The organism is Mucilaginibacter sp. P1_A3, assembly GCF_056406855.1.
In genome coordinates this window covers 461372-507360 of record NZ_JBFTZJ010000005.1, presented here as the reverse complement: position 1 = coordinate 507360, position 45989 = coordinate 461372, and the positions used below count along the sequence as shown (strand labels likewise).

Genomic DNA, 45989 nt, shown 5'->3' with positions numbered 1-45989 from the left:
GATGAGCGCCTGGTATATCTTCAGCACACTGGGCTTTTACCCGGTAGCCCCAGGTTCAGACCAATACTCCACGGGCAGCCCGGCGGTAAACGGCGCAACGATCAACCTGGACAATGGCAAAAAGTTCATTATCAACGTAAAAAACCAAAGTCCGAAGAATGTTTATGTGCAAAAGATGGTATTGAACGGCAAAACGCTGGATAGCCTGTTCATCAGCCATGCCCAGATCATGAACGGTGGCGAGATCACTTTTTACATGGGCGGAAAGCACAAATAGACAGATGTGCAGATTACAGATGTCAGATGTGCAGATGGATGTAATTTGATGATTTGAAAATAGAACCGACGAAATCAACGGTTCAGATTAAAGCCTCTCTTTAAAACGGGAGGCTTTTTTGTTTTGGAGTAAACAAAAGGGGGTAAGACGGAGTGTAAACCTATAGAGCCATATAAGACCGTAAAATTTTACTTCACCAGTAATTTTTCAAACGCAGTACTATCACCTTTAAAAATACTCATATCAACCTTTTGGTTGATGCCATTTATACGGGCTTTATCTGAGTGTTGCCAAAATTGCCAGTTGGTTTTGCTGCTTATCTTTAGTTCGGGTTGATAATAGTGGGCAATCCATAAAGTGTAATCATCAAAATAGCCTTGCAGGTAATCCTGGTAAAAGCTGATGTTGGTGTAGATGATGGGTTTTACACCGGTTTTTGTTTCAACCTGGTTAATAAATAGGGTGAGTTGGGCACGCATTTTTTCGGGCGTGGTACGGTAAAGTCTTTCAACATCAACCACCATTGGCAGGTCGCCTTTTTCAATTTTCACAGTTTGCAAAAAGAATCTTGCCTGCCATAATCCGCTTTTCTGTGGCAGAAAGTAATGATATGCCCCGCAGATGATCCCTGCTTTGGGTGCTTCGCGCCAATTGCGCTGAAAATAGGGATCGGTCATTAAAACGCCTTCTGTTGCTTTTATGAAAGCGAATTTGATATGTACGCCATCCTCTTCCATTGCTTTTACCTTTGCCCAGTTTATTTTACCCTGGTACGATGATACATCAATGCCATGAACAGTATAATTATTGGGGATGCGCACATTGAAACTTTTGTAGGTGCGGTAGTTGGTGTTTTGCCCGGCATCCATGATCCATCGCCAGGTGGCGGTTGCGCTTTTTAAAACATAGCCATAATAAAAAGGCGAAAGCAGGATAAGCAGTAAGCCGGCGAAAGCAACTTTCCATCCGGTTGCTAAACCTGTAGTCGTTTTCTTTTTGGCAACAGGTTTCCTTTTTACCGTTGAGGGGCTTTTAGCAGGAGTTTTTTTAACAGGAGGAGGCACAGGGCGAATTTACGAAAATGACCTGCATATTCCCCGTGCTAATTTGCAGCTACAATATATTCAGCGGGTTATTTTTAAAGTAAGCTATTTTATGCTGAAACATTTCGGCCATTTTGCCTGCCCGCCATTTTGCTTCATCGGCTTTCTCGCCGGTAAAAAGACTATCAACGGTTTCGCTAAATAAGGTAAGCCAATCATTAAAGTGCGTTTCATCAACCGGTAGCCTGGCATGCGGCGGGAATGGTGCGCCGGTATAAGTTAGTTCCTGCAATAATATAGTTTGCCAAAATGTATACATTTTTTCCAGGTGTGGTACCCATTCACTGCCCAGTCGTTCGTTAAAGATGGGGGCCAGCAAGGAGTGTTCGGCAACTTTATGATAAAAGGTATCAACTAATAGTTTAATATCTTTTATTGATGTTATATCGTGTTTTGGGTTCATGCCCGTATATTTAAATTAAAATCAGCTTTTGATTCGCTGTATGGCAAAATTAAAAAATGATTAGAGGTAATAAATGATAAGGATCATTGTTTTGCCTTGTTGCTGTGCCATTTAGGTTCGTCAATGGTGATATGGCGTTCATTATGACATTTAACAGATAAAATGTTTTCCTATATTTGTAAGGTAAACTTATAAGTTTACTTAATAATAAAATGACTGAACAAAAAGATATTCAATTGGCCGCCGATCTGCGCACGGTTGTAACGCGCCTTATAAAGGTGCTGCGAAAGCATTCTGTAACTGCCGATAAATTATCGCTGACAGAACGGTCGACCATTGCATTGATATATCAACATAACGAAGTACTACCGAACGAATTGGCCGCTATGGAGAAAATAACCACGCAAAGCATGTCGCAAATATTGAGTAACCTGCAGCAACGCGGCTTAATCAACAGGCGCATCTCTGATACAGATAAGCGGAAGGCTATAATTAGTCTTTCGGATCTTGGTCTTTCCCTGTTAGAGCAGGTTCGTGCCGAGCGTAATGTATGGCTTTACGATGCCATTGAAGCTACATGCACCGCAGAGGAGCAGGAATTGCTTAAAAAGGCGATAGGACCTTTAACTAAAATTGTTGATTTTGAATAATCCCTAAGGGGCAGTAATAAGTGATTAATGAATATCAATACGTTTAACGCTTTTAAAAGCCGCAACTACCGGCTTTATTTTACCGGGCAATCCATATCATTGGTAGGTACCTGGATGCAGAAAACAGCGGTAAGCTGGGTGGTGTATTCGCAAACGCACTCTAAATTTTTATTGGGCGTTACACTTTTTGCAAATATGTTTCCCTCGTTTTTATTGTCGTTTTTAGGTGGGGTGGTATCTGACAGGTATAATCGCTATAAGTTATTGTTAGCCACGCAGGCGGCATCAATGCTCCAGGCATTATTGCTGGCAGCGTTGGTGTTTTTCGGGCATTATCATGTATGGGAAATTATTGCGTTGAGTGCTTTACTGGGCGTTATTAATGCTTTTGATGTACCTGCACGGCAATCTTTGGTTTACGAAATGGTAAACAGTAAAACCGACCTTCCAAATGCGCTGGCACTTAACTCATCCATGGTGAATTTATCGCGGTTAATTGGGCCGGGCATAGCTGGTTTGGTTTTGGAAAAATTTGGCGAAACCGTATGTTTTGGAGCTAATGCTGTCAGCTTTATGGCTGTAATATGTTCCTTACTACTCATGAAACTACCCAAAACTGAAGCAAAGCCACATAAAAATAATATCCTCTTTGAACTAAAAGAGGGATTTACTTATATCAAAAATACGCCTTCTATTAAGTTTGTGCTGCTGATGCTATCTGTAATCAGTTTAATGGTTTTACCTTTTGGTACGCTCATCCCGGTTTATGCCAAGGATATATTTAAGGGAACTGCATCAACCTTTGGGGTAATAGATAGTGTGATAGGACTGGGTGCCCTCTCAGGGGCCATTTTCCTGGCCTCGTTAAAACCGGGACTGGATCTTAAAAAAATACTGACCCTTAGTACGCTGGTTTTTGGCGTGGGGCTGGTGGCTTTTTCTCACATGCATAATTACCCCGTAGCGTTGCTGTTTGCTGCAATTACCGGGTTCGGGATGATGGCTCAAATTACCATCAGTAACACCATTATTCAAACCACTGTTGATCCTGCTATGCGTGGCCGGGTGATCAGCTTTTACGCGATGGCCTTTTTTGGAATGCAACCACTTGGCGGTTTGTTGGTAGGGGGTATTTCGCAAAAAATAGGTGTACCGGATACGGTTTTAGGCGAAGGTGCTGTAGCGGTGATTTTAGGCTTGTTACAGTTTCGGTATCTCCGGAAAAGGCGGCTCAAAAAGGCCGCTGAGCAAACACTTCAGCAACCGCCGGTAAATACGCTTATATCTAATTAAAACTCCATAATATGATAACTACACTTGATAAAAATATAGCCCTGGTATTGATCGATCTGCAAAAGTCAATAGTGCAGCTGCCGTTAGCACATTCTGTTGATAAGATTTTGGAAAACTCGGCAAGGCTGTTAGCTGCCTTTCGCGAAGCAAAACAACCTGTGGTAATAGTAAACGTTAATCCTGTAGGTTCAGCTGCTTTTAAAGCCCGTAAAGATAGTATCCCAACAGGAGGCTCAATTCCCGGAGCAGATTTTTTGGAAATTGCACCTGAGATAAAAGTTGAAGAAGGCGATATCAGGATCACCAAAAGGCAATGGGGAGCTTTTTATCAAACCGGTTTACATGATGAATTGCAAAAAAGGGGAATTACCCAGATTGTATTAGCTGGCATTGCCACAAGTATCGGAGTTGAAGGTACAGCCCGTTCTGCAAATGAGTTTGGTTACAATATAGCTTTTGCCAGTGATGCCATGACTGATATGTTTCCTGATGCGCACACAAATAGTTTTAAATACATTTTCCCAAGATTGGGAGAGATAGGCACTACTGATGAGATTATTGCCCGGTTGAGCGAATAGAGGCTTATTTAAACTTTCTCCTCAAAGCAAATTAAACGTCAGTCCGTCATCTCCAATATTAACATTACCGCGTTATTACTTAAAGCTTCCAGGTCGGCTTCTGCCAGGTTCCATAAAGCCAGTCCATCACGTTCATGCATTAACCTGCCTTGCAGTTCAAAAGCACCTGTTATATTAAAAACAAAAAACAAGGAGTGGAGGTTTTTTAACTGGTAAAGCGTATCCTTTCGCCCGGCAAATTGGCCAATATGTAAATTAAAGGGCAATTTACACTCTGGCGGAATTATTCCGATCAGTTCATTCGGCCTTTCCGCAAAATCAAAACGGAATGTTTCCCTAAAAGAAGAAAATTCTTCACTATCCGCTATTATTTGCAGGTATAAAAAGTTTACCCAATTTTTATGATAGGGGTTAATCAACTCCAAAATATCACCTTTGGCTGTATAGTGTATATGTGCCTCACCCACGTCAATTAAAGTAGTATTGTCCTGTGTGTCTTTAAAAAGCAATTCGCCCCTTACAGGAATAATTACAAAATAGCAAGCGTGAGCAATCACTATGGTAACTGACTTTTGGGCTGCCAATATCTCATCATTAAGTGCTTTTAAGGGGCCAAAAGGCTTGCGATGTTCATTAAAATAACTTTCATAATTAAAACTGCAGCATCGTCTATAAATATCAGTTTCAATGATGCCCCGCTCATCGGCAAGGTAAATTTGACCGGGCGAACTGTTTTCCATTTATTGTAGCTTTTTAAGTGAATAAATATTTACATAAGGCTGCACCTGGAACAGGTTGGTTAGTACTTCCTCATTTTCTGTTTCGGCTGGATTATAGTCAGAGAGCAGCAGGAAATTCTCTATAGTATGGTGCCAGATAAGCTGCTCTGTATAAAAATTAATGGCTACCTGGTGTTTTGTTTTATCATTGATGTCGGAGTTGATGACCTCCAGTTGAAATTTATTAAACTTTAAAAAGCGTTTGCCCACATTATTCAGCATATCGGGCACAATGCCAGCTAACTGCTGCACATAACCTGTAATAGATGGAGTAATCATCCCGGCAAGCCGATGTGCGTTTGGAACATTTTTTACCAGGTCTGCATAGGTGGTAAAGGATGTGCCCAGGCTATAGTTCTGTGCCTGCATTTTAAACTCCAGGTATGATGACTCAAATACCAGCTTATCCCATTGTTTAGCAGCATTGGCATCAATGATTTTTCGGTAGCAGAGGGTGATAATGCAGGTACTCATAATTTAAAAAAAATGAAGACGCCAAACAAGCTGGCGCCTTTATATAATTGAATGAAAAGAACAATAGTGTTATGCAGGCACGCTCATACTTATTGATAGCACAAAGCCATCGGTGGTATTGCCGGTTACGGTTGCCAGTTCAAGTGTATAACCATCGCTAAATACATTGTCGCTTGCATTATAGGTGTAGCCGGTCATTCCTTTAGTGTAACCTGCTACTGCTGCCAGCGCGGTGCCGCTACCTTCGGGAAAAGCAATCTGGGTTACCTTTAACGATGTACCCGATGAATTATAAACATGTACATGGATATGGGTGGCTCTGCCCGAATACCATCCCGGGAAGATAGAGGTAAATGTTACCAGTCCATTTGAATCGGTTGTTTGCCTGCCGCGTAAAAAGTGAACGGTAGTATAGTTTGTAGCCTGCATTCCGCTGCCGCCGTATTCAGAGTAATTGCCTGCGCTATCGCAGTGCCATATATCAACTAATGCCCCCGATAAGGCATTGCAGCCGTTGTTACTATTGTTGATGGTAATCTTAACAGTTAATTTATACCCGGTACGGTCGCCGGTAATATCGCTGCGCACATATGATGCCGGGGCTTTGGTAGGGAATGGCCCTTCCGTCTCGGTCTCAATAACACTACACGTTCCCGAGCTGGAACTTGAGCCCGAAGTTGTAGTTGATGTACTGCTGGTTGTTGTGGTTGTTGAATCCTTTTTGCAGGCATCAACCAATACAGATGTAGATACCGCGCCTATCATCAGGCTTTTTAAAAAGTTTTTGCGTTCCATAAATCTCTCTCCTTTAGGGGCTATAATTGTTTACTGCTGATTTGTTGATTCAAAAGTAATTAAGGAGGATATGGGAACTGATGAAGTGTCGGTTAGTAGTGGGTTTGTGTCGATGAAATGCTTATCGCCCGGATATTTAAACCAGCCGGGCCGGGCTTGGGGCAGGAAATAGTTATATTAGGACGCTATAGTTAAATGTTGTGGATATGGTGCCCATGAAACAGAGTTTAAAAATGAAGTTTTTAAAAGTTATCATCCCAATCCTGGTGTTTAGTTACCTATATCCTGACAGCGTATACGCCCAATACCGTACGCCATCATCACTGGACGATAGGATATTGATTAATCTGCAAAACAACCGCACACCGGCGCAAACCGGTTTTTTTATGTTCCTGAGTAAAAACTTGCTATATGGCGAGGCGGGTATCCCGGCAGGCTTGATGGTTGGCGGCATTATCAGTAAGGATAAAGCCATGCGGCAAAACGCGGCATACGTGGCTGGTAGTACCCTCATTTCGGCAGGACTTACACAAGTTATCAAAGTATTAGTAAAACGACCGAGGCCTTTTATCGGGAATATAAATATCACACCGGTTTATCGCCCTGGCGATTACTCGTTTCCCTCCGGTCATACTTCATCGTCCTTTGCTACAGCAACTGCACTATCAATGGCTTATCCCAAATGGTATGTTATTGCTCCGGTTTATTTATGGGCAGGGGCTACGGGGTATTCCCGTATGTATTTAGGTGTTCATAATCCGAGTGATGTAGGGGCGGGTGCTGTATTGGGTGCGGGGAGTGCTTTACCTTTGTTGTTTTTGAAGAAGTAGCTTACAAAATTGGTCATAGATTCTACTTTGGGAGAAATTTTTGCCCAATTAATTATTTATTGAATAGGTTTCTTGATATAGGTATTAATATATTACTTTGGCGCCAAAGTCTAACCTTATCATTTAATGAAATATTATACAACCTGTCATATTACTAATCTCTTTATCTTTTTTGCGTTTTGCTTTTTTACTGGTTGCGCAAAAAAAAGCACTAATCCAGCTCCAATAGATGATACTCCGAAAGTAACAATTACATCATTAAGTGTAAGTACCGCAACATACAATACGGTTGTAATAATAAAAGGTACAGGCTTTAGCAACACGGTTGCCAATGATCAGGTCTTTTTTAATGGAAAAGCGGCTTCTGTAACCGCAGCAACCTCAACACAACTTACGGTTACTGTGCCTTTAAGTGCCGGTGCAGGAAATGTTAGTGTAAAAGTTGCCGGTGGTACCTTAGTTACCGGCCCAACCTTTACTTACCAACTATCCTGGGTGGTGAGTACTTTTGCTGGTAGCGGTGCTCAAGGGTATAAAGATGGATCGGGAAAAGATGCAAGTTTTTACTACCCTACAGGGGTAGCGTTTGATAATGGAGGAAACCTGATAGTTTCTGAAGAAGGCAATGATGATATAAGGAAAATTACCCCCGATGGAGTTGTAACTACAATTGCAGGTAATAGAATCCAGGGTATGGATAACGGAAATGGGACCGCGGCAACTTTTTGGAATCCGGCCGGGCTAACCGTTGATAATACCGGTAATATATACGTAGCTGATTATGCAAATAATTCGATTAGGAAAATTGACCCATCAAATAACGTAACTACGTTTGCAGGTCAAAGAAAATCGGGCTTCGACAATGGCAAAGGCGTATTGGCAAGTTTTGCCCTACCTGTAGATATAAAAATCGACGCGACAGGGAATCTATATGTAACCGATTTTGCCAATGAAGTAATAAGAAAGATAACAGCAGACGGCACCGTGAGTACGTTTTCAAAAATAATTTCAGGATCTTCAGGAGGGGCTTTTAACTTTCCTAATGGCTTGGCGTTTGATCAAGGCAATAATCTGTATGTGGCGGATATTGCAGCTTTTAAAATACAGAAAATAACATCTGCTGGTGTAATATCTACTTTAGCAGGCAGCGGCATAAGGGGAACTGATGACGGATTAGGGAATAAGGCAAGTTTTTATCAGTTGTTTAATTTAGTAGTTGATAAGGAGGGCAATATTTATGCCACCGATAGTAACTTAATTAGGAAAATTACAGCTGTTGGCCAGGTAACAACTTTTGCAGGCACAGAAGCTACCACAGGTGCAGCCGATGGACCAATAGCAACTGCAACGTTTAATCATCCTGGTGGAATAGCTATCGATAAAACAGGAAATATTTTTATAGCAGATACACAAAATAACCTTATTCGGAAGATAGTATTTGAGTAGGAGTAGTACAGTTATAACCCTGAAAATCTCATCCAAATGCCCGGTCAATAACCGGGCATTTTTTATTTAAACAGCCCTCTTTGTTCATTAAAACAGCGTAAAATCCTTTGGTAATTTTCTTTTTCAAATTCTCAAATTTTCAAATCAAAACATCATCTGCACATTTGTAATCTGAAATCTGTACATTTTTTTTCCACCCCAGTGTGGTAGGATAAAATCAAAAAAATTGAATTTGTGATCATAATTATACATTAAATGCGCAGTGTTTGTACTTGATATGTTTTCTATTTAGATTAGTGATTGATTGATAGCCAGTCTTTTATCTATTAGCCGACCTAGTCATGAAAAAACTGTTTGTCCAGGTGTTTACTTTCCTCGAAATAATTGGGTTAAAAAAATTAACTGTATTTGTTTTTATAAGTTTGGCCGCTGTAAATACAGCTTATGCGCAATGGACAAAAAAAGCCAACGAACTAACTAAACGAGCCGAAGCCAATAACGTATTATACAATAATAAACTTTATGTGTTTGGAGGATTTGGTGATAACCCAAAGATTGAAAAAACCAATGAAGTATATGATATTTTAGCCAATAAATGGAGTGAAATAGCTCCTATCCTGCCAGGAAAAGAAATAAGTCATCAGGGTACCGTACTTGTTGATGATAATATTTGGCTAATTGGAGGAAGGTCAGTTGATGCTTACGGTCCTGTAAGTAGCCAGGTATTAATATATAATATTCCTGCAAACTCTTGGACCAACGGCCCGGAATTAATAGATCCCTCAACCGGAAAACCGTTTCCAATTGGCGCCGGTGGATATGTTTTGGTTGGCCGAACATTGCATGTATTCGGAGGTTTCGGTCCCACCATTTGTGAAGATCAGGCCAAACTGCATTTAACCATTAATGTAGATAAATATATGGCCGACCCTGCTCATGTTACATGGGAAAACAAACTGGCTCCGTTACCTATTCCAAGAAATCATATAAGCTATGTTACTATTGGCGCTAAGATATATGCTTTTGGGGGCCAGTTTAAGCATGACTGTGTTGCTAATGATCAAGTATATTGCCATGTATATGATATAGCAACCGATACCTGGAGCAGGCTTACAGATTTACCCAAACCACGCTCCCATGCAGAGGGCGCAACCTTTGCTGTGGATGGCAGGATGTTTTTAGTTGGCGGGCAGGGCTACAACAATCTTACCCAAAACACTACATACCAGTTTAATCCCAAAGATAACGGCGGCTTGGGGTCATGGACTGCACTTAATGCATATACATTGCCGGGTAGTTACCTGGGCCTATCAGCTAAATTGGCAGGCAAATCGTTTATAATTACTAATGGGGCATTGAATAGTTATGGTAACGAACGTGTGGAAACTTATACCGCGGTTGTAAACCGGAGTGCTGCCCGTACACTTGGGTTTTCGTTACCCTGTCTTTCTCAGAATGTAACAGCCGGCGAAAATGTAACTATTTCAAACCTGCTTTATTGTATTGAAGATTCTACGGGTTTTACGCTATCTGCCGATGCAGAATGGCTCAGTATTCCTAACAATCATAGTGGCACCGTAGGGCTTAATGGTAAAGATATTGAAGTAAATATAAATACTGCGGGCCTTTCGCCAGGAACCTACATCGGGAAAATTACCGCCACCGGGCCTTTAACAGCTTCAAAAGCATCCTTTTGTGTTAATTTAACTGTTGCGCCATCTGCATCCGGTGGGTATTCCTTAAATGTATCAGAATCAGGTACAGGATCTGTTGTTAAATCTCCCAATCAGCAAACTTATGCGCCAAACACCAGGGTGAATTTGACTGCCGTGCCGCAGCCGGGATGGATATTTGAAGGTTGGACCGGCGACACCGTTGTAACAACAAATCCTTTAATATTAGCGATGGATACAAATAAGTACCTTACCGCAAAATTTATTCAGGATACCGTACAAAAGGCTTTTATAACCAATATAGTTGCCAAAACAGGCAGGCGTTATGAATTAGACACGCTAAGGCAGGGTATTACTTACTATACAGACCGGGAATACACCATAACCACAATCCCTTCCACACTTACAAATGCTGCCATAATCAAAGCACCAAATGACGATAAGGTTAATACTTCAACCGCGGTGCTGTCGTTCAAATTATCGGTCCCGGCCATAATTTATGTGGCTTATGATCCTCGCGGAACTGTTTTACCTGCCTGGTTAGCAAGCTGGAAAAAGCTTACCGATAAGGTGGGAGTTGATGACCCCAAAATATCATCTTTTAACCTGTATAGTAAAAATTACCCCGCCGGTGATGTATCACTCGGCGGCAATTTTGCAAGTCCGGCCAAAGGGGCCCTTTGCCAATATATAGTTTTGGCTAAGCCAGATCTATCCGCAAACGTAACAGCAGCAAAAAATAGCTTCAATAATTTAAATAGCACTGCTATTATAGCAGATACAATTACACTTAATCCGGTTTTAGGTAATGATAAATTTATTTTATACCCTAATCCACTGCGTAATCATTTCAGCGTTATTTTACCGGCTAACTATGAGGGACTTTCGGTCATGCAAATTGTTTCTATGAATGGCAAATCAACTTATATTCCTAAGTCGTTAATCAAATCGTTTAAAGAAAAAGTTGATGTTGATATTGCTTCTTTGGCGTTAGCAAAAGGTTTGTATGCCGTATTGATGGTTTCAACCAATGGGAAAACCAATGTTATACGTATGATGATCAAATAGCGCATTTTTATTGTAAAAACAGTTCGCCTCTTTGCACAAATTTTCCTTTAAGAAAACTATCTGTACGTCCTCAAATTTTCAAATCAAAACATCATCTGCACATTTGTAATCTAAAATCTGCACATTTATTCTCATCTTTACCGCCAATAAAGTTCTTTACTTTTTTTCTGCAGAGTGGTTCCCGGTGTTTAAAGCATCGGGATTAATAAGGAACCGTGTGTAAATCACGGGCTGTCGCGCAACTGTAAGTAACGCAAAAGGTTGTTGCCTTTAACAATGTCCATTGTTCGCCCCCGTGCGGATGAGAAGGACGGCAACAATGTTACAAGCCAGGATACTTGCCTCAATGTATAAAGACAATGCTTTCGCGCAATGAAGCAGTAGTCAAAGAAAAAAGAATGACCTACGTGGTGTTAATATGCCCGTATGTCGCGCTTTTGCCTTTTATTACCATTTACTCCGAAAGCATACCGAAAACCGTAAGGAGCATTAAGTCAAATTAATGTTTAACCAAAAAAGTTTTAGCGTATGCTCAAAAACAATCTCGGGTATCCTCGTGTAGGTGCCCACCGTGAACTCAAAAAGGCCAGTGAACAGTACTGGGCAGGTAAAATCAATCGTGATGATCTGTTTGCCGTTGCCCGTCAGCTCCGTTTGCAAAACTGGCAAACCCAGGTTGATGCCGGTATCGACCTCATCCCTTGTAACGATTTTAGTTTTTATGACCAGGTACTTGATACATCGTTGATGCTGGGCAATATCCCTGAACGTTACACCCAAGTATTAACCCAAAACAAAACCAACACCGAGATCGATCTGTATTTTGCTATGGCCCGTGGCTATCAAAAAGATGGCCTTGACGTTACCGCTATGGAAATGACCAAATGGTTTGATACCAATTATCATTACATTGTACCGGAGTTTGTAAAGGATCAGCAGTTTAAGCTGTTTAGCGAAAAGGTGTTTGATGAATTTATCCTGGCCAAGCAGCATACCCGCAATATACCAAAACCAGTATTGATTGGCCCCGTATCGTACCTGTTGCTGGGTAAAGAAAAACAGCCAGGTTTTGATAGGATAGACCTGATCAAAAAAATTGTGCCTGTTTATATCGAGGTATTAAAAAGACTGAAAAGCTATGGAGCGGTTTGGGTGCAAATTGATGAGCCTTTCCTGGCGCTTGATCTTACTCCAAAAGAAAAGGAAGCTTACGCCTATGCCTACATGGAGATCAGCAGAAATTGCCCCGGTATTAAAGTGCTGCTTACTACTTATTTTGAAAGCCTGCATGAGAATACCGAACTGGCTGTAACCTTGCCGGTAAGCGCGCTTCATGTTGATTTAGTACGTGCCCCTGATCAGTTGTACAAAGTGCTTACGTTACTACCCGATTCACTTAGCCTTTCGTTAGGTGTAGTTGATGGCCGTAACATCTGGAAAAACGATTATGTGCGCTCATTAACGCATATTAAAAAAGCAATTGCTGTATTGGGCAACGATAGGGTGATGATTGCACCAGGCTGCTCTTTACTGCATACACCGTTTGATCTGGACCTGGAGACTGCCATCCTTCCCGAAATAAAAAACTGGATGGCTTTTGCCAAACAAAAGCTGAACGAAGTAAATGAACTCGCGCAGATCATTGACGGCAATAATGAATTGCTGCAAAACAATCTCAGGGCCATTACCAGTCGTAACCTTTCCAAACTCATTCACAAGCAGGAAATAAAGCAACGTGTGGCAGCTATTACCGATGCTGATGCACAGCGTGAAAGCGCATTCATCATCCGCCAAAAAATACAACAGCAACGTTTTAAATTACCACTGTACCCTACAACTACCATAGGATCGTTCCCGCAAACTGATGATATCCGCTCATTAAGGGCGAGGCTAAAAAAAGGTGAATTAACTACCGATCAATATGACGCCGAAATAGAAAAAGCCACCATCGATGCCATCCGCTGGCAGGAAGAGATTGGTCTTGATGTGCTGGTACATGGCGAGTTTGAACGTAACGACATGGTGGAGTACTTTGGCGAGCGTTTAGATGGTTTCCTGTTCACCAAAAATGGCTGGGTGCAAAGCTATGGCAGCCGCTGTGTTAAACCGCCGGTTATTTATGGCGATATAAGCCGCCCGGCGGATATGACCGTGAGGTGGAGCAGCTTTGCGCAGCAAAACACGCAAAAATTAATGAAAGGTATGCTCACAGGCCCTGTAACCATATTGCAATGGTCGTTTGTACGTGATGATCAGCCCCGGTCCGAAACTACTAACCAGATAGCTTTGGCCATTAGGGATGAGGTTGTGGCTTTGGAAGACGCAGGTATTAAAGTGATTCAGATAGATGAACCGGCCATTCGTGAAGGTTTGCCATTACGTAAAAAAGATCGTCAAAATTACCTGAACTGGGCAGTTCGCGCATTTCGCATTTCAGCCAGTGGGGTAAGGGACGAAACACAAATCCATACGCATATGTGCTACAGTGAATTTAATGATATTATTGGCAACATTGCAGATATGGATGCAGATGTGATCACGATAGAAACCTCCCGCTCGCAAATGGAGCTGTTAGCAGCCTTCTCCGATTTTAAATATCCAAACGAAATTGGTCCGGGTGTTTATGATATTCATTCGCCGCGTGTACCCACCGTTGGCGAGATGGTAAGCTTGCTGGAAAAAGCATCAGAATTGCTTCCCGCCGGCAACTTATGGGTTAACCCAGACTGCGGTTTAAAGACCCGAAAATGGCCCGAAACCCAGACCGCGTTGAAAAATATGGTGCAGGCAGCAAAACAACTTCGTCAGTTAGTTGTAGAAACAACAGTATCCTGACCAGTAAAAACAGGCAATTTGTGTATAATTGCCTGTTTTTTCAGATTTTTTGCATTTATGAGATTAAAAAGTAACGCGGTTATAACAGGTGTTGGTGGTTTTGTTCCTGATAATATATTGAATAACAGTGATTTAGAGAAGATGGTTGATACTAACAGTGAATGGATAGTATCAAGAACAGGAATAAAGGAAAGGAGGATTTTAAACGATCCAAGCCTTGCTACCTCAGATATGGCTGCCTATGCCGTAAAAGATTTATTAAAAAATGCAGGTCTTGAGCCAGAAGAAATTGACTGCCTAATAATTGCTACTTCAACCCCTGATCATCTACTATTATCAACTGCCAGCATCGTTTGCGATAAGCTGGGTTTAGTGAATGCCTGGGCTACTGATATCAACGCTGCCTGCAGCGGTTTTTTATATGCCTATACTATGGGCGCCAGTTTGGTAGAAAGCAACCGGTACAAAAAAGTGATTGTGGTGGGTGCTGATCAAAACAGCGCGATCATCAATTACGAGGACAGGAATACCTGTATTTTGTTTGGCGATGGTGCCGGCGCGGTTTTACTTGAACCCACTACCGAAGACGTAGGCTTAATTGACAGCGTTTTTAAAACCGAAGGAAAAGGACGGGAACATTTATTGGTTCCGGGTGGTGGTTCAAAAATTCCGGCTACGCCAGATTCTGTTGCACAAAAGCTGCATTATATAAGGCAGGATGGAAGGGTTGTTTTTAAGGCCGCTATAAAAGGAATGACAGAAACCTGTACCGAAGTATTGAAACGTAACGATTTAGAGATTAACGACATTAACTGGTTAATACCCCACCAAGCTAATTACCGCATTATTCATGCTGTAGGCGAAAACCTTGGCTTGCCCGAAGATCGTGTTAAAGTTAATATTGAAAGATACGGAAATACTACTGCCGCCACTATACCACTTTGTATTTGGGATTTTAAAGATGATTTTAAATACAATGATAACATGATATTTACCGCATTTGGCGCCGGTTTTTCATGGGGCGCTACGCTGTTAAAGTGGGGTAAGCTGCGCACTGTTTAATCGTATTCAAGTATTTTTTCACCAGGTCATTGCGAGGAACGAAGCAATCTCTATGCTTTACAGAGCATACGGAAAAGCTTGAATCTGCGTGACAGATCTGCCTGTGTAGAGATTGCTTCGTTCCTCGCAATGAAGCGTTTTTATGTAGGTTAAAAGATCTATTTCAATAAAATCATCATGACCACAGAAGAAAGAATTAAAGCATCCGAAACACGGATATTTAAAACCGTGTTCCCTAATAATACCAACCATTACGATACCCTTTTTGGAGGCTCGGCTATGGCGATGATGGATGAGGTGGCTTTTATTACCGCTACCCGTTTCACCCGTAAAAGAATGGTCACCGTATCATCCGACAGGATAGACTTTAACAAACCTATACCCGCAGGTACCATTATTGAGCTTGTAGGCACCGTATCGCACATCGGCAATACCAGTATGAAAGTTTTGGTAGAGATATTTATTGAAGAGATGTACTCCTTTGTACGCGAAAAAGCCATTACCGGTACTTTTACCTTTGTGGCTATCGACGAGCATAAGCACCCGGTAGGGGTGTTAGCTTAAAGCAAAAGGCTCAAGGCGGAAAGCCGTTAGAAAAAGCTTTCTGCCTTGAGCCTTCCGCTTTCTGCCCGATATTATACTGCAAACAACTGCCCAAGATCTTTAAAAGCCTTAAATTCAAGCGCATTGCCCGAAGGATCAAAGAGGAACATGGTGGCTTGTTCGCCCGGTAAACCTTTAAAGCGGATGTAAGGTTCAATTACAAATTTAATGTTATGACTTTTTAGCCTGGCTTCCAGAGTGGTCCAGTCATCCCATTCCAGCACAACGCCAAAATGCGGTACGGGTACATCATGCCCGTCTACAGGGTTAAAATGTGGTTTAGCCTCTGTTACGGGTTTAGGTTTCAGGTGTATCACAAATTGGTGGCCATATAAATTAAAATCGGTCCAATGGGTATCGCTTCGGCCTTCGCTGCAGCCTAATACTTCACGATAAAATTTGCGTGCTTCGTCCAGGTCATAAACCGGTACCGCAACATGGAAAGGTGTTAGTTTGCTCATTCAGATCAATATTAATGGAGCCCCTTACGTTTTAATAGCCCACCAGTAGTATCATCAACACTTTGTTGTACAATGAACGCTTTAGGATCAATACTCAGGATGGTGTGTTTTAATGAAGGGATCTCTAAACGGGTGGCAACGGTAAAAACAATATCCCGCGGATCATTCACATGCCCATCCTTACCGTAACCGCTTTTACCCTGGTAAATGGTAACACCACGGCCAAGGTTAATAGTAATAGCCCTGCGGATAGCCTCGCTATGGGTAGATATAACCGTAATGCCCGAGTATTGCTCAATACCATTCAAGATAAAATCAATCATCTTGGCGGCAGCCATATAGGTTAGTATAGAATACATTGCCGGCTCCACACCTAAAAAAAATGCCGCCAGACCAAAAATCAACACATTAAGCAGTAAAATAAAATCGCTCACCTTAAGTAACTGTGTTTTTTTGCTCACCAATACTGCTGCAATTTCGGTACCATCAAGCACTGCACCACCACGAATGGCCAGGCCACTGCCAGTACCAATAAACACCCCTCCAAAAACTGCTGTAAGCAATTTATCATGTGTAACATCAGGGAAATGGATAACTACTAAACTTACTGATAATAAGCCAATGGCTATGGTACTTTTTATGGCAAACCCAAGGCCCAGTTTTTTATAGCCCAACCACAGGAAAGGTACGTTAATAACAAATATGAGCACGGAGATAGGGATAGCCGATAGATCGGCAACGAGCATAGATACGCCTGTTACGCCGCCATCAATAAAATGGCTGGATAGCAAAAAACCCTTGAGGCCAAATCCAGCCGATAAAATTCCTACCCCGATAGTTACGGAGTCCTTGATGATCGTCATTACCTTCATGCTCAAATATAATATAAATAAAAAAGAGACTTAGCTAATGTGAAGCAACATATCCTAATTACCTCACTACCACCTGTGCTGTATTCCTGCTGATCTGTTCTAATAAAATAGTTTTATCGGCGGTTAACTCCTTCAATGAATTTTGGGTGTAGTGCCTTATGGTAATCAGGGTGAGGCCGGTATTATATTTTACTTTAAACTCCTGTTTAAGGTTGGTTAACAAGTTTTCAAAGCGTTCTTCATAAAAATCAAAGCATACCGAAAAACTGAGTGCCGATGTTTGCATTACATTCACCTTAACCTGGCTTTGAGCAAACAGTCCGAAGATGCCGCTCAAATGATCCTCAGTAATAAAGGAATAATCTTTTGTGGAGATAGATAAAAGCACCTGGTTTTGTTTCAGGATGATAACCGGCTTTTCAAATTTATTGACGCCGTCTTCTTTAATCACTGTTCCGGGTGCATCAGGTTGGGTGAAGGGTTTTACCAGCAATGGAATATTGGCGTTTTGCAGTGGCTTTATGGTTTTAGGGTGGATAACGCTTGCGCCATAATAGGTCATCTCGATAGCCTCGGAATAGGATAGTTCATCAAACTTTACGGTATCGGGGAAAAACTTGGGGTCGGCATTGAGTATTCCGGGTACATCTTTCCATGTTGTAACCGATTCGGCACCCAAACATGCGGCAAATATAGATGCCGTATAATCAGAACCTTCTCTGCCCAGGGTGGTAGTGAAATTCTCTGATGTGCCGCCTAAAAAGCCCTGGGTTACTACTGCACCTTTCTGCAGCATGGTCGGGATATCGTTACTGATGCTTGCCTTTGTTTTATCCCACTGCACGATGCCTTCGCGATAAGTATTATCAGTATGGATATAACTGCGTACATCAAGCCACTGGCTTTTTATGCCTTCTTTATTTAAATATGCGGTGACGATGCGGGTGGATACCAGTTCGCCGATGGATACGATCTGGTCGTAAATAAAATCATAGCTGTCGTGCGGTTCATCTTCAATGGCCCAGTCAATCTCCACAAAGGTATTGGCTACATCATCAAACACCGGGTGACCGGTTTCAAACAGTTCATGCAAAATATCAAAATGGTATTGCTTAATACCATCAAAAATTTCATGCATATCATCAGTCTGATCTACATAAGCTTTGGTAAGTTTCTCCAACGCGTTGGTGGTTTTACCCATGGCCGATACTACGATGAGTAATTGCTCACCAGCATACTTTTTAACAACACTGGCCAAATTAATGATACCACTGGCATCCTTAACCGATGCCCCTCCGAATTTAAATACAAGCATTTATTTAATATATTGACTAACCACGGTATTTGGCCGCAGTAATGATTTTATTTGTGAATAGGGGATAAACAGTTCGGTGATGCCCGCTGCATAAGGCTTTATCTCGTACTGATTGTATATGAATTTAAGCCCAATCGGGGTAATCGAAAAGTTGTCGTTCAAAGCGAATTTATTATCCTTGAAAAAATAATCGCGGGCCAGTGAGGAGGTATCACTCAGTTTTTCTTCTTTGCGGAAAATCTCTTCGGCAGTGGCTTTTAATTTATCCGGGTAACCGGCTACAAAAAGGTCATCCAGGGTAATGCTTTTGTTGGCTTTGGTATTCCAGTTAATAAAAAAAGTGGCTGATGCACCATGAGCACCACCCTGGAAGTTATAACCGCCGACCTCGAGCGTGGTAATGCCAGAATCCTGCATTAGCACTTTAGCGTGGCTATCAAGCGTAAAATACATGGCCGATCGAGGGTCGGTTTTCCTGAAATCGGTATAGGCTTTTAAAAAATTTTTACTCATCAGCTCAACGCTGCTGTCTGGTTTACCATCCATTGCAAACATGCTGGTCAGCTTCCGGGTAACCGAATCGTTGAGCATTTTTTTGCCTGTGAAAACAGCGTATTTAACTTTTACCACAGTGCAGGTGCTATCGGGCTTGTTGCCGCAATCGGCAGCGCGTTTATGGATAGTTCTATAGGTGTAGGCCAATGTATCCTTTACCGTTTCGTTTATTTTTTTTGACGGTACACCCCACTGGCACGATGCCAAGGCAAACCCAGCACATACAAAACAAAGCCTAATGATATTTTTCATCCCTTACAGGTGTTTAAATTTTATTAAATGCAAGTCCTTACGTCATTGCGAGGTACGATGCAATCCCGGTTGTTCAGAGTAGTTATGCAAATCCGATCTGCATAGTTTGAGATTGCTTCGTACCTATCAATGACAAGTTATAAAACTGAAGTCGTCCTGAACTTGTTTCAGGATCCCACAGGACAGGTTGACCGCATGAAGCACACTTAGCATTGGGGTGCTGAAACAAGTTACCCATGACGTCGTTGCAAAAAAAAACCTTTTTGTCATTCTGAACGGAGTGAAGGATCTATTATTCGCTATGCTTCTTCGCCCTGTATAGCCTACGAATAGATCCTTCGTTCCTCAGGATGACAAACCTTTCAAAAGGTTATTTTTCTTTCTGAATCCCCGGAATTTTATACCTCACAATGACAGTCTGCTTATAGTTTCAAACAGCTTCTTAATAATTTTGAAGCTGTTCTTTTGATAAGGAGGCGTTTAGCCAACCGGCTTCAATATTAGCTTCGTATTTGTTGTAAAAGTTAAGGGCCGGTTCATTCCAGTCTAAAACCTGCCATACCATGCCACTGAAGCCAAGTTCTTTGGCCTCGGCAATCAGGCGATCAAACAATAGTTTGCCTATTTTCTTGCCACGATATTCTTCGGTCACAATCAGGTCTTCCAGGTACATGCGGTTACCCTTCCATGTAGAGTAGCGAATGTAATAAACGGCAAAGCCTACTATTATCCCATCAACCTCCGCCACAAAAGCTTTCCATACGGGCTTATCGCCAAAACCTGCATCTATAAATTCATCTAAAGTAACGGTTACTTCTTCTGGCGCCTTTTCATACAGGGCCAGTTCGTTCACCAGTTCCATTAAGCGCGGGCAATCTTCTTTAACAGCAACGCGAATCCCTCCAGTCCCCTGAAGGGGGAGTTTTTGATCGGTATTGTTTGTTATGTCTTTTGTTTCCAATTCTGTATTTTTTTAAAAACTTGTAAATTCTGATTCAGGCACCCGCACCACGCACCCCGATCCACGCAACACCTTAATTATTTTTCCAATGCTTTATCACCCTGGTGCCAAAAATGGTGCTGCCCAGGCGTACCATATTACTGCCCTGTTCAATCGCCACTTTATAATCGCTTGACATGCCCATGGATAAAATGCTAAAACTATCATCTTTTCTGAAATAGCTTTGCTTTATTCCGTCAAAAAATGTCTTCAGCTCGTAATATTCATCTTTTATCTGCTTTTCATTATCGGTATTAGTAGCAATCCCCATTAACCCGCGGATCCTGATGTTTTTAAAAGTACCAAATTCATCAGACCGCAGCAGTTCAATGGCCTCATCAAATCCCAGTCCAAACTTGGTTTCCTCATCGGCAATGTAAATTTGCAGCAGGCAATCAATTACCCGGTTGGCTTTTAAAGCATGTTTGTTTATCTCCTGTAACAGCTTAATACTATCAACAGATTGTATAATACTCACAAAGGGGGCAATATACTTTACCTTGTTGCTTTGAAGGTGCCCTATCAGGTGCCACTCAATATCTTTAGGTAATTGCTCGTATTTTTCAACCAGTTCCTGCACCTGGTTTTCGCCAAATAAACGCTGTCCGGCGTCATAGGCTTCCTGCAGTTCTGAGGCTGGTTTTGTTTTCGATACGGCCAACAATATAACGTTGTTGGCTTCCGTTTCTTTTTTTAAGCTTTTGATGTTATCTGCAATGCTCATTTATCCGTAAATTTGCTTAATTAATTAGCCGCTAAATTACAGAATGTATAAATACTTGATCTTGTTTTTTTCAGTTACGCTTTTTTTGTGCGGTTGTAAAAGCGATAGTGTCCCCAATAAGTTTATTCAGCCCAACGTTATGGCTGCTTTGCTGGTGCAAATTCACCTGGTAGATGGCTCATTATACAATGGCACACAAGTTCCAGATAGCTTGTATAAATATGGAATGGGCAAATATTTGGCTGTATTTAAAAAAATCGGTGTCGATTCGGCACAGTTCAGGAAAAGTTTGGAATATTACAGCGAGGAGCCAGATAAGCTTTCGGCTATATATGATAAGGTTGATTTGCGTATTAAAGCCCTCATGGATTCTGTAAATCTTGTACAAACCAAAACCCGCCTGGCTTCGCAAAAAATTGATTCATTGAAAATTGATTCTGCGAAAAAGGCAAATAAAAAACCAAAAACATTGGCTCAAAAGGCCGATTCTCTTAAGGAATTGAAGACAAGAAAAGCGCAGTATGCAAAACGCGATTCAATTCAAAATAAGAAATTTAAAAAATTAAAACATAGATCAAAGCGTAATGCTGTACCCAATTAATAGTGTTGATAAGCTTGGGTTTACCGAAGTTAAAGAATTAATAAAAGCGCATTGCCTGAGTGAAATGGGTCAGCAGATGGTTGATAAGATCCAGGTGATGAGTAATTTTGACCAGATAGCCAAATTTTTAAGCCAGGCAAATGAGTTTAAAAATATCCTGGTAAACGACGCGGTCCTGCCCATTCATCATTTTTTCGATATCAAGTCGCTCGCTAACAAAGCCCGTATTGAGGGTGTTTTTTTGAGCGAGGAAGAGTTTTACCAGGTGCAGGCTTCGCTGCAAACCGTATTTGCCGTAATTGCCTACTTTAGTGAACGCGATGGATTATATCCCAACCTGGAGGCGCTGTTTGAGCACCTGCCTATAGAAAAAGCTATCCTGAAAAAGATAGACATGGTTATTGATGCCAAAGGCAAGATAAGGCCCAATGCATCACGCGATTTGCAGGAAATAACATCGGGCATTGCCAAAGCCGAGCAGGAGGCACGTAAAAAAATAGACCAGATATTTAAAAACGCTTCATCGAGCGGGTGGACGGCCGATGGCTCTCTTACCGTACGCGATGGTAGGTTATGTATCCCGCTGCTGGCCGAAAATAAGCGTAAGCTTAAAGGATTTATTCATGACGAATCTGCTTCGGGCCAAACGGTTTACATGGAGCCCGAAGAGGTGTTTACGCTGAATAACCGCGTTCGCGATCTTGAATTTGAGCGCCGGCGGGAGATAGTGAAAATATTAACGGCCTTAACAACCGAACTGCGACCTTATGCGCCGCTTTTGTTATCGTACCATAGCCTGTTAACCAAGCTTGATTTTGTGCGCGCCAAAGCGCTGTTTGCCATAGATGTAGAGGGCGAAATGCCCCAGGTGATTAATGAGCCTAAGCTGAAATTATTTAATGCCCGGCATCCGCTGTTGTTCCTCAATTTTAAAAAGGAGCAAAAAACAGTAGTGCCCTTAAATGTGCAGATTGATGAGGGCACCCGGATTATTGTTGTATCCGGGCCTAACGCCGGTGGTAAATCAGTTTGTATGAAAACGGTAGGCTTGCTGCAAATGATGGTGCAGGCGGGTTTATTGATACCTGCAGCCGAAGCCAGCGTAGTGGGTGTGTTTAAGCAACTGTTTGTTGATATTGGTGATGACCAATCAATAGAAAGTGACCTGAGTACGTACAGTGCCCATCTATCCAAAATGAAGAATTTTGTAGAGCAGGCAAATGGTAAAACACTGATACTGATAGATGAGTTTGGTACCGGTACCGACCCACAATTTGGCGGCCCTATTGCCGAAGCGGTGCTGGAATCACTTAACCATAAAAAAGTGAAGGGTATGGTTACCACCCACTACTCCAACCTTAAAATATTTGCCAGCAATACAGAGGGAATTGAAAATGCCTCGATGCTGTTTAATAACGTAGAGATGAAACCGCTTTATCGGCTGGAAGTTGGTAAACCGGGTAGCTCATACGCTTTTGAGATAGCTCAAAAGATAGGTTTGCCGCTAAATGTACTCAATCTTGCTAAAAATAAAATAAGCGAGGGGCAAAAAAAGGTAGATACCCTGTTGGTTGATCTGGAACGTGAAAAACGCGAGATCTTCGAAACCAAACAAAAGCTGGATAAGCAACAGCGCCGTGTAAACGAGTTGCAGGCCGAGAATGAAAAGCTGAAAAGTTATCTTGACGAAAATAAAAAGGCCTTAATAAAGGATGCCAAAGATCAGGCTAAAAACATTATCCTTAACGCCAATAAACTGGTTGAAAACACCATATCAGAGATAAAAAGCAGCAATGCCGATAAGGAGACAACGCGTAACCTGCGCGAGAACCTGAATGTGGAACTAAAAAAGAATACAGTTAAAATTGAACCGGCAAAACCAAAGCCTGTAACTGTAGATGAAGAAATAAAGCCAGGCGATTGGGTGAAGTTAACCGACTCTGAAACAACCGGCCAGGTGATAGAAGTTATCCGCGATAATGTAGTAATTGCTATTGGCGATTTGCGTACCGTTGCCAAAAAGAAGCGGGTGGAAAAAGTGTCAAAATCCTCTGTCCCTAAAGAGATCAGGCGTACAATGAATTCGCATACCAGCGACTTTGCCAATTTTAGTCCGGAGATTGATGTGCGTGGGCAACGTACCGAAGACGCACTTCACGCCATTGAAAAACTGTTTGACCGGGCGCTGATGATGGGCTTTAATAACCTGAAAATAATTCATGGCAAGGGAGATGGCATCTTACGGAAAATGATACGGCAGTACCTTAAAAAGTATGACCAGGTTGACCGCATGGAAGACGAACATGCCGATAGGGGTGGTGATGGAATAACTTATGTATATTTTAAATAGCTTATAAAAGGGGCTGAGTAAGAAGATCTGCAAAATCCCCTGAAAACGCATCCGCAATACATTTGTTTTGTATAATTTGTGTTACGGATGCGTTAACAGCAAGCCAGACAAACATGCCTACGGGTGACTTATGTATATTTGAAATAAAAATATATTCATGCCCCTAAAAAATCTTACTCCAATGTTATACACCCGGCAGGTAAGGGCCAGTGTTGATTTTTATATTGAAAACCTTGGTTTTATTTGTGTTGGGTATGATGAAGATTGGGGCTGGGCCACAGTAAGCCGGGACGGGGTAGAGATTATGTTTGCCCTCCCAAATGACCATTCCACATTTAGCATACCTAAATTTACCGGTTCCTTTTATATCCGTACCGATAAGGTGGAAGATATTTGGAATGAATTAAAAGGAAAGGCTATTATATGCTATCCCCTGGAAACCTTTGACTATGGCATGCGCGAATTTGCTGTTTATGATTATAATGGCTACCTGTTGCAATTTGGTATGCCTGTTGATTAGTATTATTACGGTTAATTAGCAGGCGGCATTGATCATTTGCTTTGCGTTGTTAAGTTTCATAAATTTAAAGTTGTAAACCGTTTTTTAAAAATGCGTAAAGTATACCTTATTGTTCTGTTCCTGCTTTCTGTAGGAACATTATCCAACTGTACCGCCCAAAGCTTAGTACTCAAAAGCAAGGATCTGCACATCCGCTATACAGGTCGTATCAACATGACTGATGAGGCTGCCGAATTTTATTGGACCGGCTCATCTGCTATGATTAATTTTGATGGCACCGGCGCATCTGTTATTTTACAGGACGAACGCGGAGATAATTATTTTACCGTGGTATTAGATGGTAAAGTAAGCGGCACCATTCACCTGGAAAACGTAAAAAAGACCTACACGCTGGCCGAGGGATTGCCGGCTGGTCCCCATAGTTTGGAAATATTTAAACGTACGGAGTGGGAGATGGGTAAAACCACTTTTTACCAGTTTATTTTAGATAAAGGAGCATCCGTTTTAGCGACTCCACCTGTTAAAAAACGCAAGATTGAATTTTTTGGCAACTCCATAACTTGTGGGTACGCAGTGGAAGACACTACCGGGCAGGATAGAGGTACCGCCCCTTATGAAAATGGCTACGTCAGTTATGCTGCGATAACCGCCCGCCATTATGATGCGGCATATGTTTGTACAGCTAAAAGTGGTATTGGGGTAATGGTAAGCTGGTTTCCGCTCATTATGCCAGAGATGTATAACCGGTTGGATCCGACCGACCCGACGAGTTTATGGAATTTTACCAAATACACGCCGGATGTGGTAGTGATCAACCTGTTCCAAAATGATTCGTGGATAGTGAAGCTGCCCGATAATCCACAGTTTAAGGAGCGTTTTGGTACAAAAAAACCAGAAGAGGAACAGATTGTGAAAGCCTATCGCGAAATGGTAAAAAACATCCGTAAAAAATATCCCAAAGCACAGATCCTTTGTATCCTGGGCAGTATGGATGCTACCAAAGAGGGCTCTCCATGGCCGGGATATATTGAAAAGGCGGTTGCAGGCTTAAATGATAAGTCGATTTATACCCACATGATCCCCTACAAAAATACCAACGGCCACCCAAGCGTTAAAGAGCAGCAAGCAATGGCTGATGACCTGGTAGCGTTTATGGATAAAACGGTGAAGTGGTAACACGATTTAAGAATTTGGCAGGATGGACAGGATTTTTATCTGCTTGTCTTTTGCCAAATCCCTAAATGGTGCCAGCCTTTTGCTAATCGGATATTTCATTAGGCCCGGGGATGTCGTCATGCTTTTTGTAGTTATCGCCATCGTTATCAGCAATGTCTTCCTTGTAAGTTTTCCGGGCTTGTAGAATGTGATCGCAGACGTTTGTAGTTCCATCACCGCCCTCATCGGGCCGCCTGTTTGCAGCCGCGTCATCGTTTAATTGGCCCAACTGGTCCGGATCTTTAAAATGGTTATTCTCCAGGTGCTCTTCAGCTGGTTGGGACTGTTTGAAATGAGCGTTTATATATGCGGCCTTTAGCAATGGATTTGCCTCATCATCACCGGAAGGCGTGAGGCTGTTCTCTCCAAAGTTTTGTCCGCCCATTCCATGCCCTTCCATTCCGGGGGCATCCTGTTTTTTCATATCGTTTTTTGATGCAGGGAAGCCATGTTGCAGGTCAGCCTCAGTCAAATTATCATCATCATCCACACGGTAAGCATTGGGCTTTTTGCCCTGCTGTTCTGAATGGTTGCTGTCTTCACTCAAAAACTCTTTGTCGTTTAGTGCCATAGTTTTATAAGTTGATAAATATATAATACCATATTTTTCTAATTGTTTTTGATTGTTTAATTTGTAAGAGAATAGGCCTAAGTCAAGGGTATTAAGGGAGTGCCAATTATCAAATATTTCTTTTATCCTTTGTCCCTCCATCCTTCGTCTTTCTTAGCTTATTTTAAGTAGTTTTGGTTAACCAATTATTGAACATGAATAAAGTAGTTACTGATGCCGATGAGGCCATCCGCGATATTGAAGACGGTATGACCCTGATGTTGGGTGGCTTTGGTTTATGCGGTTTGCCAGAAAATTGCATAGCAGCCCTTGTTAAAAAAGGGGTAAAGCAACTCACCTGCATATCCAACAATGCCGGGGTTGATGATTTTGGTATAGGCCTTATGCTAAAACAACGACAGGTAAAAAAAATGATATCATCTTATGTAGGCGAGAACGCCGAGTTTGAACGCCAATTGCTTAGCGGCGAGCTCGAAGTAGACCTGATTCCGCAAGGAACCCTGGCCACGCGCTGCATGGCTGCCGGTTATGGTATGCCTGCTATTTTTACGCCTGCCGGTGTAGGTACAGAAGTAGCGATAGGTAAAGAGGTTCGTAACTTTAATGGTAAGGACTACCTGATGGAAATGGCCTTTGATGCCGATTTTGCCATAGTAAAAGCCTGGAAGGGAGATACGATGGGCAATCTTATTTATAAATCAACTGCCCGCAACTTTAATCCCGTAATGGCCATGGCCGGTAAAATAACCATTGCAGAGGTAGAAGAACTTGTTGGGGCAGGCGAATTAGAGCCTGATCATATCCATACACCCGGAATTTACGTGCACAGGATTTTTCAGGGTAAAGATTACGAAAAGAGGATAGAGCACCGGACGGTGAGGTCAAAAGAGTAAGAGACTGGGAGATAAAGGAGTAAGGATAAAGGAGTAAGGATTGAAAGAAGCTATAAAATGGTCGTCATTGCGAGGTACGAAGCAATCCCCGATTTACAGAGCCGATCTGTTTAGTTTGGGATTGCTTCGTGCCTCGCAATGACGGGTTGATAAATTTTCAAATTGAACAGATGTTAGACAAGCAAGGAATAGCAAAACGTATTGCTAAAGAAATTAAAGACGGCTATTATGTTAACCTCGGTATTGGCATTCCCACGCTGGTGGCCAATTATATTCCAGAAACTATGGATGTGGTATTACAGTCAGAAAATGGCTTGCTTGGGATGGGGCCGTTTCCGTTTGAGGGTGAGGAAGACGCGGATTTAATAAACGCCGGTAAGCAAACCATTACCATGTTGCCCGGTTCGGCAACTTTTGATTCGGCTATGAGCTTTGGGATGATCAGGGCCAGGAAAGTTAACTTAACCATCCTGGGTGCCATGGAAGTATCCGAAAATGGTGACATCGCCAACTGGAAGATTCCCGGTAAAATGGTAAAAGGGATGGGCGGCGCTATGGACCTGGTGGCATCGGCAGAAAATATAATCGTAGCCATGCAGCACGTAAACAAGGCGGGCGAATCAAAACTATTGCCCCAATGCAGTTTGCCTTTAACAGGTGTTCATTGTGTTAAAAAGATTGTGACCGAGCTGGGAGTTTTTGACGTATTGCCCGAGGGAGGATTCAAACTGCTGGAACGTGCGCCTGGAGTAACTATTGAAGAAATAAAATCGGCGACAGCCGGCAAGCTTATCATAGAGGGTGAGATACCGGAAATTATTCTCTAATGTAAAAATTTAATGATAATTGTTTATTTCACAACACAATTGTCATTAAATTGTTATATTGCATAATAAGTCCCTTAGTTTAATTTATATGATAGGTTATCCCGAATTGATACTGCTTTTTATATTTTTAGTAATTGCAACACCAATATATTTCCTGCCATCAATATTAGCTTGCGAAAAATGCAATTACAAATCCGTATTGTTACTTAATATTTTTTTAGGATGGACAATCATAGGTTGGGTAGTTTCCTTGATATGGGGACTTAAAACGGTGAAAGATCCCTTGAAAATGTATAGGTTAGGAACATCTGATTGCTGCCCTAAAATAGAAGCCGAATTGGTAAAACTCCAAAACCTGTTCAATGCCGGCGTAATTACCAAAGACGATTACTACGACCAAACCAGGAAAATTATAGGTAGCTAATATGAAATAAATGCCATTTGAAGATTTGAAAATTAAAACGGAAAAGCATTTTCAAATCTTCAGATGACTCAATCTTTAAATCAAAATAACTTTGCTCTCAAGTTTGCAGAGATATCTTCTGTTACAGCCATAATATCATCGGCCACGTGCTTATTATTAGTAATAATCGGGTGGCATTCGTTTTTGTAAGGCAACAGGTATTCTTTATATGCGGGCACTACATGGTTAAGCCATTTATACATCACGTCATCGTGCGAGTAACCACGTTCAATCAAATCACGTTTAAGGCGGCGTTGTAGCGCTATATCTTCATCTGCTTCAATAAACACCTTCATATCCAATAGTTGGGCTATATCTTTAAAATGCAGGATGAACAAGCCTTCCACTATTAAAATTGGAGCAGGCTTAATTTCAAGCACTTTGGGAATAGCATCAGGATTATTGAAAGTATACTCGTGCTTAAGAATGGTTTCCTTATTTAATAATTTGCTGATATCTTCCTGGAAATGCTGATGGTCAATAGTATCCGGCAAATCAAAGTTGTACAGTTTGTTCTCCTCTTTGGTCATTTTATGGGCCACAGGAATATAATAATCATCCTGCGATACCAGGCACACCTCATCCTGCGTAAAATGCTCCAGGAAACATTTCAAAAAAAAGGTTTTACCAGAGCCACTTCCACCGGCAATTCCAACAATATAAGGTTTATTCATTCGGGCTGCCGTAGCTGATATTTACATTAATACGTTTATCCAAAGCACCCAAAGCATCGGCGGTGTTCTTGGTCATTACAATAAGCACGTTCTTGGTAGCTTCGCTATCCGTAAATATGCCAACAACTTTGGCATAGGTGGTGTGGTTATTCATTGGGTTGGTGATCTTAATAACAGTACCAATAGGGGCGGTACGGTGTAAAACCAATTCTTTTTTAGGATCAAGGCTGGTGTCATCAATCCAGGTAGCTACACCCTTTTCGTTTTTTTCATATAATCCAAAACGGTTGGCCTTAAACTTGGCATCGGCACTATCAATTGCCATGGTTGATGAATCTGTTTTCAACGCGTCCTGTTTGGCCACGGTTCTGTCTTCCGGAGGCAAACCGGTGCGTACTTTAATGACCTGGTTGGGTTTAAGATCGTCAGTAGTCAGGTTATTAAGGGTCTTGATGTCGTCAACTGAAGTATTAAAGCGCTTGGCTATTGATGTTAACGTTTCGCCAGCAGATACTTTGTACTGTTGAACGTTATCCATATTAGTATCAGCAGCTTGTTGAGGGGCAGGTGCAGCGGTTTTTGGGGCATTGCTTACGGGTTGCTGCACAACAGGTGATACTTGTTGGGTAACAGGTTGCTGTGTTACTGGGGTTTGTGCCTGTGGTTTGGCAACAGGTTGTTGTACCTGTGTTTTTTGTTGCACAACAGGAGTTTGAATGACTGGCTTAGTTTGTTGTACAGGAGCCGGTGTTTGTGCGGTTGTTTCAACAAATGGTCGCTCGGTAGGTACTTTAATAGTGCCGCCGATTTTTAGCGTGGCATTATTGTTAAACTGTATAATAGTTTTTGGGCTTACATTATAGCGTCTGCCTATGGAGTAATAATTGTCTTTTGGATCAAGTTTGTGAAGGATGATTTTTTTGCCGTTGAGGTTTTCAACGCCTACAGAATCAACGGCGGTATTTGCTAAAACGGATAAAGATAATGTGAGTAGGGGAGCGATCGATAAAAGGATCTTTAATTTCATAATATGTTATAATACAGTATTTTATAAATTTAAAACAATTAATTCCGATCTGTTTTTGAGGTAGATCAGTTTATTCTTATTCAATACAAACGCCTCCGGCTGCAATTTTTGTATATTGGTTTGCAACAAATCGTGATAAACAATAACATCTTCATCATTATAAATATAAAGATGCTGCTCCAGTTGTTCATCCAAAAATGTGTGCAAAGATACAATTCTATAATTATTGTGCTCCATGTAGTGCACGGTATTTCCGTAAGGCTCTGCAGGCAAAGCAATGTGTTTTAAAAACGAAGCAGGCAGTAATTGGGCGATTACAATATGGTTATCCAATTGTGTATCAATAACGGGTTGATAAACCCTTAATGTTGATCCGGTTTTTATATCAACCAAAAATAATTTCTTAGGCTGAATTTGTGCGTTGTAAACTACTGGTCCGTTTACCGAGAGGTGGTCAAAGGCCAAAGTGTAATTACTCCAAAGCGTTTGCCCGCTAACCCCATCAATGCTGACCAGGCCTTTGTGTACCGGTCCTTTTTCTGACTGGTAATTGTGGGTGAGCAGCACGCCATTATGAGCAGCCTCGATACCGGTGAGCCAGCGTTCTGGCGTGCTAAGCTCTGTAAAGTGGATGCTTCCATCGCCCAAATCTATCGAGGTAAAACTTACTTTTTTATCCTCGCTGCTCCGTACTTCAAGGAATATAATGTTGCTTATTTCATCAATTTCCATACGCCAGATGGGGTGTTTACATTGATGTTGTATGAATGGTAGCAGCTTTGTCATAAAGTTTACAAATATGATTTATTATATTCAAAACTGTTTAATTTTACCAAACAATGCTACCACGCCTGTGTTAAAAAACTAAATCACTATTAATATGAATGCTGAAGAAATAAGCTTAGAAGAAGTAAAAGTAAAACCCGTTGTTGACCATCTTAATGATCTGTTGGCTAACTACCATATTCATTATCAGAAACTGCGCGGTTGCCATTGGAATGTAAAAGGCCCAAGCTTTTTTACCCTGCACATAAAGTTTGAGGAACTGTACACCGCGGCTTTACTAACTATTGATGAGCTGGCCGAAAGGATCCTGTCATTAGGTAAGCCTCCCTATAGTACTTTTAAAGATTATATCACGACATCACAGATTAAAGAAATACAAACCATAGGTTTAAAAGACACCTTGATGGTGAAAGCCATTATTGAAGACCTGGCTGCTTTAATTGCTAAAGAAAGAGAAATATTGGACATTACCGCCGAAGCAGGCGACGATGGCACCAACGATATGGTGAACCGCTTTATGCAGTTTAACGAAAAAAATACCTGGATGCTGCGCTCGTTTGTAAACGAGGATTAAGTAGTATTCACTTGTATTAAGAAAGCCGCTTGTTTTTACAGGCGGCTTTTTTTGTTGCTAAATATTAAATCATTGAAGCTGTTAAAAATAGATAAATAAACAGAGCGTCATTGCTTCGTACCTCGCAATAACGGATGTTTATGTGTTTTCCCCCCATGGTAATTTACACCCCCTAAATGTCGCATTTGCACTTTAATACTTTGAAAAAATGCCCTAATTTTATCAAAAGGAAAATCATCTTAATAAATTGAAAAATGGAAACGTTAAATAAAACAGCCATCACAGTGGAGTGCATAGTAAACGCTCCTGTTGAAAAAGTTTGGGAATTTTGGGCAAAACCAGAACACATTACCAAATGGTGTAATGCATCTGACGATTGGCATGCTCCTTATGCCGAAAACGACCTGCGCAAGGATGGTAAATTTAAAACCACCATGGCTGCCAAAGATGGTAGTTTCAGTTTTGATTTTGGAGGCGTTTATACCAACGTAAAGGAATACAGCCTGATTGAATACACAATGGATGATGACCGGAAAGTGAAAATTGATTTTATTAGCCAGGATAATGCAACCCGAGTAGTAGAATCATTTGAGCCCGAAACTACCAATCCCATAGAAATGCAACGGGGAGGATGGCAGGCAATTCTTGACAACTTTAAAAAATATGCGGAAGCAAATAAGTGATGAGAGCTGAGTTTTTATCAGAGTGCTAAACACCAGAGAGATATCAAAGGCATAAATTGGGATAGGGTAATGCAAACTATTTTTTGTTAAATAAGGCATTACGTATTATATTTGCATTTGAAACGGGATGCCAGATCCTGCTGATTATGTATTTTCCTATGGTGTAATGGTAGCACTTCTGATTCTGGTTCAGACAATCGTGGTTCGAGTCCATGTGGGAAAACTTAAACGGGACAACATCAAATTTTGATTGTTTGTCCCGTTTTTTTTTGCCTAAATTGCTGTTATTGGGTGAGTAATACTAAGTAAACCAGTAGTTTTTGGGGGCAATCTTTTGTTTTTCGTGTGCTTTGGTAACCTTGTTGTTGAGTGCCTTGATTTATGGCTTCCCCTGCGATGATTATTTACGGTGCTTTATAATTTGTATTAATGCAAGCTAATCCTAATTCCAACCTTTCGCCCGTGCCCTGCCTAAGCTAACCTGCTAATTAAATCTTAAATCGTAAAATGAAAGGCTTTTTATGCTCTGTTGACCTGATTAGGGTCAGCACGGCTGGTTTCGAACCTGCGACCTCCGGTATTCTATATTAAAGTGATACTACTCATGCAGTAATAATGCTTTACGTGAAGTATCCGGAACGGGATTTTTTAAAGCGCTCAAATCATATAAATATGCACTTGCATTCTCATATTTAAATGAATCCAATCTGGTGCAATTTGCTTTATTTAAGTTATTGATAATGAATTTCGATCCGTTTGTACCTTCATTGCTAAGTAAAAGCCACACTTTGCCTTTTAACTGCGTTACTTTATTCAAATAATCATTTGGGTTTGGACTATAAGAATTGTATGAGATGTAATTTTTAAATTTAATGTAGTTTATATCGTGGTAAAACCAAAAAGAAGGTACCAAATCTTCATACACATAAATGGCCTGATCTTTTTTTGCCCTGTGTTCAATATATTTCAGGCTTTCTTTTATTTCGGTGTGCATTATCGGAAAACCATTAAAATACACGAATGATCCCAAATAAACCGATAAAATTATAGCAAATGTATTATTGATACGGGCAGAGGCCAGACCGAATTTGTTTTTTGAAAGATCCAATAAAAAATCGATGCCTATCGCTACACCTATTATTAAAATAGGAAATTGATATAGAATTAATCGTTTTTCAAAAGGATAAAGTTTAAATGCTGATAATATAAGCTGAACAATTGTCGGCAGAATTATTAGGAGGATATAAGCCTTTTCTTTTTTTTGAGAAGAGTAAAGTTTTACAAAACCCAGTATCAAAATCAATGGCAGAAATATTTTTCCGAAATATCCGTAACCGAACAGAAAATAAAAGATCATCTGGTACTTAGTGATCAGAAATTTATAAAAATCTCCTTTCATCGGATTTAGTGGCATGAATGCTTTTTCGTTGGTCCAATAACCAATCATATAAGTTCTGCTGGGATGATTAAAAATGAAGAAATAATAATCAAGTGCAAAGCTTATTCCCCACGCAAAAAACACCAATAACAAATAATGCAAAACTTCTCTTTTGTACGAAGTTATGATCAGAAACAGAGATATTGTGAACAATAAAATAGGAGAAATATTGGAAAGAAAAAGAGCCGTTGAGCCAATAATTCCTAAAATGATATATTTATTTTGTTCGTTCCTGTAGTGCTTTAACAAGAAAAAATAAAGTAATAAGCCAACAAAAACATCGGCCATATATTGCTTCACCTCACTTGAGTAATAGATAATTACAGAATTAAAAACAAATAGAGCCAATGCCAGCAGTCTCGCTAAATTGTTTCTTACAAGGAGAGTTAGAATTTGGTAAAAAAGATATATGGATGCGAAGTAGATCAGCAAAAGAAATAATCTTAACCCATAGGTGGAATCCGAGATAAAATAGAAGCAAAAATATTCTATTTGCAGAAATAGAATTGGGGCTACCTGTTGGTAGTCCAACGGCTTTAATAAACCTGATGGCGAACGGTGAATAATGTTTAATGATAAGGTGGCCTCATCATTCCAAAGGCTCCTGTTTAAAAAAAATTGATATGATGCTAATGCTAACCCGATTATAATTATTAGAATAGTAAAAAATTTAAAAAAATTAGTTGATAGCCTATCAGGTTCAGTGTTCATCAATCAATATTTATTAGTTAAGGTAAAAATAGGCTAAAATCTAACATTTTGAAGAAAAAAATCAGGGTTCATGAGTTAGATACTTTCCGGGGTATTGCAGCCATTATGGTAGTATTGTTCCACTTTTCGATGAATAGGTTTCTGCCCTACTTCTCTAATTTTCTTCGATTAGGTAATACCGGTGTTGAACTTTTTTTTATGATAAGTGGTTTTGTTATTTTCATGACCCTTCAATATGTAAAAAGCGGGCGTGAATTTATCATAAACAGGCTAAGTAGGTTGTATCCTACATACTGGTTAGTAGTAACGCTTACTTTTTGTTTAATTATATTGAATTGTTATTTATCATTCCATGATCTGCACCTGGTTAATATAAATCAATATCTAATCAACATGACTATGTTTCAGCACTACTTTCATGTACCTGATCTGGATGATCCATATTGGACAATGATTGTAGAAATGAACTTTTACATTATTATGTTCTGCCTGTACAAGGCTAACTTTTTAAATAAAATAAAAACCATCGGTTTAATTGTATCAGTATTGATAGTTCTTTTTGTAAAGTTAGCAACAGGTAGTTTATTAGCTTGTGTATTATACTACATGCCTATTTTACCTTACTGGCCATTATTTATACTGGGTATATTGTTTTATAAAATATATATTAATGAAATCTATTTGAAAAAAAATCTATTTTTTATAGCTGTATTACTGGGATGCCAGATTATATTACATGATTTTATCCGGAATAAAGGGTATACGTCAAGATTTGAGTATACTGCAATGCTGGTAATATATACCACCTTATTTACACTTTTTGTACTCAATAAGCTTAAATTTATTGTAACACGAATTAGTGGTTTTTTTGGGAAAATTTCATATCCGCTGTATTTAATACATCAATACCTGTCATTATATGTAATTATACCTTTGCTTATGTTTAAATTGCATTTAAGATTTCTGCTCAGCGCGTTTATAACGCTTGCATTAATTATAATACTTGCCACTTTAATAAGTACATATATTGAAGTACCTGTGAGGAACAGAATAAAAAAGATATTTTTTTAAGTTAGATTAATTATTGAATTGCGATTTAAATGAGTCAGTCGATGTCCCCGGCATCATTAATTATAAAAGGTGGCGGAATTCGAACTCACGACATCAGGTTTATTAGTAAAGTGGCACTCTGACATTGAACACAGTCATGATAAACAAAAAAATCACTTTAAAAATGGACTTTTTGTGATTTTGAAAATGAATAATGACTATTGAACAAGTCAATCAAATTTTGATCGTTTGTCCCGTTTTTTTTTGCCTAAATTCACCACCAGGAATTTTTCTATACCGACTTTAGCAGCTTTAACCCATTGAAATATGCTTTTTTACTACAACGTTGAAGTAAAAATAAGCGCGCTATTTTTTTAAAATGCGTGGTTTGGGTTGTAGAATTGCAAAGATTTAAACTAAAATATATAACCTTGAAAGTATTACACAGTGTACATCCGGAGGATTTTAAACGCTACGATACAGCAACTATACGAAGCCGTTTTTTAATAGAAAACCAGGTGCAGCCCGGCGATATTAATTGCACTTATACCCATTACGATAGGATGATTGTTGGTTTTGCCAACCCGGTGAATACAGAAGTCCTGTTGCCAAATTACCCCAACCTTAGGGCTGAATATTTTTTGGAACGCCGGGAAATAGGTATTATCAACGTTGCCGGTGATGGCGTTATTATAGCTGACGGGCAATCTTTCGACGTTAAAAAACTGGATTGTCTGTATATTGGCAAGGGTACAAAAAGTGTGCATTTCGCCAGTAAAAACGCCGAAGAGCCAGCCGTGTTCTATATGCTTTCGGCCCCGGCGCATGCGCAGTATCCAACAACCCTGTTAACGCATGCCGATGCTGTAAAGGTTACCCTGGGCTCGGCATCAACGGCCAATCATCGTACTATCAATAAGTACATCCACCTGGAGGGTGTAAAAAGTTGCCAGCTGGTAATGGGTTTAACCATTTTGCATGATGGCAGCGTATGGAATACCATGCCGCCCCATGTACATGACCGCCGTATGGAAGCCTATTTTTATTTTGATGTGCCGCAGGGGCAAAAAATATTTCATTATATGGGTGAGGGGCAGGAAACCCGTCATATCACCATGAATAATTACGACGCTGTGGTTTCGCCGCCCTGGAGCATTCATGCCGGCAGTGGAACAGCAAGCTATAGCTTTATATGGGGAATGGCAGGCGAAAATCTAGATTACACCGATATGGACCCCATTGCTATTCCAGATGTCCGATAATCAATTAAAAAAGAATAATACATTGGAAAATAATTTCTCATTGGCCGGTAAAGTAATTGTGGTTACGGGCGGTACAGGCATATTAGGTAATTCGTTTATAAACGGTATTGTAGAGGCAGGGGGCGCGGTAGGCATATTAGGCAGAAATGCAGATATAGCCGAGGAGCGTGCAGCTGCCATAAACCAAAATGGCGGCAAAGCGGTTGCGCTGGTGGCTGATGTTTTAAACGAAGCGGAATTGCAAACAGCTAAAACTAAACTACTGGATACTTTCGGCAGGTTGGATGGACTGGTGAATGGAGCCGGTGGTAACATGCCGCAAGGCGTTTTACAGCCCGATGAGGATATTTTTAAAATGAATATTGCCGGTATGAAAACCGTGATGGACCTAAATACCTGGGGAACTATCATCCCTACACAAGTATTTGGCGAGGCCATTGCGCAAACGGGTAAGGGCAGTATCGTCAACATTTCTTCTATGAATTCCAAGCGTGCCATTACCAAGGTGTTGGGCTATAATATTGGCAAAGCGGCAGTTGATTGTTATAACCAATGGTTCGCGGTGGAATTAGCCAACCGTTATGGCGATGCCATCAGGATGAATGCTTTGGCCCCTGGTTTTTTCCTCACCGAGCAAAATCGGAACCTGCTTACAAAATCCGAGGGTGGATATACAGACAGAGGGGAGCTGGTGATAAAGCAAACCCCATTCAAGCGTTTCGGTCACCCTGATGAATTGATAGGCGCGCTGGTGTGGCTGTTAAGTGATGCATCCAAATTTGTAACCGGATCTATGATTTGTGTAGATGGCGGGTTTTCTATTTTTGGTGGTGTTTAATCAGTTTGTTTAATTCCTGGCCAATGCCGGATTTGTATTTTCGTTAATTTACCTATGTTTACTACAGATTAGTTTGTTAACTATAGTAAACATAGGCTAAGTAATAGCATAAGTATGAATTTGGGGGCGGTCACTATAAAAGATATTGCTAAGGAATTGGGGATTTCCACTTCGGCAGTATCCAAAGCGTTAAAGGATAGTCATGAAATTGGGGAGAAGACCAAACAGCGGGTTCTGGAATGCGCTAAAAGGCTCAATTATCAGCCTAACCCAATGGCTCGAAGCTTAAAGCAGGGAAACAGTAAGTCCTTAGGAATTGTAGTATCTACCATTGATAATCATTTTTTTTCCCAGGTTATTAACGGAATAGAATTTATTGCGCATAGCAAAGGCTACAATGTATTTATCACGCAAACCCATGAATCCTATGATCTGGAGATGTTAAATGTAAATCATTTAATCTACCGCTCAATTGATGGGTTGCTGATATCCTTATCCACAGAAACAAATAACGTTGATCATCTTAAAAAACTGCACGAAAAAGGCCTGCCCATTGTTTTTTTTGATAGGGTAAGTGATGAAATTGAAACCCACAAAGTAATTGCGGATAATTTTCAGGGAGCCTATGAAGCTACCATCGCATTGATAAATGCCGGATACCGGAAAATCGCGCACATTACAAGTTCTGTAAACGTATCTATCACCGCCGAAAGATTAAAGGGTTACCTGCTGGCGCTCGAAGAGAATAACATTGCTCCCGATGAACGATATATAAAATATTGCCTTCACGGCGGTAAGGATCTTGATGAAATAGAAAAAGCGCTTAATGAGCTTTTATTGTCGCCAAATCGTCCCGATGCTATTTTTACCGCTTCGGACAGGATTACCACCACAACCCTGCTGCTGCTGCATAAATTAGGTTTTAAAATCCCCGAAGATATTGCCTTGCTTGGCTTTACCAATACACAACTGGCTGATGTATTAAGCCCCTCATTAAGTACGGTTTACCAACCTGGTTTTCAAATGGGTAAAAAAGCGACAGAAATGCTGATTAGCCTGATTGAAAGCAAGAGAACTGTCACCGAGTTCGAAACTGTAATATTGCCCACCCAGGTTTTTATACGCAATTCGTCAAGTCCAATTACTCAACACTCATAGGTGTTGCTTTTAACTTTGATATTCTTTTACTACCTCATACTCGTAATTTTTTACTCCATCGATGTAGTAAATATTTTTTGGCCTGATGGTGTAAAAAACGGCATTCGGCAATACATTTGATGACCAGTTATTAATCAACAACAGGGGTTAACGCTTTTTTTTATTATGATGGATTACAGGATGTTTGTGAAAAGATTAATATTCATTTTGCTGCTCTGTTCGGCGGTATATGAAGCAAAATCACAGGTTGTTAAATTAGATTATTATTATAATCATGAGGTGCATAAAGTTGCCGGGAAATCGCAGCGATTTCATTACCTGTGGGATGAAAAAGAAAATACCGGCTATTCCATATGGGGAGATGCCTTTAAGAAATGTGGTGCGACCTTAGATTCACTTACTTCGGCACCCACCCGGGCTAATTTAAAGGGAACTGCCATATATATAATTGTTGATCCTGATACCAAAAAGGAAAATCCAAACCCTAATTATATAACCGAAACGGATGCGGACGCTGTAGCTTTATGGGTGAAAAGCGGCGGTGTGCTGGTAATGCTGGCTAATGACAGCGCCAATGTGGAGTTACCTCATTTTAACCTGCTGGCAGCAAAATTTGGTATGCATTTTAATAACGATCTGCAAAATCATGTTATTGATGATAGTCATTTTGCAGATGGCGCCATTGAAACCAGGGGGAACCCTGTTTTTAAAACCGCCAACCAGATATTTATGAAAGATGTTTGTTCAATTACGTTACAAGGACGGGCGAAGGCTGTTTTAAGTAAAAATTCATTTGCATTAATTGCTATGGCAAAGTATGGTAAGGGAACAGTTTTAGCCATTGGCGATCCCTGGCTTTATAATGAATATACAAACGGGCGTTTACCAGTTGGGTACGAAAACGACAAGGCAGCAAACGATATATCGGCATGGCTTTTAAAGCAGGTTCCGGCAGGTAAGAAAGAATAGCACATCGGTTTAAAAATTTTATTAACCAATTTATAAGGCCATGAAAATTAGTTCGGGAATTAAATTTTTGTTTTGCTTGATTATGATAAACAGCGTAAAGCCACAACTGGTAAAAGCCCAGTCGAAAAAATCAGTTGATGAGGTTGCCGTAGTGGTAGAGAGTTTGCGTAAAGCAATGGTTGATGCTGATAGCCTGGCGCTTGATAAGTTAACAGCAGATGGCCTGAGCTATGGTCATTCGAGTGGCGTACTGCAAAGCAAAGCGGAGTTTATACATAGTATAGCCAGTGGGGCGTCGGATTTTGTTACCATTGATCTGTCTGAACAAAAAATCACCCTGTCAGGTAATACGGCCATTGTGAGGCATGTTTTGTCGGCAACTACCAACGATGCCGGTAAAGGCCCCGGCAAGGTTAAAATTGGAATATTGCTGGTATGGGTAAAAAATAAATCCGGATGGCAATTATTGGCCCGGCAGGCGGTTAAACTTCCCTGATCTGTTTACTATTCTAAATAGCGGTTTTAGCCTTTAAAGGCCAAAGGGTTTGGGTAATTGTCGCTCTGGTCTTCGGCTACATTATCCAGGCATTTAAAATCTTTCTCAATCAGTAGGTATAAGGAATTGATGTTGCTTTCATATCCTACGCGGTCGGTGCTTGTCCATTGGATGGCCATAGTTGCCGGCATGTACATGGTAATAGTGTTATTATTAAAGCTCGCAGTTAAAACTTCTGCATTGGAGCGTTGCAATGCATATTTAAATAGTTGTGTGCCAAAAGTGGTTGTTTCTTCAATATAGCCATTCCTGTTAAATTGTTCAACATCGGTTTTGGTAAGCCTGTACCGCAGGGAATTTCCTTTTATCCTGATCTTCATACCTTTTTCTTAGTTTTTAATGTTAACCACATCGCCAATAATGATGATGGCCGGGTAGGTAAGTTGGTGTTCTGCGGCAATTGCCACAAGGTCCTTAGCCATTCCCTTTGCCGATTTTTGTTTTGACAGCGAAGCATGTTGTATAATAGCCGCCGGCGTATCGCCCTTGCCCGCAGTTACATAAGTAAGCGCAATTTCTGCCAGTTTTTTCATGCCCATATATATAACTACAGTGGCATTACTTTGCATGGCGCAGGCAAGATCGGCAGATAGCCGTCCATCCTTTTTAGTGCCCGTAACCATCCATACACTTTCACTTACCAGGCGGTGGGTTAAAGGAATATCTTCCAGGCCGGATGCCTGCATACTGGTAATGCCTGGTATATAATGTGTAGTAATGCCATGTTGGCGGGCGTAAATGATCTCCTCAAACCCGCGCCCGAATATAAATGGATCGCCGCCTTTTAATCTTACTACGCTGCCTTTGGTAAATGCATAATGTTTTATCAGTTCGTGAATGGTTTCCTGGGGGGTATAATCGCCATAGGGTTGTTTGCCAACATATACTTTTTCGCAATCCTCCCTGCTTATATCCAGCAACTCTTTATTGGCAAGGTTATCATATAATATAACATTTGCTTGTTGAAGTGCCTTATATGCCTTCATTGTTATCAATTCTGGGTCTCCTGGGCCTGCTCCAATCACAAATAATTCCGGAATTTGTATTTTATTTTGCATATTTTCAATTTTGATGTTAAAAAATCAACTATTTATCCGTTTTGTTTTAATGATTTTTGCTTAAATTGTAAAATCATTAATAATTTAAGGTTAAATATTGATTTATATTATATCAATAGCACTAAATTATGAATTATAATGCCAATAAACATGATTTATTTAATAAAAAAATGAATTTAAATTTTATTTGATGTTTTTTTGAGTTATAATTGTAATGAAATGCAATCAGGGTCGCAGTTGAGTGTATTTAGTTTGAAAATTGCTTTAACATTTAAAAAATTTCGATATGTCAAAACCAACCATTATTGTTGTTGGCAACGGTATGGTAGGTTATAAGTTTTGCGAGAAACTTTTAGCCAGATCAACCCAGTTCCAAATAATTGTTTTTGGTGAAGAGCCCCGCCATGCTTATGACAGGGTGCATCTGAGCGAGTATTTTAATGGTAAAACCGCCGATGATCTGTCGCTCTCCACTTTATCGTGGTATGCCGATAATGGTATCGCGCTTCATCTTGATGATCCTATTCAGGAAATCAATCGTTCCCAAAAAACTATCCACTCCTTAAAAGGCGTAACGCTGAGATATGATTACCTGGTTTTAGCTACCGGTTCATCGGCTTTTGTGCCCGATATTCCGGGGATTGAAAAAGAAGGTGTATTTGTTTATCGTACCATTGAGGATCTGGAATTGATAAAGGCCTGTGCTGCCAACGCAAAGTGTGGTGCAGTGATGGGCGGCGGGTTGCTTGGGTTAGAAGCGGCCAAGGCTTTGATAGATCTTGGTATTGCCGAAACGCATGTTATAGAATTTGCTCCGCGATTAATGCCGAGGCAGATAGATTCGGCCGGTAGCAATATGCTGCAGTTGAAGCTGAGTCAACTGGGGGTGCAAATTCACTTAAATAAAAGTACAGCTGCTATTGTTGGTGAAAAAAAGATCGAGTCGCTTCGCTTTAATGATGATAGTCAACTTCCGGTTGATATGCTGGTGATCTCTGCCGGTATCCGTCCGCGCGATGAATTGGCAAAGCTTGCTGGCTTGCATGTAGGTACCCGTGGTGGTATTGTTGTGAACGAGAAAATGCAAACCAGCGATGAAAGTATTTATGCTATTGGCGAATGTGCTTTGTATGATGGAATGATATATGGTTTGGTTGCGCCCGGTTATGAGATGGCTGATATTGTGGCCGCTCATTTAACCGAGGCTGATAAATCATTCTACGGGTACGATATGAGTACCAAGTTAAAGCTTATAGGTGTTGATGTGGCCAGTTTTGGCGATGCATTTATAACCGAGCCTGATTGTCGCACTATTTTGTTTGAGGATACCCATAAGGGTATTTATAAAAGGATAAACATTACCAACGATGGTAAAAATTTATTGGGCGGTATATTAATCGGCGATGCTGATGCTTACAATATGCTGCTGCAAACGGTAAATAATAAAATTGTTCTTCCGCCAGATCCTGAAGACCTTATCCTGGGTTCAAGAGGTGGAGCTGCCAGTGAGGGTGCGGGTGTAATGAGTTTGCCCGATGACGCGCTTATTTGTTCGTGCGAGGCGGTAACCAAATCGGCAATCTGCTCGGCGGTAAGTGAAGGTGGCGTAACCGGTATAGATGGCATGAAAAAATGCACCAAGGCCGGGACGGGTTGCGGTGGCTGCGTGCCAATGGTGAAAGATTTGATTGCTGGCACCATGAAAGCAAATGGCCAGTATGTTAAAAATGTGATCTGTGAGCATTTTGATTACTCGCGCCAGGAGTTATTTGATCTGGTAAAAATAAACGGACTGAAAAATTACGACCTGGTGCTTGATCATTATGGCAAAGGTGATGGTTGCGAGGTTTGTAAGCCGGTTGTAGCCAGCATCATGTCAAGTCTGTGGAATGATGTAATTGTTAAACAGGAAGTTATTCAGGATAGTAACGATAGGTTTTTAGCTAATATTCAAAAGGGTGGTACATACTCGGTAGTGCCGCGTATACCAGGCGGGGAGATAACGCCGGATAAACTGATCGTGATAGGCCAGGTGGCCAAAAAATATGGCCTGTATACAAAAATAACCGGCGGGCAACGTATAGATATGTTCGGCGCGCATTTGAGTGATCTGCCTTTAATATGGGAGGAGCTGATAGATGCTGGTTTTGAGAGCGGGCATGCTTATGGTAAAGCGCTGCGTACAGTAAAAAGCTGTGTAGGTAGCACCTGGTGCAGATTTGGTTTACATGATAGTGTAACTTTTGCAATTGAGATAGAAGACAGGTATAAAGGGATTCGCGCCCCGCATAAGCTTAAAGGCGGTGTAAGTGGTTGTGTGCGGGAGTGTGCCGAGGCGCAATCAAAGGATTTTGGAATTATAGCTACAGAAAAAGGCTGGAATTTATATGTATGCGGTAACGGTGGTTCAAAGCCACAGCACGCGCAATTGCTGGCTACTGATATTGATAGTGCAACTTGTATTAAATACCTGGATAGATTCCTGATGTTTTACATTAAAACTGCCGATCAGTTAACGCGCACCGCAACCTGGTTAAATAAGCTGGATGGCGGTATGAGCTATCTGAAAAATGTAATTGTAAATGATAGTCTTGGTTTGGCCGGGCAATTGGAAGAAGAAATGCAGGCCCTTGTAGATACTTATCACTGTGAGTGGAAAGAAGTTATTGAAAGTCCGGGAATGCGTAAGCGTTTTGCTCACTTCATAAATGCCCCCGAAGAAAAAGATCCGCATGCGCAGTTTGAACCAATGCGCGAGCAGGTACGGGCTAAAGAATGGTAGGTTTTTAAGTTAAAAGTCAAAAGTCAAAAAAAAAAAGCGGGCATGTTTTAAAAAGGCGTGTTGAGCTGATAAAAATATAACACAATGGAAACAACAATAGCAACACAATGGATTATGGCCTGTTATGTAGATGATGTGCCCGAAAATGGTGGATCATGCGTAAAGCACGGCGAGGAGCAGATAGCTATTTTTAATTTTACCCGCAGGGGCGAATGGTATGCTACCCAAAATCTTTGTCCGCATAAACAGCAAATGGCTATTTCGCGGGGAATGATAGGTAGCGCCGGAGAAAGCTGCGAGCCAAAGGTAGCTTGCCCGTTTCATAAAAAGGCATTTTCTTTACTTACGGGCGAATGTTTGGGTGAGGAGGAGCTTGTTATTAAAACCTATCCTGTAAAAGTGGCTGATGGTAAAGTTTTTGTAGGTATTGCCTAAGTTACAGGTTAGTATCCTGGGTTAATGCAAATAATTTTTCTTCATCAATAATAATTATTTTTTTGCTATTGGTGGTAATGATGCTTTCCTGTATCATTTCGTTTACTACTCTAAAAACGGTTTCGTAGGTTGCTCCTGTAAATGAAGCCAGGTCCTGGCGGGTTAATTCAATACCAATGTGCCCGTCGGGATTAATACCAAACTGATTTTTTAGTGATATTAAAGCGTGAGCAACGCGGCCTTTAACGGGCATATGTGCCAGGTTGCGCATCTTCTTTTCTGCCTCCTGCAGTTCATCAGCAAAAAACAACATAAGCTGATAAGTGAAATTAGGGTTAACCTTCAGGGTGGCCTCAAAAAAATCCATATCCATATAGCATATAACTCCTGCTTCAAGTGCTGTTGCCGAAATAGGGTAATGGGTGGCTTTTTTGCCTAATGCCCTGTGCCCAAATATGGCTCCCTTATTGGCAAAGCGAATAATGAGTTCTTTATCGGCGCCCCATTTTTTATGGACCTTTACAATTCCCTCGTATACAAAGTATATCCCTTTAACCGGATCGCCTTCATTAAAAATAACTTGTCCCTTTTTTACGCTAAGGTTTTTTTTGTTAGCTGCAACGGCGGGTAGCCATTCTTTAATGCAGCTTTTGCATAAAAAACAAGTTTGATTATCACATGGGGTATTTTTTTTCATTTGCTGCGTAAATATCTGTTGATTTTATTAAAAATAACGATGTGAATTGTGTTTGTTGTGATTTTTTTAAGATTTAAGTAGATTTTTTTTGAAAAATATTGATTTTATATCGATTTAATTTAGAATAAATCATTTTATGTTGATTTAAAAATTATCAAAAGCGCATTTTGGCATTTTTTAAGTTGATAAAATTTAAATTTTTCATAAAAAAAGCATATTTACATGATTTTAATCATAAAAATTAACTTTAAAGTGTTGTTATTTGTATTTATTCATTAAATAAGATATATTTATGCTAATTAAATGCTTAGTTATTAAAAAAAAACTTGTGCCTATGATGAAAATAAAAAATATATAAAAAAAGCCCTGCCGGGAGGTCGCATTCCCAGGCAGGGTTAAACAGTTTTTAATCGCTTTAACAAATAAAAAACCAATTCAAATGTACAAAAATGTATGTAATCAACACACTATCGGCAAAATTCTATTAATTATATCATGTTTTATTTCATACAATGCCTCTGCACAGCTATCCATTACAGGACAGTTAAAAACAAGGGGCGAATTACGTGATGGTTATGGAACTTTAGAGCCAATAGGTAACAAAAATGCCGCCTTTGTTTCACAACGAACGAGGCTTACCTTTAATTATAAAAGCAGCCGGCTTATTTTTCAGGCATCTGTACAGGATGTAAGGCTTTGGGGGCAGGATGCATCAACCATTACTATAAACGATGGTAATCGTTTAGGATTACATGAGGCTTGGGCCGAGCTTATCTTATCCAACAAAAAAGATACTTCTTTCA

Annotated in this window: 47 protein-coding genes and 1 riboswitch (1 of these 48 cut by a window edge); of the genes, 28 read left to right on the top strand and 19 right to left on the bottom strand. The window is 40.6% G+C overall.

The window, feature by feature from the left end:
* The coding region (locus AC1D0K_RS13455; protein WP_477463069.1) for a glycoside hydrolase domain-containing protein at positions 1–277 on the top strand (277 nt) is incomplete at its 5' end.
* A 188-nt stretch (positions 278–465) separates the two neighbouring features.
* On the opposite strand, the gene AC1D0K_RS13450 is transcribed toward AC1D0K_RS13455, so the two are convergent.
* Positions 466–1341 carry a glycoside hydrolase family 25 protein gene (locus AC1D0K_RS13450; protein WP_477395203.1) on the bottom strand — a complete coding sequence of 292 codons (876 nt, stop codon included), beginning with the start codon at positions 1339–1341 and terminating at the stop codon, positions 466–468.
* 49 nt (positions 1342–1390) lie between these two features.
* Positions 1391–1783 (bottom strand): group III truncated hemoglobin, encoded by a 393-nt coding sequence (locus tag AC1D0K_RS13445; RefSeq protein ID WP_477395201.1) that lies wholly within the window; start codon positions 1781–1783, stop codon positions 1391–1393.
* Positions 1784–1995: 212 nt separating this feature from the next.
* Here AC1D0K_RS13445 and AC1D0K_RS13440 point away from each other — a divergent pair, with 212 nt between their 5' ends.
* The 3 genes from AC1D0K_RS13440 to AC1D0K_RS13430 are packed head-to-tail and all read left to right on the top strand — an operon-like array spanning position 1996 to position 4304.
* Positions 1996–2433, top strand: a complete 438-nt coding sequence (locus AC1D0K_RS13440; RefSeq protein ID WP_477395199.1) for a MarR family winged helix-turn-helix transcriptional regulator — start codon at positions 1996–1998, stop codon at positions 2431–2433.
* Positions 2434–2460: 27 nt separating this feature from the next.
* Complete coding sequence (locus AC1D0K_RS13435; RefSeq protein WP_295713983.1) at positions 2461–3726, top strand: MFS transporter; 1266 nt, start codon at positions 2461–2463, stop codon at positions 3724–3726.
* An 11-nt stretch (positions 3727–3737) separates the two neighbouring features.
* Positions 3738–4304, top strand: coding sequence for an isochorismatase family protein (locus AC1D0K_RS13430; RefSeq protein ID WP_477395196.1), 567 nt, complete (start codon positions 3738–3740; stop codon positions 4302–4304).
* A 38-nt stretch (positions 4305–4342) separates the two neighbouring features.
* On the opposite strand, the gene AC1D0K_RS13425 is transcribed toward AC1D0K_RS13430, so the two are convergent.
* The 3 genes from AC1D0K_RS13425 to AC1D0K_RS13415 form a co-directional block, all read right to left on the bottom strand.
* Entirely contained in the window at positions 4343–5044 is a 702-nt protein-coding gene (locus AC1D0K_RS13425) for a pirin family protein (RefSeq protein ID WP_477395194.1), read from the bottom strand.
* Complete coding sequence (locus tag AC1D0K_RS13420) at positions 5045–5557, bottom strand: hypothetical protein (protein ID WP_477395192.1); 513 nt, start codon at positions 5555–5557, stop codon at positions 5045–5047. It abuts the gene before it with no gap.
* Between the two features lie 69 nt (positions 5558–5626).
* Complete coding sequence (locus tag AC1D0K_RS13415; RefSeq protein ID WP_477395190.1) at positions 5627–6352, bottom strand: dioxygenase family protein; 726 nt, start codon at positions 6350–6352, stop codon at positions 5627–5629.
* Positions 6353–6585: 233 nt separating this feature from the next.
* On the opposite strand from AC1D0K_RS13415, the gene AC1D0K_RS13410 reads away from it, so the two are divergent.
* From AC1D0K_RS13410 to AC1D0K_RS13385, 6 genes are all read left to right on the top strand, one after another.
* Positions 6586–7182 (top strand): phosphatase PAP2 family protein, encoded by a 597-nt coding sequence (locus AC1D0K_RS13410; RefSeq protein WP_477395188.1) that lies wholly within the window; start codon positions 6586–6588, stop codon positions 7180–7182.
* A 126-nt stretch (positions 7183–7308) separates the two neighbouring features.
* Positions 7309–8628, top strand: coding sequence for an IPT/TIG domain-containing protein (locus AC1D0K_RS13405; RefSeq protein ID WP_477395186.1), 1320 nt, complete (start codon positions 7309–7311; stop codon positions 8626–8628).
* 341 nt (positions 8629–8969) lie between these two features.
* A complete protein-coding gene (locus AC1D0K_RS13400; RefSeq protein ID WP_477395184.1) occupies positions 8970–11369 on the top strand; it encodes a Kelch repeat-containing protein in 2400 nt (799 codons plus the stop codon).
* A gap of 158 nt (positions 11370–11527) precedes the next feature.
* Positions 11528–11729, top strand: a riboswitch (cobalamin riboswitch).
* 168 nt (positions 11730–11897) lie between these two features.
* A complete protein-coding gene (gene metE, locus AC1D0K_RS13395; RefSeq protein WP_477395182.1) occupies positions 11898–14204 on the top strand; it encodes a 5-methyltetrahydropteroyltriglutamate--homocysteine S-methyltransferase in 2307 nt (768 codons plus the stop codon).
* 57 nt (positions 14205–14261) lie between these two features.
* Positions 14262–15266 carry a beta-ketoacyl-ACP synthase III gene (locus AC1D0K_RS13390; protein WP_477395180.1) on the top strand — a complete coding sequence of 335 codons (1005 nt, stop codon included), beginning with the start codon at positions 14262–14264 and terminating at the stop codon, positions 15264–15266.
* A gap of 177 nt (positions 15267–15443) precedes the next feature.
* Positions 15444–15830, top strand: coding sequence for an acyl-CoA thioesterase (locus AC1D0K_RS13385; RefSeq protein WP_295713958.1), 387 nt, complete (start codon positions 15444–15446; stop codon positions 15828–15830).
* Between the two features lie 71 nt (positions 15831–15901).
* Here the strand turns inward: AC1D0K_RS13385 and AC1D0K_RS13380 are convergent, their stop codons facing one another.
* The 6 genes from AC1D0K_RS13380 to AC1D0K_RS13355 all read right to left on the bottom strand — a co-directional run bounded on the left by AC1D0K_RS13380 (position 15902) and on the right by AC1D0K_RS13355 (position 21048).
* Entirely contained in the window at positions 15902–16330 is a 429-nt protein-coding gene (locus tag AC1D0K_RS13380; RefSeq protein ID WP_477395177.1) for a VOC family protein, read from the bottom strand.
* A gap of 11 nt (positions 16331–16341) precedes the next feature.
* The gene (locus AC1D0K_RS13375; protein ID WP_295713953.1) at positions 16342–17193 is read right to left on the bottom strand and encodes a YitT family protein; all 852 of its coding nucleotides are present in this window, start codon (positions 17191–17193) and stop codon (positions 16342–16344) included.
* A gap of 67 nt (positions 17194–17260) precedes the next feature.
* Entirely contained in the window at positions 17261–18517 is a 1257-nt protein-coding gene (locus AC1D0K_RS13370; protein WP_477395173.1) for an aspartate kinase, read from the bottom strand.
* A complete protein-coding gene (locus AC1D0K_RS13365; RefSeq protein ID WP_477395171.1) occupies positions 18518–19324 on the bottom strand; it encodes an RsiV family protein in 807 nt (268 codons plus the stop codon).
* Positions 19325–19766: 442 nt separating this feature from the next.
* Positions 19767–20186: an N-acetyltransferase family protein gene (locus AC1D0K_RS13360; RefSeq protein ID WP_477395207.1), complete on the bottom strand. Its 420-nt coding sequence runs from the start codon at positions 20184–20186 to the stop codon at positions 19767–19769.
* A gap of 172 nt (positions 20187–20358) precedes the next feature.
* Positions 20359–21048 carry a YggS family pyridoxal phosphate-dependent enzyme gene (locus tag AC1D0K_RS13355; RefSeq protein WP_477441900.1) on the bottom strand — a complete coding sequence of 230 codons (690 nt, stop codon included), beginning with the start codon at positions 21046–21048 and terminating at the stop codon, positions 20359–20361.
* 43 nt (positions 21049–21091) lie between these two features.
* On the opposite strand from AC1D0K_RS13355, the gene AC1D0K_RS13350 reads away from it, so the two are divergent.
* The 4 genes from AC1D0K_RS13350 to AC1D0K_RS13335 all read left to right on the top strand — a co-directional run bounded on the left by AC1D0K_RS13350 (position 21092) and on the right by AC1D0K_RS13335 (position 25695).
* Positions 21092–21649: a DUF4296 domain-containing protein gene (locus AC1D0K_RS13350; RefSeq protein WP_477395167.1), complete on the top strand. Its 558-nt coding sequence runs from the start codon at positions 21092–21094 to the stop codon at positions 21647–21649.
* On the top strand, positions 21633–23999 hold the full coding sequence (locus AC1D0K_RS13345; protein WP_477463068.1) for an endonuclease MutS2: 2367 nt from the start codon (positions 21633–21635) through the stop codon (positions 23997–23999). Before AC1D0K_RS13350 ends, AC1D0K_RS13345 begins: the two co-directional genes overlap by 17 nt.
* A 157-nt stretch (positions 24000–24156) precedes the next feature.
* Complete coding sequence (locus AC1D0K_RS13340) at positions 24157–24519, top strand: VOC family protein (RefSeq protein WP_477395163.1); 363 nt, start codon at positions 24157–24159, stop codon at positions 24517–24519.
* Between the two features lie 90 nt (positions 24520–24609).
* On the top strand, positions 24610–25695 hold the full coding sequence (locus tag AC1D0K_RS13335; protein WP_477395161.1) for an SGNH/GDSL hydrolase family protein: 1086 nt from the start codon (positions 24610–24612) through the stop codon (positions 25693–25695).
* Between the two features lie 82 nt (positions 25696–25777).
* On the opposite strand, the gene AC1D0K_RS13330 is transcribed toward AC1D0K_RS13335, so the two are convergent.
* Positions 25778–26305, bottom strand: a complete 528-nt coding sequence (locus tag AC1D0K_RS13330) for a hypothetical protein (protein ID WP_477395159.1) — start codon at positions 26303–26305, stop codon at positions 25778–25780.
* Positions 26306–26499: 194 nt separating this feature from the next.
* Between AC1D0K_RS13330 and AC1D0K_RS13325 the strand changes: the two genes are divergently transcribed.
* The 3 genes from AC1D0K_RS13325 to AC1D0K_RS13315 all read left to right on the top strand — a co-directional run bounded on the left by AC1D0K_RS13325 (position 26500) and on the right by AC1D0K_RS13315 (position 28449).
* Positions 26500–27198 carry a CoA transferase subunit A gene (locus AC1D0K_RS13325; protein WP_477395157.1) on the top strand — a complete coding sequence of 233 codons (699 nt, stop codon included), beginning with the start codon at positions 26500–26502 and terminating at the stop codon, positions 27196–27198.
* Positions 27199–27368: 170 nt separating this feature from the next.
* On the top strand, positions 27369–28025 hold the full coding sequence (locus tag AC1D0K_RS13320; RefSeq protein WP_477395155.1) for a 3-oxoacid CoA-transferase subunit B: 657 nt from the start codon (positions 27369–27371) through the stop codon (positions 28023–28025).
* A gap of 88 nt (positions 28026–28113) precedes the next feature.
* On the top strand, positions 28114–28449 hold the full coding sequence (locus tag AC1D0K_RS13315) for a superinfection immunity protein (RefSeq protein WP_477395153.1): 336 nt from the start codon (positions 28114–28116) through the stop codon (positions 28447–28449).
* Positions 28450–28529: 80 nt separating this feature from the next.
* Here the strand turns inward: AC1D0K_RS13315 and AC1D0K_RS13310 are convergent, their stop codons facing one another.
* Genes AC1D0K_RS13310 through AC1D0K_RS13300 form a run of 3 tightly spaced genes read right to left on the bottom strand, consistent with a single transcriptional unit; the run spans position 28530 to position 30975 of the window.
* Entirely contained in the window at positions 28530–29162 is a 633-nt protein-coding gene (locus tag AC1D0K_RS13310; protein ID WP_477395150.1) for a uridine kinase family protein, read from the bottom strand.
* Positions 29155–30189, bottom strand: a complete 1035-nt coding sequence (locus AC1D0K_RS13305) for a DPBB and LysM peptidoglycan-binding domain-containing protein (RefSeq protein ID WP_477441894.1) — start codon at positions 30187–30189, stop codon at positions 29155–29157. Before AC1D0K_RS13305 ends, AC1D0K_RS13310 begins: the two co-directional genes overlap by 8 nt.
* Positions 30190–30210: 21 nt before the next feature.
* Entirely contained in the window at positions 30211–30975 is a 765-nt protein-coding gene (locus AC1D0K_RS13300; protein ID WP_477395146.1) for a DUF4905 domain-containing protein, read from the bottom strand.
* Between the two features lie 94 nt (positions 30976–31069).
* Here AC1D0K_RS13300 and AC1D0K_RS13295 point away from each other — a divergent pair, with 94 nt between their 5' ends.
* Complete coding sequence (locus AC1D0K_RS13295; protein ID WP_295713909.1) at positions 31070–31549, top strand: Dps family protein; 480 nt, start codon at positions 31070–31072, stop codon at positions 31547–31549.
* A 254-nt stretch (positions 31550–31803) separates the two neighbouring features.
* Positions 31804–32232: an SRPBCC family protein gene (locus AC1D0K_RS13290; RefSeq protein ID WP_295713906.1), complete on the top strand. Its 429-nt coding sequence runs from the start codon at positions 31804–31806 to the stop codon at positions 32230–32232.
* A 598-nt stretch (positions 32233–32830) separates the two neighbouring features.
* Here AC1D0K_RS13290 and AC1D0K_RS13285 read toward each other — a convergent pair.
* Complete coding sequence (locus AC1D0K_RS13285) at positions 32831–33631, bottom strand: hypothetical protein (protein WP_477441890.1); 801 nt, start codon at positions 33629–33631, stop codon at positions 32831–32833.
* A 798-nt stretch (positions 33632–34429) separates the two neighbouring features.
* Between AC1D0K_RS13285 and AC1D0K_RS13280 the strand changes: the two genes are divergently transcribed.
* The 6 genes from AC1D0K_RS13280 (at position 34430) to AC1D0K_RS13255 (ending at position 40154) form a co-directional block, all read left to right on the top strand.
* Positions 34430–35452: an acyltransferase family protein gene (locus tag AC1D0K_RS13280; protein ID WP_477399702.1), complete on the top strand. Its 1023-nt coding sequence runs from the start codon at positions 34430–34432 to the stop codon at positions 35450–35452.
* Between the two features lie 410 nt (positions 35453–35862).
* Positions 35863–36693, top strand: coding sequence for a 5-dehydro-4-deoxy-D-glucuronate isomerase (gene kduI, locus AC1D0K_RS13275; protein ID WP_477399704.1), 831 nt, complete (start codon positions 35863–35865; stop codon positions 36691–36693).
* Positions 36694–36715: 22 nt separating this feature from the next.
* Positions 36716–37531, top strand: coding sequence for an SDR family oxidoreductase (locus AC1D0K_RS13270; RefSeq protein ID WP_477399706.1), 816 nt, complete (start codon positions 36716–36718; stop codon positions 37529–37531).
* Between the two features lie 114 nt (positions 37532–37645).
* Positions 37646–38689: a LacI family DNA-binding transcriptional regulator gene (locus AC1D0K_RS13265; RefSeq protein WP_477441888.1), complete on the top strand. Its 1044-nt coding sequence runs from the start codon at positions 37646–37648 to the stop codon at positions 38687–38689.
* A gap of 186 nt (positions 38690–38875) precedes the next feature.
* Complete coding sequence (locus tag AC1D0K_RS13260) at positions 38876–39658, top strand: DUF4350 domain-containing protein (protein WP_477399843.1); 783 nt, start codon at positions 38876–38878, stop codon at positions 39656–39658.
* Positions 39659–39740: 82 nt separating this feature from the next.
* Entirely contained in the window at positions 39741–40154 is a 414-nt protein-coding gene (locus AC1D0K_RS13255) for a nuclear transport factor 2 family protein (protein WP_477399845.1), read from the top strand.
* A gap of 26 nt (positions 40155–40180) precedes the next feature.
* Here the strand turns inward: AC1D0K_RS13255 and AC1D0K_RS13250 are convergent, their stop codons facing one another.
* Together AC1D0K_RS13250 and cobA are read right to left on the bottom strand one after the other, a co-directional pair.
* Positions 40181–40534, bottom strand: coding sequence for a DUF7009 family protein (locus AC1D0K_RS13250; protein ID WP_477399847.1), 354 nt, complete (start codon positions 40532–40534; stop codon positions 40181–40183).
* Positions 40535–40543: 9 nt separating this feature from the next.
* Complete coding sequence (gene cobA, locus AC1D0K_RS13245; protein WP_477441884.1) at positions 40544–41272, bottom strand: uroporphyrinogen-III C-methyltransferase; 729 nt, start codon at positions 41270–41272, stop codon at positions 40544–40546.
* 286 nt (positions 41273–41558) lie between these two features.
* Between cobA and nirB the strand changes: the two genes are divergently transcribed.
* Positions 41559–44054 carry a nitrite reductase large subunit NirB gene (nirB, locus tag AC1D0K_RS13240; protein WP_477393649.1) on the top strand — a complete coding sequence of 832 codons (2496 nt, stop codon included), beginning with the start codon at positions 41559–41561 and terminating at the stop codon, positions 44052–44054.
* An 84-nt stretch (positions 44055–44138) separates the two neighbouring features.
* On the top strand, positions 44139–44489 hold the full coding sequence (gene nirD / locus AC1D0K_RS13235; protein WP_295711250.1) for a nitrite reductase small subunit NirD: 351 nt from the start codon (positions 44139–44141) through the stop codon (positions 44487–44489).
* Between the two features lies 1 nt (position 44490).
* Here the strand turns inward: nirD and AC1D0K_RS13230 are convergent, their stop codons facing one another.
* Positions 44491–45186 carry a Crp/Fnr family transcriptional regulator gene (locus AC1D0K_RS13230; protein WP_477393646.1) on the bottom strand — a complete coding sequence of 232 codons (696 nt, stop codon included), beginning with the start codon at positions 45184–45186 and terminating at the stop codon, positions 44491–44493.
* 439 nt (positions 45187–45625) lie between these two features.
* On the opposite strand from AC1D0K_RS13230, the gene AC1D0K_RS13225 reads away from it, so the two are divergent.
* Positions 45626–45989, top strand: partial view of an alginate export family protein gene (locus AC1D0K_RS13225; protein ID WP_477393644.1) — the start only. The gene runs 1178 nt beyond the window's last position; the window shows 364 of its 1542 coding nt (coding positions 1–364); the start codon lies at positions 45626–45628; its stop codon lies off the right edge, out of view.

What these genes read in the sequence shown, in the direction of transcription:
- AC1D0K_RS13445 (WP_477395201.1), bottom strand. Translation starts at nt 1,783, where the DNA reads ATGAACCCAAAACACGATATAACATCAATAAAAGATATTAAACTATTA.
- AC1D0K_RS13440 (WP_477395199.1), top strand. Translation starts at nt 1,996, where the DNA reads ATGACTGAACAAAAAGATATTCAATTGGCCGCCGATCTGCGCACGGTT.
- AC1D0K_RS13435 (WP_295713983.1), top strand. Translation starts at nt 2,461, where the DNA reads ATGAATATCAATACGTTTAACGCTTTTAAAAGCCGCAACTACCGGCTT.
- AC1D0K_RS13430 (WP_477395196.1), top strand. Translation starts at nt 3,738, where the DNA reads ATGATAACTACACTTGATAAAAATATAGCCCTGGTATTGATCGATCTG.
- AC1D0K_RS13425 (WP_477395194.1), bottom strand. Translation starts at nt 5,044, where the DNA reads ATGGAAAACAGTTCGCCCGGTCAAATTTACCTTGCCGATGAGCGGGGC.
- AC1D0K_RS13420 (WP_477395192.1), bottom strand. Translation starts at nt 5,557, where the DNA reads ATGAGTACCTGCATTATCACCCTCTGCTACCGAAAAATCATTGATGCC.
- AC1D0K_RS13415 (WP_477395190.1), bottom strand. Translation starts at nt 6,352, where the DNA reads ATGGAACGCAAAAACTTTTTAAAAAGCCTGATGATAGGCGCGGTATCT.
- AC1D0K_RS13410 (WP_477395188.1), top strand. Translation starts at nt 6,586, where the DNA reads ATGAAGTTTTTAAAAGTTATCATCCCAATCCTGGTGTTTAGTTACCTA.
- AC1D0K_RS13405 (WP_477395186.1), top strand. Translation starts at nt 7,309, where the DNA reads ATGAAATATTATACAACCTGTCATATTACTAATCTCTTTATCTTTTTT.
- AC1D0K_RS13400 (WP_477395184.1), top strand. Translation starts at nt 8,970, where the DNA reads ATGAAAAAACTGTTTGTCCAGGTGTTTACTTTCCTCGAAATAATTGGG.
- metE (WP_477395182.1), top strand. Translation starts at nt 11,898, where the DNA reads ATGCTCAAAAACAATCTCGGGTATCCTCGTGTAGGTGCCCACCGTGAA.
- AC1D0K_RS13390 (WP_477395180.1), top strand. Translation starts at nt 14,262, where the DNA reads ATGAGATTAAAAAGTAACGCGGTTATAACAGGTGTTGGTGGTTTTGTT.
- AC1D0K_RS13385 (WP_295713958.1), top strand. Translation starts at nt 15,444, where the DNA reads ATGACCACAGAAGAAAGAATTAAAGCATCCGAAACACGGATATTTAAA.
- AC1D0K_RS13380 (WP_477395177.1), bottom strand. Translation starts at nt 16,330, where the DNA reads ATGAGCAAACTAACACCTTTCCATGTTGCGGTACCGGTTTATGACCTG.
- AC1D0K_RS13375 (WP_295713953.1), bottom strand. Translation starts at nt 17,193, where the DNA reads ATGACGATCATCAAGGACTCCGTAACTATCGGGGTAGGAATTTTATCG.
- AC1D0K_RS13370 (WP_477395173.1), bottom strand. Translation starts at nt 18,517, where the DNA reads ATGCTTGTATTTAAATTCGGAGGGGCATCGGTTAAGGATGCCAGTGGT.
- AC1D0K_RS13365 (WP_477395171.1), bottom strand. Translation starts at nt 19,324, where the DNA reads ATGAAAAATATCATTAGGCTTTGTTTTGTATGTGCTGGGTTTGCCTTG.
- AC1D0K_RS13360 (WP_477395207.1), bottom strand. Translation starts at nt 20,186, where the DNA reads ATGGAACTGGTGAACGAACTGGCCCTGTATGAAAAGGCGCCAGAAGAA.
- AC1D0K_RS13355 (WP_477441900.1), bottom strand. Translation starts at nt 21,048, where the DNA reads ATGAGCATTGCAGATAACATCAAAAGCTTAAAAAAAGAAACGGAAGCC.
- AC1D0K_RS13350 (WP_477395167.1), top strand. Translation starts at nt 21,092, where the DNA reads ATGTATAAATACTTGATCTTGTTTTTTTCAGTTACGCTTTTTTTGTGC.
- AC1D0K_RS13345 (WP_477463068.1), top strand. Translation starts at nt 21,633, where the DNA reads ATGCTGTACCCAATTAATAGTGTTGATAAGCTTGGGTTTACCGAAGTT.
- AC1D0K_RS13340 (WP_477395163.1), top strand. Translation starts at nt 24,157, where the DNA reads ATGCCCCTAAAAAATCTTACTCCAATGTTATACACCCGGCAGGTAAGG.
- AC1D0K_RS13335 (WP_477395161.1), top strand. Translation starts at nt 24,610, where the DNA reads ATGCGTAAAGTATACCTTATTGTTCTGTTCCTGCTTTCTGTAGGAACA.
- AC1D0K_RS13330 (WP_477395159.1), bottom strand. Translation starts at nt 26,305, where the DNA reads ATGGCACTAAACGACAAAGAGTTTTTGAGTGAAGACAGCAACCATTCA.
- AC1D0K_RS13325 (WP_477395157.1), top strand. Translation starts at nt 26,500, where the DNA reads ATGAATAAAGTAGTTACTGATGCCGATGAGGCCATCCGCGATATTGAA.
- AC1D0K_RS13320 (WP_477395155.1), top strand. Translation starts at nt 27,369, where the DNA reads ATGTTAGACAAGCAAGGAATAGCAAAACGTATTGCTAAAGAAATTAAA.
- AC1D0K_RS13315 (WP_477395153.1), top strand. Translation starts at nt 28,114, where the DNA reads ATGATAGGTTATCCCGAATTGATACTGCTTTTTATATTTTTAGTAATT.
- AC1D0K_RS13310 (WP_477395150.1), bottom strand. Translation starts at nt 29,162, where the DNA reads ATGAATAAACCTTATATTGTTGGAATTGCCGGTGGAAGTGGCTCTGGT.
- AC1D0K_RS13305 (WP_477441894.1), bottom strand. Translation starts at nt 30,189, where the DNA reads ATGAAATTAAAGATCCTTTTATCGATCGCTCCCCTACTCACATTATCT.
- AC1D0K_RS13300 (WP_477395146.1), bottom strand. Translation starts at nt 30,975, where the DNA reads ATGACAAAGCTGCTACCATTCATACAACATCAATGTAAACACCCCATC.
- AC1D0K_RS13295 (WP_295713909.1), top strand. Translation starts at nt 31,070, where the DNA reads ATGAATGCTGAAGAAATAAGCTTAGAAGAAGTAAAAGTAAAACCCGTT.
- AC1D0K_RS13290 (WP_295713906.1), top strand. Translation starts at nt 31,804, where the DNA reads ATGGAAACGTTAAATAAAACAGCCATCACAGTGGAGTGCATAGTAAAC.
- AC1D0K_RS13285 (WP_477441890.1), bottom strand. Translation starts at nt 33,631, where the DNA reads ATGAAAGGAGATTTTTATAAATTTCTGATCACTAAGTACCAGATGATC.
- AC1D0K_RS13265 (WP_477441888.1), top strand. Translation starts at nt 37,646, where the DNA reads ATGAATTTGGGGGCGGTCACTATAAAAGATATTGCTAAGGAATTGGGG.
- AC1D0K_RS13255 (WP_477399845.1), top strand. Translation starts at nt 39,741, where the DNA reads ATGATAAACAGCGTAAAGCCACAACTGGTAAAAGCCCAGTCGAAAAAA.
- AC1D0K_RS13250 (WP_477399847.1), bottom strand. Translation starts at nt 40,534, where the DNA reads ATGAAGATCAGGATAAAAGGAAATTCCCTGCGGTACAGGCTTACCAAA.
- cobA (WP_477441884.1), bottom strand. Translation starts at nt 41,272, where the DNA reads ATGCAAAATAAAATACAAATTCCGGAATTATTTGTGATTGGAGCAGGC.
- nirB (WP_477393649.1), top strand. Translation starts at nt 41,559, where the DNA reads ATGTCAAAACCAACCATTATTGTTGTTGGCAACGGTATGGTAGGTTAT.
- nirD (WP_295711250.1), top strand. Translation starts at nt 44,139, where the DNA reads ATGGAAACAACAATAGCAACACAATGGATTATGGCCTGTTATGTAGAT.
- AC1D0K_RS13230 (WP_477393646.1), bottom strand. Translation starts at nt 45,186, where the DNA reads ATGAAAAAAAATACCCCATGTGATAATCAAACTTGTTTTTTATGCAAA.